The sequence below is a fragment of the Helicobacter hepaticus ATCC 51449 genome, assembly GCF_000007905.1.
Taxonomy (GTDB): domain Bacteria; phylum Campylobacterota; class Campylobacteria; order Campylobacterales; family Helicobacteraceae; genus Helicobacter_C; species Helicobacter_C hepaticus.
The window spans coordinates 115,344-173,014 of sequence record NC_004917.1 but is presented as its reverse complement, the minus strand read 5'-3'; the positions used below and the strand labels follow the sequence as shown (position 1 = coordinate 173,014).

Below are 57,671 nucleotides of genomic sequence, written 5' to 3'. Positions count from 1 at the left end.
GCTATCCTTGCTCCGCGTGTGCGAGTTTATGGTTTTATATATGCTTTTTTAGTTTTTATGCCTTTTGTAGGAGATATATTTGCACTTGTGCTTGGTATTATTCGTTATTCGCAGATTTTAAGCATACTTGGTATTGCTTTTGGGAAGATGTTAAGATATGCTGTATTACTTCTCCCTTTTGTGTTATGAAATTATTGTTTTGTTGATGTTAAAATATCAATTAAAATAATGTAAGGAGGCTCTTATGCCATTACTTGATAGTTTTAAGGTTGATCATACAAAAATGCCAGCTCCTGCAGTGCGTCTTGCAAAGACTATGCAAACACCAAAAGGCGATACAATTAGTGTATTTGATTTGCGTTTTACGCGCCCAAATTGTGAGCTATTAAGTGAAAAAGGTATTCACACAATGGAACATTTGATTGCAGGTTTTATGCGAGAGCATTTAAATAACACGCGTGTGGAAATTATTGACATTTCGCCTATGGGCTGTCGCACAGGGTTTTATATGAGTGTGGTAGGTGCACCAAATGAATATAATGTAAAAGAAGCGTGGGAATCAAGTATGCGAGATGTATTGCGTATTTGTGATGAAAAAGACATACCCGAGCTTAATATTTATCAATGTGGCACGGCAAAAATGCACTCTCTTAAAGAGGCGCAAGATATTGCTCAAGTAGTGCTTGATAAAGGCGTAAGTGTAATGAATACACAAGAGTTGCTTTTAAAAGATTTTGCATAATTTTAAGCACAAGGCAATAAGCAACAATCCTCATACTTGCTTATAAGATTCTAAAATATTTAAGGTGTAAATTATTACATATATTTTAGAATCATCGCATATTAGGTTTATTTAGATTTACTTAAAATGCCGATAGGAGATTTTACTTTATATAGTTCATTTTGATTTCACAAACAAGGCTTATGATTGCATATTGCAAAAAAAAAAAAAACGATACAATCGCTCAATTTCATAAATAGAAAGGAATTTTAATGCGTTTTTATAATATCATTTTTGGAAGTATAGCTTTTAGCCTTATGTTAGGCTTTATGGCTTGTTCAGATTCTGATAAGCAAGGTAAAGAAATCCCAAGTCTTAAAGTGGAAACTTTAAATATTGCTCATCAAAATGTAAGCTTGAGTTTTGAATATGCTGCAAGATTAAAAAGTATCCAAAGTGTAGGTGTATATGCACGAGTGCAAGGTGTGCTGCTTTCAAAGAATTTTAAAGAAGGTGATATTGTTCAAGAAGGGCAATTACTCTTTAAGATTGACCCTGCACGTTATATTGCAAAAGTGAATCAGGCTAAAGCACAATGGCAATCTGCAGAGGCAAATTTTATCAAGGCAAATCGCGATTGGAAACGTGTGGAAAAACTTTATAAACAGGGTGTTTATACGATTGACCAATATGATACTTCGCGCTCAAACTTTCTTTCTGCTCAAGCAAATGTGGCAAGCACACAAGCTGCGCTTGATGATGTAAAAATTGATTTAGGCTATACTGATGTAGTAGCGACTATTAGCGGTAGAATTGGTATGCGTAGCTATGATGTAGGGAATCTTGTAGGTGCAAATGGACAAGAAGTGCTTACGACCATTACGCAATTAAGCCCAATTTACGCAGAGTTTGCCATTCCTAATACAGATTATTATTTGATGCGTGGATTAGAAAATGCGCGTATTCAGGTTGAATTTGTGCTTGGTAATGGCAAAGTATATGACAAATTAGGCAAACTTGATTTTGTTGATAGTGTGCTTGATGCCCAGACTTCCACAGTTAAAGCGCGTTCAATTGTGGATAATGAAGAACATAAGCTCCTACCTAATGAATTTGTGAGAGTGCGCTTAAAGGGTTTTGAAGCTCAAAATGCTATCACTATTCCTCAAAGTGCGCTTTTACAAGATTCTCAAGGCAGCTATGTCTATATTATTAAAGAAGGCAAGGCGAAAATTGCACGTGTTATTCTCGGACAGAATCTGCGAAATAATCAAGTGCTTATTGCAAGCGGATTGTCAAATGGTGATACTCTTGTATTAAACCAACTTTCAAAAATTCGTGAAGGCGTGCCACTTAGCCCAATAGGAGTAGATTCCAAAAAAGCCACAAATGTTCAAGGGGGTGCGCAAGAAAATCAAAACAAGATGCAAGATAAAAAACAAGAGCAAAAATAAGGAGAAGCTATGTCAAGATTCTGTATTAATCGTCCTATTTTTGCAATGGTGCTCTCAATCGTCATTACACTTGTGGGTTGTATTTCAATGTTTGTTTTACCCATAGAGGAATATCCACAAGTAGTGCCAAATGAAATTATGGTGCAGGCTACTTATAGTGGTGCAAGTGCAGAAGTGATGGCAAATACGGTAGCAAGTATTATAGAAGATAGTATTAATGGGGTAGAGGGTATGCTCTATATGAAATCTTCTTCAACTTCAAGTGGTGTAATGAATCTGAGTGTATTTTTTAGTAATGATACAAATGCAGATATGGCATTAGTCAATGTAAGTAATCGCGTTCAAGCAGCTCTTGCCCAATTACCAACAGAAGTGCAAAGAGTGGGGATTACTACGCGTAAAAGATCTTCTACTATGCTTGGAGTATATGCGATGTATTCAGATAATCCTGCCTATACTGCAACTTTTGTAGCAAACTATGGTATTTTAAATGTTATTAATGAGCTTAAACGTGTGCCCGGAGTAGGTGATGTAACTCCTTTTGGAACAAGAGATTACTCAATGAGAATCTGGCTTGATATTGATAAACTCTCACAAAATAATCTCACGCCTTCAGAAGTGGCAAAAGTCATTGCCGAACAAAACTCACAATTTGCAGTAGGCTCATTTGGTAAAGAACCCGTGCGCAGTGATATTGCCTTTACTTATTCTGTAACAACACAAGGGCGATTTGTAAGCGCAGAGGAGTTTGGAAATATCATTATCCGCTCAAATAATGATGGTTCAGCTTTGCGTCTTAAAGATGTGGCAAAAATAGAGCTTGGAGCAAAAGATTATAGCGTAAGCCCATTATTTAATGGCAAAGATGCCGCAGCATTTGGTATTGCCTTGCAACCCGGAGCAAATGCACTTGATGTCGCAGATAATGTAGAGAAAAAAATGAAAGAGCTCTCACAAAATTTTCCCGAAGGGCTACATTATAAAAATGTTTATAATACAACTGATTTTGTGAAAATTTCTATTAAAGAGGTAAGAAAAACTTTTATTGAAGCTATCGTGCTTGTAGTCATTATTATGTATTTTTTCTTGCAAAATTTCCGCGCAACTATTATCCCTGTAATTGCTATTCCCGTATCAATTATTGGCACATTTGCAGGAATGTATGCGCTTGGATTTTCAATTAATCTCCTCACACTTTTTGGGCTTATTTTAGCTATTGGGATTGTTGTTGATGATGCGATTATTGTGATAGAAAATGTGGAGAGAATCTTGCATACTGAAACAAAGGCAAATGGCGAAAAATATTCGGTAAAAGAAGCTACCCTTAAAGCTATGGGTGAAATTCAAGGACCGGTAGTGGCTATCGTGCTTGTGCTTTGCTCGGTGTTTATTCCTGTGGCGTTTATTGGTGGCTTTAGTGGGGCTATTTATAAGCAGTTTGCCATTACTATTGTTATTTCAGTTGTCATTTCTGGCTTTGTAGCCCTAACACTTACTCCCGCACTCTGTGTATCTATCCTTAAGGCAAAAGAACCAAAACCATTTTATATTGTAAAGAGATTCAATGATTTTTTTGATTGGCTTACGCATAAATTTGGTATGCAAATAGGAAGAGCATTAAGGCGAGGCTCAGCTCTTTTACTTTGTTTTGTGGCAATTATTGTGGTTACTTGGGGGCTATTTTCACGATTGCCGAGTTCTCTTGTGCCAAGTGAAGATAAAGGAAGTATGATAAGTTTTATTCAGCTGCCACCCGCAGCTTCACTTTCTCGCACCACTACAGAGGGTAAAAAAGCTTTGGCTATTTTAGAGCAAAATCCAAATGTGGATTATAGTTTTTTAATTTCAGGCTTTGATATGCTTGCAAGTGCAGCACGCTCTTCAGGGGCAGTGATTTTTGTAACGCTTAAAAATTGGAGTGAGCGAAATGAGAGTTCTTTTGAGATGTCTAAAAAGATGATGGGTGTATTTAATGCTAGTCTTGATGCCTTTTCCCTTGTAACTACACCACCAGCGATTATGGGCTTATCCACGGTGGGCGGCTTTGAGATTTATATACAAGATAGAAATGGTGGAAGTATTAAAGACTTAGAAAAATACGCAAATCTTCTTGTGATGGAAGCTAATAAGCGTAAAGAGCTTGTTGGCGTGCGAAGTCTTTTTAGTGCAAATATCCCACAATATCATCTTACCCTTGATAGGGAACGCGCAAAGGCAAGCAATGTCAATATTGATGATGTATTTACCACTATGCAAAGCACTTTTGGGCAGTATTATGTTAATGATTTTAATCTCTATGGCAAAACTTATCAAGTAAATGTTCAGGCACAAAGTGAGTTTAGAGAATCTCCAGAAGATTTAAGTCGCATTTTTGTGAAATCAGGCAATGGCGATTTAATCCCTATTAGTGCGCTTGTGCATTTTGAGCGCGTTATTGGACCAGATATTGTAGATAGATTTAATCTCTTTACAAGTGCAAAAATTGTTGGCAATCCTAATGAGAGTGAGGGGTATTCAAGTGGTGATGCGTTGCGTGTGATTGAGCAATTAGTAAAAGAAGTGTTGCCAGAAGGTTATACTATTGCTTATTCAGGCACAAGTTATCAAGAGAAAAATGCAAGTGGCACAGGCGAGATTGCATTTATATTTGGGCTTATCTTTGTATTTTTGATTCTTTGTGCCCAATATGAGCGATGGCTTATGCCGCTCTCTGTGTTAAGTGCTGTGCCATTTGCTGTTTTTGGTGCAGTAGTAGCGACAACATTGCGCGGACTTGATAATGATATATATTTTAATATTGGATTAGTTATGTTGATTGCCCTTTCAGCAAAAAATGCAATTTTAATCGTTGAGTTTGCCCAGCATTTACACGAAAAAGAGGGTAAGGGTATTATGGAATCTGCCATAGGTGCTGCGAAATTAAGATTCCGTCCTATCATTATGACTTCACTTGCCTTTAGCATAGGCGTGCTTCCTTTAGTTTTAAGCACAGGAGCGGGAAGTGCAGCAAGACACGCTATTGGCACAGGCGTTATTGGCGGAATGATGGCGGCAACATTTATAGCAATATTTTTTATTCCGCTCTTTTGGAGTTATATTGCAAGGTTAAGTCAATGGCTTAAAAATAAAATGAGCTAAATTATTTAAAGACTTTTTGATATGTCTTTAAAATTCCTTCTTTGAGCGAATATGTATGTTTCCAACCCAAAGTTTGGATTTTGCTTACATCGCTTAATTTGCGCATTGTGCCATCGGGTTTGCTAGTATCAAAGCAAATCTCCCCTTTAAAGCCCACAATCTCTTTGATTAAATACGCTAAATCTTTGATAGAAATATCCTCGCCTGTGCCGATATTAATCTGCGTATTGCGGATTTGTGTAGAATCTTTGGCATATAAATCTTTAAAGTTTAAATTTTGCATAATAAACACGCACGCGTTTGCCAAATCCTGCACATATAAAAATTCCCTTTTGGGATTGCCACTTCCCCATATTTCTATACGTTCTGCGCTTATGCCAAATCTTTGGAGATATGCTAGTGTTGTTGTCTCATCATTAAAGCCAAGATTTTGCATTATTTCTTGGAGTTTATTTTGAGATAAGAGCTTTGCTAAATGAAATTTACGCAAAAGAGCCGGGAGAACGTGAGATTTTTCCAAGTCAAAATTATCATTTTCGCCATAAAGATTTGTTGGCATTGCGCAAATAAAATTTGTGCCATATTGGAGATTATAAGATTCGCACATTTTAAGTCCTGCAATTTTGGCAATCGCATAAGGTTCATTAGTGTATTCTAGCTCGCTTGTGAGTAAAGAATCTTCAGAAATGGGTTGCGGGGCATTTTTGGGATAAATGCAAGTTGAGCCAAGAAAAAGCATTTTTTTCACACCACTTATATACGCATTGTGGATAATATTATTTTGAATGGCAAGATTTTCATAAATAAATTCCGCTCTATAAGTGTTATTTGCTAGAATCCCACCCACTTTTGCCGCACATAAAAATACATATTCAGGCTGCTCTTTGGCAAAAAATGCACTCACACACTCCGATTGTGTCAAATCTAGCTCTTTATGGGTTTTAATCAGTAAATTAGTATAACCTTGATTTTGAAGTTCTCTATAAATTGCACTCCCCACAAGTCCCCTATGCCCTGCAACATAGATTTTAGAATCTTTTTGCATTTGCTTCCTTATATGATTAAAATCTTCATTATTCAAAATACCGCATAATTTTGTATCCACCTTCTTTGAGATACACATCTTTGCGCATTAGTTTTAAATCGCTCTCCATCATATCATTGACTAAATCTTTCAAGTCAAATTCACGATTCCAGCCTAACTCTTTTTCAGCTTTGCTTGGGTCGCCAAGGAGTAAATCTACTTCTGTGGGGCGAAAATATCGCTTATCTACCGCAACAACTTCTTGTCCGATTTTAAGATGCTCTAAATTTAATCCAAGACTTACTGCTTTAGCAGAATCTAACGCACTTACAACGCCTTTTTCATCTGCGCCACTTCCTTGAAATGCTAATGTGATACCACAATAGGCAAATGCTAAACGCACAAAGTCTCTAACTTGTGTCGTTTTCCCTGTGGCAATCACCCAATCCTCTGCCTTTTCGTGTTGTAAAATTAACCACATCATTTTGACATAATCCTTTGCATGTCCCCAATCGCGTTTAGCGTCTAAATTGCCAAGATAGAGCTTATCTTGTAGATTGAGTGCAATTTTAGAAGCTGCACGTGTAATTTTACGTGTTACAAAGGTTTCACCTCGCACAGGGCTTTCGTGATTAAACAAAATTCCATTACACGCAAACATATTATAGGCTTCTCTATAATTCACCGTAATCCAATACGCATACATTTTCGCCACTGCATAAGGAGAGCGGGGATAAAAGGGTGTGCTCTCACTTTGAGGAATCTCTTGCACCTTGCCAAAGAGTTCAGAGGTGGAAGCCTGATAAATGCGCGTTTTGTCAATAAGATTTAAGAATTTTACTGCTTCTAAGATTCTAAGCGTGCCTATTCCATCGGCATTTGCAGTATATTCGGGTGTTTCAAAGCTTACAGCTACGTGGCTTTGCGCGGCGAGATTATAGATTTCATCAGGTTGGACTTCTGCAATCAAACGCGTGAGATTCATAGAATCTGTCATATCGCCAAAATGCAAGTAAAATGGAATTTTCTTATTATGATGTCCATCAAAGAGATGATCGATTCTATCGGTGTTAAAAAGTGAGCTACGCCTTTTAATGCCGTGAACTTCGTAACCTTTATTGAGTAAAAATTCACTCAAATACGCTCCATCTTGCCCTGTAACACCTGTGATTAATGCTTTTTTCATTCTTAACCTTTTATTTTAATATAAAAATTAAAAAATGTATTGTAGATTAGGTTTGCTTAAATCTCAAAACACCTTATTTACCAAGTGTGGTGTGCAAGAAGTTATAAACGCGATTTTGTAGCTCAAAAATCTCACGCACAATAGGATAGATAGATTCATCTTTAAGCAAGAATCGCTCATCTTCATCTGTTTTAAAATAATAAGGCTGAGATTCTATCATTGCACAAAGCATTTCATAACGCACACGAAGGGCTTTTAAGTCATTGTTTAAAAGTGTCTCAAGCTTTTTTTCTCTATCTATTACCCTTTCACAAAGCATAATAAGAGATTCTTTAAGTTGATAAAAATCCCGCATAAGTTCATCAAAAAGCTTTAAGGTATGAGGTGAGTAAAGTTTTTTGTCATTTTGACTTTGCGTGATAAGCAAGGAGAGCTCATCAAGGCTTCGCACAAGTTTATTTTGCCCTTCAAGCACTTTACTTTGAGATTGTTCTAAGTCTAAAGTGAGTGTGGCAAAATGTTCAAGACAAAGCTTTATTTGGGGTAGCAAATCATCAGCACTATATCGTGGATAGAGTATTTTAGAGATAAAAAAGGCAAATAAGAATCCAAGTAAAATATCACTAAAGCGATAGGCGATAAGTTCAATGAAATTATTATCCACAAGGGCAAACATTAATACAAATTCAAGCATAAGCACCAAAGACCATAGCACAAAAGGATAAGTTTTAAAATAAATAACTAAAAAAAGATTGAGCACAAAGATGATATACAATAAAGGAGAATCCCAAGCTATAAATACTAAGCTCACACCAAGCAATAACCCAATGAGGCTTCCAAGTATAGAATCTTTGCCCAATGTCTTAATAGTGCCGATGTTTGGGTGCATCATTGTAACTACCCCAAGTGCAATCCACGCGCCGTGATTAATCTGAAAAAATTGTGCAAAAAACATAGCAAGTCCGATTGCTCCTGCATATCGGATACCATAAAGCAGTGGATAGGGATTATGCGCAAGAGCATCGCGCATAATCTTTAGAGTTTTTGGGGTAGTATTTTCAACAAAAGCTTGAGATTGTAAAGAAGAAAGTCGCGTAAAAGATTCTATTTTGGAATAAAATATTTTAAGAGCGTTAATCCATTCTGAATCCGCATTATTTTCCATAGCATTGAGGAGGGATTTTTTTGTAATAGAGGGCTTTTTGCCATAAAAAATATGTGAGAGTTCATAAAGATTGCTTGTCATTTCTTTTTGTGCTTGAATAAGTAAAGTAGAGCGATGATGTAAAAAATAATAATTCATTAAATCAAGCACATAGCATACACTTTCAAGTTTATAGAGATAAAAAAGTGCGCGTTTATGGTTTTTGATAAGATGAGCATCTTTGATTTTAGCAGAGGCAGAGGTAAGCTTAGACTTAAGCAAAGAGATGTGATTGAGTGTTTGAGTTTTGATTGTATCATAATCTTTTGTGCCAAGATTCTCACTCATCATTGAAAGTTCAAAGAGCATAGCAACAAATTGTGTTTGAATAAACTTACCATATTGTCCAAAAGAAATAAAAAGCCGTATGCCTATACTCACACTTCCGCCGATAAAAGCCGCAACTACACACTGCCATAATGAGATTTCTGGGTGAGAGCCCGCATAAATATTTGCTACAAGCGCGCTAATGAGTGCAAGAGTAAGCACTTTTGGCAAATCGCTATCATATACTTCGCTTATCCCAATCCCAAAGGCAAGAATCATAGAAGGGATTATAAGCCAAAGGCTTTCTTCCCATATGCCAAAAATAGGTATAAGCGCGCATACAAAGGCAACAAAAAGCACAAGATATTTCCAATCCATATCTTTATTGCTTCTAAAGCCGTTGAGGAAAAATACATACATTCCCATCATTACAGACCAAATAAGCACTTGTCCGCCAAGAAGAGTGTAGCATATCGTTCCACTAATACAAATTGCAATCATTGCCTTAATGGCATAAATAAGTCCAAAGAATCCTGCATCATAGACATAAATAAAGCGTTTAAAAATGAGATTATGTAATGATGAAAACAGATGTAAGTGCATAGAGATTATTTTTTATAATAATCTCCACTTGCGCTAATACACTGCTGTGTGCATTGATTATTATTGCAAATCGTGCGACATTCTACACTTTGAAAATTACCTATAGGCTTTTTTTGTTTTGCACTACACGCACTCAATATACCTATTGAAAAGGCAATGTATATAACAATACTGATATATTTCATATTCTATCCTTTGATATTTTGTTCTCTTGCTTATGTTTTAAGCATTTTTAATACCATATTTTCTTAAGGCAAAATCGGCTACAATCATAGATTTATGAGTCATTTCTAAGACTTGGTGTCTTAAGGGAGGGATAATGTCATATACATCTAAAATTAAAGCCCCTCGTTTGAGCGCGGGATTATTAAAGAGGATTTTTGTTGCTGCAAGTATTCGCCGTTGGAATGACCAAGCTACACCAGTAGAATTTGTGGAGCTTGATAAGCAAGCGCATAAAATTGTCATTGCTTATATTTTGGCAAAATATGAGGAGAATCTCGGTAAAAGTGTGGATTGGGAATCTTTAATATTACAATTTTGTTTTGAATTTTTTGAGCGCATTGTTTTGACAGATATTAAACCACCTGTATTTCACAAGCTAAGAGAGACGCATAATAAAGAACTCGTTAAATTTGTGTGTGAATGTTTGGAATGTGATTTGAAAGACTATGAGTTTTTCTCTTCTATGGGGGAATATTTGCTTGGTTCAAAAGACAGCTTGGAGCGACAGATTCTTAAAGCTTCCCATTATTATGCGTCTAAATGGGAGTTTGATATTATTTATCATTTTAATCCTTTTATGTATGATGTGCAAAATATCCGAAATATCATCAATAAACAAGTTGAAGAGCATTATCATCTTGCAGGTATGCAGCAGATTATGCTTTATGAGAATGTGCGTGAGCTTGTTGCTATGTTTGGGCAGCTTAGATTCCAAAAACGTTGGAGTCAAACACCTAGGATCCCAGCTACTTCAGTCTTAGGGCATACACTTATTGTAGCTTTAAGCGCGTATTTGGTGAGTTTTGACATAGGCTGTTGTGAGAAAATGCGGATTAATCATTTTTTGTGTGGATTATTTCACGATTTACCAGAAATACTCACACGCGATATTATTTCGCCTATTAAACGCAGTGTAAAAGGGCTTGATAGACTTATTAAAGAGATTGAAGAAGAGGCTGTAAAAAAGAAAATTCTAGCGATTGTGCCACCTAATATCGCAGAAGATATTATTTATTTTACGCAAAATGAGTTTGCTAATCGCTATATTATTGAGCATTTTCCTCATAATGCTACAAGTGGTGAAGAACTAATGGATAAATTCAATCAAAATGAATACAATGGCATATATGGGGAGTTTCTTAAAGTATTTGATAATTTAAGTGCGTATTTGGAAGCAAAAATCTCTATAAGCCACGGCATATCAAGTGATGATTTAATAAATGGAGCACAAGGTATTTATGATAAATGCGCCCAAAAAGTGATAAGAGGTGTAGATGTAGGTAAGATCTTTAGGGATTTTGCTTAATGAATATATAAACATTGGTAGATAAAACGCGATAAAATGCCGTTAAAGTAAAAGATTAAGGAGAAACAATGATTATTATCCCTGCAAGATTAGAATCTACACGATTCCCAAAAAAAGTATTATGTGATATAGGTGGGTTGCCTATGGTCGTGCGCACAGCACTTAATGCACAGCAGGTAGATTCTGTTGTGGTGGCGTGTGATGATGAACAAATAGCATCTGTATGTAAAACACATAAGATTCCTTGTGTAATGACAGCTAAAAGTCATAGTAGCGGCACAGATAGATGTGCAGAGGCAAGTAAAAAACTCGGATTGAGCGATAATGAGATTATTCTTAATATTCAAGCTGATGAGCCATTTTTGGAAACCTCTGTGATACGCACTTTGCAAGATTTGATGAAAAAACATACGCCATTTATGGGTAGTTTAGCTAAAATTATTTGTGAATCCGATATAGCAGATTCTAATCTTGTCAAAGTTGTGCTTAATGCACACAATGAAGCAATTTATTTTTCACGCTCTCCTATTCCATTTTGCCGAGATGGACAGAGTGAGGAATTGAAAACTTATCCATACTTGGGGCACTTGGGGCTTTATGGATTTAGCGCAAAAAGTTTGCAAGAATTTTGTTCGTTACCAAAAAGCCCTTTAGAGGAGATAGAAAAACTCGAGCAGCTTCGCGCACTTTATCAGGGTAAAACTATTGCAATGGCAGTAGTGCAAACCCAAAGTGTGGGAATTGACACTCCACAGGATTATCAAAGAGCAATAGAGCATTTCAAACATCAATAAATAGGAAAGAGTAATGAGTGCAGTAAGCGTAAATGATAAAGTAGATATGCGTAAAGATTCTATCTACAAACTCTTTTTTTATTTTTTTATCCCTAATTTATGTGCAATGCTTGCGCTTTCGACTTATTCAACCATTGATGGTATTTTTGTGGGAAAAAAGCTTGGTGAAAATGCACTTGCTGCTATTGGGCTATGTTGGCCTATATTTCCTGCTCTCATTGCTTTTGAATTACTCTTTGGCTTAGGAGCTGCTTCTATTGCTTCGTATTTTTTGGGTAAAGGACAAGATAACCGTGCAAGATTAATGTTTAGCTCGGTATTTTATTTTGCTACCCTCTCTTCTGTCATTATCGGCGTAATTCTTTTTTTCTGCGTAGAAAAAGTCGCTCTTGCACTTGGGGCAAATGAGTTGGTGCTGCCCTATGTGGTAGAGTATTTGCAAGTGATTTTTTTGAGTGCTGTGATTATGGTGCTTCACCCTTTGCTTGATATTTTTGTGATTAATGATAAACGCCCGATTTTGGCAATGATGGCGATGATTATTGGCTCTGCATCAAATATTGTATTAAATTATATTTTTTTATTTGTGTTAGAGCTTGGTATGTTTGGCTCTGCACTTGCTACTGCTATGGGACACGGATTAGGTATGATGATACTTTTAAGCCATTTTGTGCGTAAAAGAGGGCGCATTTATTTTGTATGGCGTTTTTCACTCAATGCTGTGTTTGCTTCTGCAAAAAATGGTGTGCCTCAAAGCATTTCTGAGCTTAGCGTAGCATTTGTAATGATTATGTTTAATCACACATTGAAAGCTTTAGCTGAAAGCGAAGAGATGAAAGTGAGCTATCTTGCTATTTATAGTATCGTGATGTATGTGGGTGTAGTTTGTTTTACAATTTTACTCTCTTGCGCTCAAGGTGTGCAGCCTGTAGCAAGCTATAACTATGGAGCTGGAGAGATGAAGCGAGTGAGGGGGATTTATGCTTTTGGAGTGGGCTTTGCTACTGCTTTAGGCATTTTAGTTTATGCAGTATTTATGAGTATAGATTCTATGCTCGTCAAACTTTTTTTAAAAAGTGGGCAAGAAATGATTTTAGAGCCAACCCTTGAAGCAATGAAAGTGTATTTTATAGGCTATATATTTTTAGGATTTAATATTGTGAGTGCAATATTTTTCCAATCAATCCAACGTCCAAAAAGCTCTTTTCTTATCACGCTCTCTTATAATCTCATTTTTGTGAGTATTTTACTTTTTGTTTTGTCTTATTATTATGGTGTTTTTGGCGTGTGGCTTTCTTATCCGCTTTCTCTTGTGTGTTCAAGTATTGTCGTTATAGGCGTGATTTTTTATGAATCTCGTTATGGTGTGCTTGGTAAAAAGGTATCATAGCAATGTGATTTTACCTTTAGTAGTGGCAAGGATACCTTTGCTCTTTAGTATTTTAAGTGTGCGTGAGAGAGATTCTGGAGAGATATTGAGGTTTTGGGCAATTTGTCTTTGAGTTTGTGTGGGAAGTAGGGCTTTATGATTTTTGAGATAGGCTAAAAGACGCGTTTGGAGATTCTGATTATGTGCAGTGATATGAGATTCTAAGATTTGTATTTTTTGACACAAAGAAGTGATAAAAAGTGAGCACATTTGTGTATCTTGTAAAATATGTGTATAAAAAGTCTCAAAATGAATACTGATTATTTCACAAGGCTGCATACATTGTGCATTTGATGAGTAATTTAATCGCATAAAAAAAGGCATTTCAGCAATAAGAGAGGGTGCAGCGATAGTATGCAAAGTGCATTCGTTATCATCAATATCTGTTTTGCTTTTATAAAGTCGCACCTTGCCTTTAAGGAGTAAAAGAAGGGAATATACTCTCTCCCTCAAAAAAGAGGATTTCATTTGCATTATAATATCGTTTTTTGCCAATGCGTGAAAGAGTATCAAAAAGTAGTTGCATTCTTATCCTTTTTTATAAATACTCAATTATATTATAGTAAATCTTAACATTTATCAATGTTTTTTATTCTTTTTTGTTTTAAGATATACCACAACAAATAGAATAAAAGGATTATAAATGGACATTCTTTATCCATACTTTCTTACTCTGCATTTGATATGCGCGATAATATTTTTGGGTTATATTTTTACCGATGTGGTGCTGCTTACCCCAATAAGAAAATGTGTGGGTGATGAAATTGCCGATAGGGTATTTGGCGTAATAAGCAAAAGAGGTGTAAAAATAATGCCTTTATGCCTAGCTCTTTTGGTGCTTACAGGTGGAGCAATGATAAGCCGTTATATTGGCAGTGTGCAAGGATATTTGCAAACACCTTTGCAAATTCTTTTGGTTATTAAAATGTGTGTTGCATTCGTTATTGTGGTGATGGTAATTATTTCACTAAGTTGTAAGTTTTTGAAACTTAAAAATCCTTTGGCAAAAGTGATACACCCCATTGCATTATCTCTTGGTCTTATCATTATTATTTTAGCAAAAGTAGCATTTTATGTATAAAATTTTAAGATTCTTAAGGAGGAGAAAATGAGTATTGAAGCAGTAGGTATCGTGCTATTAATCAGTTTGGTGGTTTTTATGATAATAAAACTTGCATTACTTTTAAAATAGGAGAAAAAATGACTTTTGAAAAAATTAATGTGGATTCTATTCGTAAGCTTATGGATATTTTTTATGCAAAAGTGCGTGCGGATAAAAGTGGTTTAGGCGATATTTTTAATACAAAAATTGGCACAAGTGATGAGGTGTGGGAAGTGCATAAAGCAAAGATTGCAAATTTTTGGCAAGGAATGCTTTTAAATAGTGGTGATTATAATGGGCAGCCTCTCAAAGCTCACCTTGATTTACCACCTTTTCCACGCGAGCTTTTTAATGTGTGGCTTAATTTATTTGAAGAAAGCTTAAGGGCAGTATATGCAAAAGAGGAGCATATTTCGCTGATATTGCAACGCGCTCAAATGATAGCTCAAAGATTCCAATATATAATATATGAGAGCGGGTTGCATCACTAAGTTTATGGATACAAAAGGGACTATAGAATCATAAGAATTAAAACCTCTGTTATGTAAATGAAATAAAAAAATATTTATTTGCGCTTTTTCCCCATAAGATGTGCTATAGAACCAGAGTAAGCAATATTTTCAGCAGGGATAGAATCATTATTGAGAAACTCGCTTATACCACCATCTATGGATTTAAGTTGTGCGTTAATCTCATCTTCTTGATAGGCATAGTGCATATTTGCGCTCATTACTCCCGCCATAGATTCTATATGTTTGTTAATAGCTACTTCTTCTTCGGTGTTTTGAGATTCTATAACGACAATAAGCTGATTTGTAGCTTTGTCTTCAATATATATTTCACAACCCTGTATTTCTTTAATAGCATTTTTTACAGATTCAAAACTTTCTTGAGTAGTTTTCACAACGATACTTGAGATATTCATTATTTCTCCTTAGATTTTGGCAGTTTCCAAATGATAAATGTTTTATCATCATTGCCTGAAATGAGTGTATTTTTATCATAAAAAATAAGACTATTAATAAGTGATGTAGAACCTTTGAGTATGAAATGCTCTTTTTGTGTGGCAAGATGAATAATGCTAATATCATTTTGTTCATTTTTGCTAAAAGCTGCCCACATAGCATCAGGCGAGATACCCACTGCATAAATAAGAAATGTGCTCTTAATGCTCGTAGCATTTGTAAGGGTAAATTTTGTTTTAGGGCTTGATTGAAAGGTGTAGATTCCCATCTGCCTATCCACACTTGCGGTTAGAATCTTATCACCTGCAGAGGCAATTTGGTAGTTATTGTCTTTGTTTATTTTATCAAGGCGTGAAAGCACTTTGCCATTTGAACTCTCAATCACATTTACAATACCAGATTCATCAGTGCTAAAGATAAAAGGCGCATTCACACATAAATCAGAAAATCCAGCAAGGCTTGGGTGAGTTATATACACAAATTGAGCACTTTTAATATCAAAGAGCCCAATCTCATTACTTAAAAACCCTACAACAAGCTTATTGTCTTCGAAAGCGATAATGCGTTTTGGTGCAGTGTGGGTATTATAAATTACTTGAGGGGATTGTGTAGCAGAGAGCTTAAGGATTTCTTTTGCACCGCGAGAAGCCTCGCTAAGAACAAAAAGTATCTTGCCATCAAAAGTAGTAATGTCAAATACACGTGGTGCGTGAGTATTTCCAAAATAATCTTCAATGAGTGGCAAAGTTAAACTATAAATTTTGTGTGCTTTTTGTGAATTATCAAGCTTAAACACATCAATTTCACCTATTGCATTACCTACAAAAATGTGTTCCCCAAAGGTGCTGATATGCGTGATAATGCCATTTGTATGAATAATTTGTGCATTTTTACTCTCAATTACAAGAGCTTTTGCGCACAGGGGCAAACATAAAGCAAAAAAACACAAAAGCCAGCACAATAGTCTTTGTGTGCTAAACTTTCGTGTGCATCTTTGTAGAGAATCCACTTTATTTAACCTTAATTTACGCCCTCATTAAGAACATCAAGAAGATTTGATGATTTTTTGCCCTCTTGAGTGCGGAAAGCAGGTGAAAAAGTATTGGCAATAGCTGGTGCTACATCTGCCTGTGGAGTATGACATAACACACAATTAAATCGTGCGTGAGAGACTTCGCCTAAATTTTTATTTGTGCGCAAATCATAAGTATGCGAAGCAGGAACGGCTATAGCACCTACATCTGCTGCAACTGCAGGGTCGTGGCAAGTAAGACATTGATTATCATCTTTTGTGATAGGTAGCATACCTTCTATGCTGTGAGAAATCATAGGTGGAGCATTTTCAAATGAGCGTTCAATAAGTGTGCTCTCGCCTGCAGAAGCATTAGGATATGCATATTGAAGCAATTTGACATCTTTTTCATCTTGCAAATCCACTTTTCTTAAGCCAATTTCACTATCTTTAAACATTTCACCTTGTATCTCTTTAGACACATTATCACTTTTAGATTCCGTAGAATCTGAACACGCGAAAAATGCCAATCCAAGTAACCCAATTATTAAACTTTGAGCGTATTTTTTCATCTTTTCTCCTTGTGTGTAAAATTTAAAATACTAAAATTCAGTGCGTTATCATCGCACACCTCAATACATCTCCCACAGCGCAAACAAGTCATTGTTTTTAATGCGCCTCCTTGTTTGCCAATAGGTTTTAGGACTTCAGGCTCAGGGCAAATTTGCACACATTTCATACATTTTGTGCAATGTGAAAGTGTATGATGAACGCGTAAAAGTGCAAATTTCCCAATGAGTGAATACATTGCCCCAAGCGGACAAATATGCCCACAAAAACCATTTTTAAGCACAAATAAATCAAAGCAAAACACAGCCACTATGGCAAAAATGCCAAAACCCATACCAAAAACTACACCACGATGCACCATAGAGATAGGGCTAATAAGTTCAAAGGCAGCTACACCAAATATTGCACTTAAACTTAAGCCTAGCCCTAAGATTACAAATCGTGTAGAACGCGAAAGAAAGAGCTTACGTTGAGCATAATTTAATCCTAGCTTTGCGCGTAAGAAGTTTGCAAAATCTGTTATAAGATTAATAGGACAAACAAAAGCACAATAAGCTCTCCCTAAAAATATGCCATAAATCAGCACTACAAGCAAAGTTCCGAGCAATACATCAAATGCTAATCCACCACCTGCAAGAAAAATTTGCATTACGCTTAAAGGGTCTGTGAGATTAAAAGCGCCACCAAACCAGCTTGAATGACTTAAATTTCCTTGCACGATAGAGCTTAGTATGCTTGGTTGCTTTGCCACCACAGAGCTAGAATCTCCTATTAGAGATTCTATATTGCCACCAAAAACACCCAATTCTTCTTTGTTTTGCACATTTTTAAGTGTCGCAATAGAATAATTCCCCATTATAAAAAGTGCAAGAATTACAAATTGAGATAAACGCCTAAGAAGCAGATATTTTATTTTTGCAAACTTCATTATATCTCTCCAAGTGAATTGTTGAGATACTCTAAACTATCGCTATGGCTAGGTTTTTTAGACTTGATGTTTTTTTGTTCTTTGAGTTCAAAAAGTCTGTTTTCATCAGTTTTATCCCAACCTTTGATATAGTTTGTTCCCATTTTACCTAATGCAACACTACGAGGCAACACAATGATTGTGGGAAGCTCCGTTACACACGCTTTTTCACACATACCACAACCTGTGCAATAATCACTATCTACTACAGGTAATAAGAATCCGTGCTTTCCAGTGCGTTCGTTACGTTTATATTCAAGCTTAATGGCTTTGTCAATAAGCGGACACGCACGATAGCAAGCATCACATTGTATGCCTGCATAAGCTACACAATGTTTAGAATCCACGATAGCTATACCCATTGTGGCATTATTAATATCTGCTTGAGTATAGCTTTGCCCATCTTCTTCGTGTTTTTTGGGTTTGTAAAGACGTTTTAAATCAAGTGCATCAGTGGGACACGCTGCTGCACAAGGAATATCTTTACACATATAGCAAGGCACTTTGCGAGCTTCAAAAAATGGTGTGCCAAGAGTGGTATCATCATTTGGTGTAGCAAGTTTGAGCGTATAAAATGGACAAGATTCCACACAAAGCCCACATTTAATGCAGCTTGCAACAAAATCAGCATCATTTTTGCTCGCACCAGGGGGGCGCAAAATATTAGCATTTCCAGCTTTAGCGACATTAACATACGCGCCCCATATAAGTGCCCCAAATAAAGCAAAACCTGTATTTTGCCCTATTTTAAGCAGCACTTCGCGTCTTTGAGGATTTGATGGCTTGAGTGTTTCGTCTGACACATTTTATCCTTATGCTTTATACACTTTCACAGCGCACTTTTTAAAGTCTGTTTGCTTTGAAATTGGACAAGTTGCATCAAGGCAAACTTTATTGATAAATACATTTTCATCAAACCAAGGCACATAAATAAGCCCCTTTGGTGGGCGGTTTCGTCCGCGTAAATCAAGTTTTGCTTTGACTTTACCTCTTCTAGATTCTACCCATACCACTTGATTTTGCTCTAAATTTTGAGCATTAGCATCATCAGGGTGCATATAGCAGAGTGCTTCAGGCACAGCACGATAAAGTTCAGGCACACGCATAGTCATTGTGCCAGAGTGCCAATGTTCTAATACGCGCCCAGTGCAAAGCCACATAGGATATTCTTTATCGGGCATCTCACAGGGGTCCATATAAGGACGAAGGAAGATTTTTGCTTTGTTATCAATACTAACTTTTTCTTCGCTTGGAGCATTAAGTGAGCCAGCAGGCATATCTTTGCCCTTATTGCCGTAGAATGCAAATGCTTTACCATTACCAAGTTTTTGCGCATAGAAGTCATATTTTGCATTAAATCTCCATTGTGTTTCTTTACCATTTACAACAGGCCAACGCAAGCCTCTTACGCGATGATAAGTATCAAAATCAGCTAAATCGTGAGCGTGTCCTAGTCCAAATTGACGATATTCTTCCCAAAGATATTTTTGGATAAAAAACCCATATCCTTTAAATGCTTCTCCATTGCCATCTTCAACATTCCGAGAATCGCCCAATACTTCGGTATTAAACTCATTTTTAAGTAGAGCGTCTTGTGCGCTAAAGTTTTTTGCATTTTTGTTGGCAAAAAGCACATCAAAGAGTGTATCTTCTTCTGTATAGCCCATAGCTTTGGCAGATTCTAAAACCGGTTTAATATCAAGGGCTTCATATCCTTTGTCCCATACTTCGCTTAGTTTAAAACGTTTTGCAAATTCAGCCATTTGCCAAATATCAGGCATAGCCTCACCGGGTGCTACAACTTGTTGCTTCCAATGTTGAGTGCGTCTTTCAGCGTTACCATATGCACCCCATTTTTCATAAATCATCGCTGTTGGCAAAATTAAATCTGCCACTTTGGCACTTATGCCCGGATAACACTCGCTTACAACGATAAAGTTATCTTGCTCTCTTGCTGCAGCAATCCAGTGATTAGCATTGGCTGTATTTTGCCAAGGATTATTTACTTGCACCCACGCCCATTTGATATTACCATCTTCTAAATCACGCATAATCTTCAAATAGGGTGCACCGATTTTGCTATTGAGTGTGCCAGAGGGGAGATGCCATATTTTTTCTGTAATCTCACGATGTTTTGGATTTGCTACTACCATATCTGCTGGAAGTCTATGTGAGAATGTCCCCACCTCACGAGCAGTGCCGCACGCGCTAGGCTGTCCTGTAAGTGAAAACGCACCACTGCCGGGTTTAGCTTGTTTGCCAAGAAGCATATGGACCATATAACTTTGTTCATTTACCCAAGTGCCTCTTTGGTGCTGATTCATACCCATAGTCCAAAAGCTTACAATTTTGCGATTTTTATCAATATAATAATCTGCTAAACTTTGAAGCTTTTGCTTGAAAGATTCTATACTTTCATCAGGATTACCCTTAGCAAGATTGGCTACAAAATCAAGTGTGTAAGGCTCTAAGCCTTTTTTGAAATCTTCAAAACTAATGCCCCAGTGATTTCCTGCTGCACCAGCTTTATCCATTTTCATTTCTTCACCTGCTTTGATGCCTAAATATTGCAGTGTGATACCCTCATCATTGCTTACTATTTTTGATACTTCTTTAGCAACTATATCTCTTTCTTCAGGTTTGAATTTGGGGTGTTGAGGATTATTTCTCATACCATAACCGATATTGACAAAACCTGTGCTAAAAACGCAGTTTTCTTTTACAAATGCTTCATCTACAGCATTACGATTGATAATCTCGCGTGCAAGAAAATTCCAAATTGCTAAATCAGTATGTGGTTTAAAGATAATCTCAATATCTGCTAAATCCGAAGTGCGATTCGTATAAGTAGAGAGATTAATCACTTTTACATTACTACTGCTTAATTTTCTATCGGTTACACGACTCCAAAGCACAGGGTGCATTTCAGCCATATTTGCACCCCAGGTAACGATTGTGTCTGTAAGTTCAATGTCATCATAACACCCAGCAGGCTCATCAATACCAAAAGTTTCCATAAAGCCAACAACCGCACTTGCCATACAATGTCGTGCATTTGGGTCAATATTATTGCTTCTGAATCCGCCTTTAACAAGTTTTACAGCAGCATAACCCTCTTGAATTGTGTATTGTCCAGAGCCAAAAACTGCTATACCTGTAGGTCCAAGCTCATTGTAAGCCTTTTTGAATTGTTTTTCCATTTCATCAAAAGCTCTTTTCCAGCTTACAGGAGCAAATTTACCTTTTTTATCAAATTCTCCATTACTATTGACACGCAAAAGAGGCGTTGTAAGCCTATCTGCTCCATACATAATTTTGGCGCAAAAATATCCTTTAATACAATTTAAGCCACGATTCACTGGTGCTTCCGGATCGCCTTTAATTGCTACAATTTTAGCTTGTCCCGTATTATCTTTTTGTGTAGCTACCATAATGCCACAACCTGTTCCACAGAATCTACATACTGATTTATCCCATTTCCACAGCTTTTGCGCATTTTGTGCTTCTGCACTCATTACGCTTGGGATACTTAGCCCGACACTTGCTGCTGCCGAAGCTGCTGCTGCACTTTTAATAAAGTCTCGGCGTGAAAGTGTGGGCTTTTTACCTTGTATTTTGCTTGTCATAAAGCCTCCTTAAAATTTCGCTTACATTTGGAGAATCCAAATGATTGAACGAATCTTATCCTTGATTTTCATTTTAGATACTTGATATATATCAGTTATATTAAAAAAATATTTTACTTTTTAAACTTTATATTTATATTTTAAAATATATTACGAAAATGAGAAAGCCTATTTTGTGTTGCAATTATGAATCTTAAGGTTAGAACAGATGAAGGAGTATTAACCTTGAGCAAGTATAATCTAAGCTCTTTTAAAATTATTATTGTTACTCAAATTGATTAAAAAATTAAATTATTTATTATGGAAAAACAAATGCAAGAAATTATCCAAGAAAGCTTTGATTTTGCCGCAGATTTGCAAGAAAAAATTAATACGAGCATAAGCTCAAGAGAGAAAGCCTTTCATTTTAAGATGCAAAAACTTTTAAATGACCCTAAAGCTAAGGTTATGCTTATTGAATTGCTTGATCGCTCTTTTCGTTCAAAAGAAGCCAAGACAAGTTTTGAATTTATAGAATATTCTTTAAATAAATATGGCATACCTGATTTTTTTAGTGCTTTTGAGAAATTTTTGCTTTTTGCATTTTTACATTTTGGAAAATTCACTCCACATTTAAGTGTGCCATTTTTTATACGACATTTAAGAAATGACACTAAAAGTATGGTTTTAGATGCTAATGAGGCACAATTAACATCTCATATTTTAGCAAGAAAAAATCAGGGCAATATTATCTTAAATGTTAATCTTATAGGTGAAGAGGTGTTGGGTGAAATTGAGAGCAAATATCGCATAAAAAAATATGAAGAAGCTATAAAAAGCAATTATATTACCTATATTTCTATAAAAATTACTACAATTTTTTCTCAAATTAATATCATAGATTTTGATTATTCAAAAGCAGAAATAGTAAAGAGGCTTGAGCATCTTTATGCTTTAGCCTTAGAAGAAGAGCAAAGACAGAATCAGCCTAAGTTTATCAATCTTGATATGGAAGAATTTAGAGATTTAGAGCTTACAGTGGCTGCCTTTATGGAAAGTATTGCTCAATTTGATATAAAGGCAGGCATAGTGCTTCAAGCATATTTGCCAGATTCTTATGAATATCTTAAAAAGCTGTATGCTTTTTCTAAAGAAAGAGTTTTAAAAGGAATGAAACCCATTAAAATCCGCTTTGTTAAAGGCGCAAATATGGAATCCGAGGCGCTTATTGCTTCTCAAAGAGGTTGGGCAATGCCCACTTTTGATAAAAAGATAGATACAGATAGTAATTATAATAAAATGCTCGATTTTGTTTTAGAGGATGATAATTATAAGTTTATTCATATTGGTATAGCAAGTCATAATATTTTTGAAATAGCTTATGCTTATATAAGGATAAAAAGAGCAAATGCACTAGATAGTTTTACTTTTGAGCAGCTTGAGGGTATGAGTATGCAGTGTTCTTTGGAGTTAAGTAAAATACATCAACTTATCCTTTATGCCCCAGTTTGTGATGAATCTCATTTTAACAATGCTATAGCTTATCTTGTAAGAAGGCTTGATGAAAATACAAGTGAAGATAATTTTATGAGACACTTTTTTGGGCTTAAGGTAGGAGATAAAGCGTGGAATGTACAAAAAGAGCTTTTTCTTGCCTCTTTAAAGGGTATAAAAAATCTTGATAATAGCACACATAGAATCCAAGATAGAAATAATGTGCCAAAAGAACAAAGCGCGTATCAAAGCGGAGTTTTTAAAAATGAGCCTGATACAGATTTTATTCTTGCTCAAAACAGAGTTTGGGCGCAAAAAATACGTGTTAAATATGAAAATTTAAGAGACATCAAGCTTTATCCTGTTGCTGGCGAGCTTGACTTCACGCACAAGAAATTAAAAAATGTAGAACAAAAAGATAAAATCAATAACCAAACCATAGCACATATTTATTTGGCAGGAGAAAATGAGATAAAAGAAAGTTTAAAGGTCGCTTTAAGCGCAAATGAGAATCTAAGCTTTGATAATCTCTATGAGATTTTAAGTAGCACTGCTCAATTAATGAGGGAAAGAAGAGGGGATTTAATAGGTATAGCTGCTCTTGAAGTGGGTAAAACTTTTTTAGAACTAGATTCTGAAGTAAGCGAAGCTATTGACTTTCTTGAGTTTTATCCATATTCTTTAAAGGAATTAAGAAGAGCAAACCCAAAGACAAGATTTAGTCCAAAAGGCGTTGGCTTAGTCATAGCACCTTGGAATTTTCCTATAGGTATTTCGGTTGGGAGTATTAGTTCTATGCTTGCAAGCGGTAATGTAGTCATTTATAAGCCTTCATCTTTGTCAGTATTAAGTGGTTATGAGATTTGCAAGTGTTTTTGGGACGCTGGTATCAGCAAAAATAGACTTATCTTTTTGCCCGCTAAAGGAAGCGATATATCCAAATACCTTTTAAATACTGATGAAATCAAAGCTTGTGTGCTAACAGGAGGAGAAGAAACAGCTTATACTATGTTGAGAACCAATCCTACTTTGTGGCTAAGTGCTGAAACAGGAGGAAAAAATGCAACCATAGTTACAAAAATGGCAGATAGAGATCAAGCTGTGAAAAATATTATTCATTCAGCTTTTTCAAATTCAGGGCAAAAATGTTCAGCTACTTCTTTGCTTGTGCTTGAAAAAGAAGTGTATGAAGATGAGGAGTTTAAAAAATGTCTTATTGATGCAGCTTCATCTTTGGCTATTGGTTCGCCTTTTGAATTTAAAAATAAGCTTGGGGCTTTAGCCGATAAGCCCAGTGATAAGGTTAAAAAAGCTTTAAAAGAGATTGCTCCTTATGAACATTGGGTTTTAGAGGCTAAGTTTATCAATAAAAATGAGCATTTGATGAGTCCTGCCATAAAATATGGCACTAAAAAAGGAGATTTCACTCATACAAATGAGCTTTTTGCTCCTATTTTGAGTGTGATGAAAGCGCAAAATTTAGAAGAAGCTATTGATATAGTCAATTCTACGGGTTATGGGCTTACCGCTGGGCTTGAGAGCTTAGATGAAAGAGAATGGGAGTATTTTCATACTCATATAGAAGCTGGAAACATCTATATAAATAAGCCAACCACAGGAGCAATAGTGCTTCGTCAGCCTTTTGGAGGAGTAAAAAAATCTGCCATAGGTTTTGGTAGAAAAGTTGGAATTTATAATTATGTAACACAATTTTTACATATAAGCCAAGATGAGGCTGATATGAATGTCAAAGAAAATGTATTTAGCAAGACTTTAGCTGATCTAAGTTTAAAATTAGATTCTCACTTAAAGGCAGAATTACAAAAAGCTATTTTAATGGCTAAAAGTTATACTTATCATTATGAAAATGAATTTAGCCAAAGTAAAGATTATGTGCAAATTAGAGGTGAAGATAATTTCTTTTCTTATACGCCTATCAAAAGTCTTGCTTTGAGAATAAGCGCAGATGATAGTTTAAGTGATATTTTATCTGTGCTTATAGCAGGAAAGATAAGTGGAGTGAGAGTTTATTTAAGCTACGAAAAAAATGAGAATCTTGATTTTATCCAAAAAGAACTTCGCATTTTTGAGTTTGAATCCAAAAAAGAAAACGAGTTTGAATTTTCAAAAACAATAGCAAATTTTGAACGCATTTTTTATTATGGCAAGCCAGATAGGCAAAATCCTATTTATCAACAAGCGGCTTTAAATGCCAAAATTATTAAACGAGATAAGCCTTTAATTAATGGGCGTTTTGAGCTTTTGTATTATTTTAATGAAAAATCTTTAAGCATCTCTTATCACAGATATGGAAATCTAGGGGCAAGAGTTTTGAAGTAAGTTTTGATTTTAAGCTAAAATTTGTTTATTTGCTTTATGTAAAGCTTTAGGTGGTTTAATAGGGTTGTAAGGAAAAATAAAAAAAGGAAAATGATATGGAAGTTGTGCAAATTAATATAGAAATTGTTATCACCTTTATAGCTTATTCAGCTTTAATGCTTTTTATAGGTTTTTATTTTTTTACGAAAAATAAAAATACAGAGGATTATTTCTTAGGTGGTCGTTCTTTGGGACCCGTTGTTTCCGCCCTGAGTGCAGGAGCAAGTGATATGAGTGGTTGGCTTTTATTAGGTTTGCCAGGTGCACTTTATGTGAGTGGTTTTATAGAAAGCTATATAGCCATAGGGCTTACCATAGGAGCTTTTTTAAATTGGACTTTTGTAGCAAAAAGATTAAGAATCTATACAAGTGTGATTGCTAATAGTATTACCATACCTGATTATTTTGAGACGAGATTTGATGATGATAAGCATATATTGCGCGTGGTATGCGCGTTTGTGATTTTAATATTTTTTACCTTTTATGTAAGTTCTGGGCTTGTAAGTGGAGCCAAACTTTTTGAAAGCACTTTTGGACTTAAATATGAATATGCTCTTATCACAGGCACTCTTATCATAGTGGCTTATACTTTCTTAGGTGGATACAAAGCGGTTTGTTGGACTGATTTGATACAAGGGCTTTTAATGATGTGTGCTTTGATAGTTGTGCCCGTAGTGATGTTAAGTCATTTAGGTGGCTTTGGGCAAGCTATACAGATAGTGAGCGAAGTAAAGCCAAGTGCTCTTTCTATGGGAAAAGGAGTATCGGCACTTGCTATTATATCAGCTCTAGCTTGGGGATTAGGATATTTTGGGCAGCCCCATATACTTGTGCGATTTATGTCTATTCGTTCAACAAAAGAAATATCTACAGCAACCTTTGTAGGTATCTCTTGGATGATTATTTCCTTACTCGGTTCTTGTTTAATAGGGGTTTTGGGCATTGCTTATGTGCATAAATTTAATCTCACTCTCCACGACCCTGAAAAAATTTTTATTGTGATGAGTCAGCTTTTATTTAATCCTTGGGTGGCTGGTATTTTACTTTCAGCCATACTTGCGGCTATTATGAGCACAGCTAGCTCACAACTTTTGGTATCTAGCTCAACCATAGCTGAAGATTTTTACAGACGAATTTTTAATAAAGAAGCAAGTTCAATAACCGTGATGAGGCTTGGAAGAATAGGAGTTTTGCTCGTTGCAGTTGTTGCCTTTTTAATATCAACTGATAAAAATTCAAGTATTTTAAGTATAGTAGCCTATGCTTGGGCTGGTTTTGGCGCAAGCTTTGGTTCTGTTATGCTTTTTTCTTTATTTTGGAGCAAAATGACGAGACTAGGAGCAATTTGTGGAATGATTACAGGGGCTGTAGTAGTGGTGGTGTATAAGAATTTTCTTTCAAGTTATTTTGGCATTTATGAAATAGTGCCGGGGTTTGTTTGTGCAAGTATAGTTATTATTATAGTGAGCTTAATGAGCAAAGTGCGTCCTGGGACAAAAGCAGCTTATGAGACTATGCTCAAGAATCTTTAATATTTTTGAGGCAGTATATTATCTCATAACAAAAGTGTGGTATTTAGCCCTTGTTTATTTTAGTTTAACTATAATTATAAGTTTTATAAAATATTGTAAATATGGGGAGAAAAATGGCAACAGAACCAATGACAAATTATGGCTATGAAAAGCTTTGTGCAGAGCTTAAAAATCTCAAAGAAGTGGAGCGTCCACGCATTGTGGTTGAAATTGATATTGCACGTAGCCACGGGGATTTAAAAGAAAACGCAGAATACCACGCCGCGAGGGAAAAACAAGCTTTTATTGAAGCACGTATCAATGAATTGGGACTTATGCTTGCGAATGCGCAAGTGATTGACCCTGCAAGTTTGCCACATAATAAGGTAAGTTTTGGCTCAAGCGTAAAGATTCTTAATCTTGATACTGATAAAGAATTTGTTTATACGCTTGTAGGCTCTATGGAAAGTAATCCTTCTAAGGGGCTTATTTCAGTTTCTTCGCCTATTGCTAAAGCACTGATGGGTAAATCAGAAGGCGATGAAGTGAGTATCACATTGCCTAATGGAGAAAATGAATTTGAGATTCTTGAGGTATTTTATAAGGACATTGTATTTGAGGGGTAAAGAGTGATGAAGCATATGCATATTAAGATTAAAAAACTTCATTCTCACGCTGTGATACCGAGTTATCAGACGCCACAAGCGGCAGGATTTGATTTGCACGCAGTAGAAGATTCTTTAATAAAAGCTAGAGATAGAGGGCTTGTAGGCACAGGATTAGCTTTTGAGATAGAATCTGGCTTTGAAGTGCAGGTGCGTCCAAGAAGTGGGTTGGCACTTCATAATGGGGTAAGTGTGCTTAATACGCCTGGGACGATTGATAGTGATTATCGTGGAGAAATTAAAGTGATTTTAATCAATCATTCAAATGAGGATTTTCATATTCATAGAGGTGATAGAATCGCTCAAGCAGTTGTGAGTGAGGTAACTCAAGCGGTATTTACAGAGGTGCAGGAATTAGGGCAGAGTGTGCGGGGAGAGAGAGGATTTGGCTCTTCTGGTGTTGCACGCAAAGGACACTATCAGGGAAAGCCATTAGCTTAAAGGAGATTCTATGAGTTTAAAAACAGATTTAAAAGACATAAAAGACGAATTCAATAAAGATGAGAAAATCTTAGAAAGCGCATTTCGCTTGGAGATTTTATGGCGCAGATACCGCAAATATATTATATTGCTTATATTGTGTATGTTTGGGATTGGTATAGGGTGGATTATCAATGATTATATGGTGTCTAAACGTGCAGAAGAAGCAAGTTTGGCATACGCTAAACTTGCTGAAGATGCAACAGACAAAGAGGCTTTGCAATCATTAAAAAAATCAAGCCCAGCTTTGTATGATTTATATCGTTATAGTAATGCACACGGCGATATAGCCGTGTATGAAAGTTTAATAGATTCGAAAAATGAGTTTGTGCGCACTCTTGCGCGATATGAAGTTGCTTCTTATAGGGCAAGTTCGCTATTAGAAAAAACAAATAATCAAGATTCTTATCAAGCTGCTCTTGCACAAAACCTAGAATCTTTAGAAAAAACTACGAGTTCAAGCCTTAAAGATTTAGCAATTTTGCAAGAAGCATATCTTCTTTTTCAAGCACATAAACCCCAAGAAGCACATCAAAAACTTATGCTTATCTCGGAAAGCTCACCACTTTATAGAGAAGCTATGATGTTAAAACATTTTGGATTACGCGATAAGCCATCATCATAGGCAATAAAGTTTAACAAGAAGGGGAAGTTGTGATAAAAAGGAGATTCATATTTGTAGCTTTTGTATGCTTGATAATAGGATTTTTTATCAATGGCTGCAGTTCTAAAAAGCATTTTGAGCCTCAAATTATCAGTGGTGAAATGCGTTTTAATGGTAAATTAAGTGCAGCTATACAAAATGTATCAAGAGAAGGCGCAGTGCTTAAAGACCATACTTTGCTTAGTTTTACACAAGGTATCACTCCTCTTTTAGTGCAAAAAGGTTACACATTCCTTACACAACATAACAATATATTTGTATTGCAAAAACAATGCCAAGAGATTATGGTAATAGAGTCAGATGCAACGCAAAATGCGCCCACTATCCACGTACTTCCTTTTGATAAATGCATACTTTCTGCAGCATTTAAAGATAATAAGCTTGCTATGGTGCTTTTGGATAATACTCTTGTGTATTATGATATTATTAAACAAAAAGAAATTTTCTCTCAAAAATATCCCTCTGTTTTGGCTATAAACTCCTATCTTGCCTCGCCTAAAATAACATCTGAATATGTCATTTATCCGGATTTAGAAGGAAAGATTCTTATCTATAGCATTGCACAAAATAAAATCGTCAAAGATATTCTCATTATAAGCGATAAGTTTTTTAACAATGTTATTTATCTATATGCTCAAGAAAAATATATTCTTGCTGCTACGGCTAAACGTGTAAGTGCCATTATTGATAATAAGAGCTTTAAATATGATGTGGATTTGCGCGATGTGTTGTTTTTTAATAATAAAGTATATGTTTTAAGCATTGAGGGTGAGATTTTAGAGCTTGACCATACATTGAAATTATTGCGTAAAGTGCGTTTGCCCTTTGCAGTATTAAGTGGGATTGTAATAAAAAACAATACACTTTATACACTTGAATCCGGAGGGTATCTGATAGCACTTAATCTTAAAGATTTTGCTCCTATGATATATAAAAATAATCTTGCCAAGAAGAAAAGCCTTTTTTACAATCAAGATACTTTTTTTTATGATAAAGTATATAAAAGGTTTGAATAATGCTTCTTTGTGATATAGGTAATACCTTTTTACATTTTTATCATAAGGGCAGGATTTGGAAAGAAAAGCCTTATGCACTTACGAAAAAAAAAGAGAATCTCCCTATTTATTATATAAGCGTAAATGAGCGCTTTGAGCGTTGTTTGCTTGCTTCTCACCCACATTGTGTAAATGTGAATGAACATATAGAGTTACAAACGCAATATGTAGGTTTAGGTGTGGATAGAAAGGCGGCGTGTAGGGCGATTGATAATGGAGTGATTATTGATGCGGGAAGTGCAATTACTGCAGATGTTATGCAAGAGGGTGTGCATATAGGCGGATATATTATGCCTGGACTTGAAGCATATAGGAGAATGTATAGTGATATTTCGCCTGTATTAAATAGAGAGATTGAACCTGGTGTGAATCTTTCTATTTTGCCTCAAAATACTGCAGATGCAATTAGTTTTGGTGTGCTTAAAAGTGTAATTTTAATGATAAAAAATACCTCACGCACCAAAAAACTTTATTTTACAGGTGGTGATGGTAAGTTTTTCGCGCGTTTTTTTGAGAATGCCATTTATGATAACACTCTTGTGTTTAAAGGTATGCAAAAAGTTTTAGAAAAACAAATTTAATAAGTTAGCCAAGATTTTATAAGGAGGAGAAATGATAAAAGTAGCTTTGCCCAAAGGACGTATAGCAAATGAGAGTTTAGCATTGTTTGAGCGATTATATGGAAGCAAGTTTGTTTTTGATGACAGAAAGCTGATTTTGGAGCATCAAGGTTTTATTTTTATGCTCGTGCGTAGTCAAGATGTGCCAACTTATGTCATTCATCAAGCTGTAGATATAGGAATTGTAGGATTAGATGTGATTGAGGAGCAACAAGCAAATGTAGTCAAGCTTTTAAATCTTGGCATTGGCAAATGTAAAGTTGTGGTAGGTTCTGAATTGGGCAAAAGCATTGACTATCAAAAGCCACAGCTTAAAATTGCCACCAAAATGCCCCATATTACACGCAAATATTTCTCCAACAAAGCAATTTCTATTGAAGCTTTAAAACTTTATGGCTCAATAGAACTTGCACCACTTGTGGGCTTAAGCGATGCGATTGTGGATATTGTAGAAACAGGAGTGACAATGAAGCAAAATAATCTCAAAATTGATGAGGTTATTATGGAATCAAGCGCTTATTTAATAGCAAATAAAAATAGTTTTTATGAGAAAAAAGAGCTGATTTTAGCACTCTATGAGCGACTTAAATCTACTTTAGACTCTAAGTAATCAAGGGGCAGATATGAAAGCAGTAGCGATAGTTTTGTGTTTATTTGGGATGAGTTTGTGTGCTGGGGAGTGGGTAATGTTTTCTGATGGGAAAGATACTTATATTTATTCAACCAACACGGGGGAAGTGTATGTGCGCCATAGCGTAGGGAAAAAGAATTATGAGGATATTTTTGTAAAAATGCCTCGTGGTATGCAGCCCAATGAATTGCGAGATTCTAAGACACGCAGCAACGCGTCAATTTCACCATCACAAAATAGCATTGAGAGCAATCGATTAAAAGATATACAATTTAATGCACTTAAAAAATCCCAAGATATGCTTAATAGTGCCATTGAATAACGCAGGCACTTAGAAGCTAAATTGCCCTCCGACTCTTACACTCATATAATTAGAGAGATTTGTATCATACAGGGTGATATTTTGCCCTAAGCCATATTGCACTGCCACATCAAGGAATCCTAAGAGATTTATTCCCCCCGTGAGGATAAGTCCTTCTCCAGCATTAGAGCGTATATCTTGCATAGCTCCTAGCCTTAAATCTATGAATTTAAAATTTGCCATAACACCGCCACCAAGAAATTGACTTTGCGGACTTGAGAGTGAGAGGGTATCATTGGGCAAAATATCAGCATCAAAAGCAAAGGTTAAAAAATTCAGCATTTCATAGCTCACTCCCGCACGCACTTGCCGATGAATAGTGAAATCTTGCCCATTATGAGTCTTAATCACAGGATTATTGATATTTTTTACCACAAGTCCGAGATTAAAATTTTTCATAAATCGTGGTGTGTAGAGTAGCCCTATATCAGCTCCAAAAACATAACCTGTGGTAATGTCATTTTTATTAATATCTACATCTGGCACATTTCCTACACTAAAGTTAATATTTTTTCCATAACTCATTGTGTGCATAAATTTACCCGCTATCCCTATATTTATATCTCCTAAAGGCGTAAAAAGCGTATGTCCATAGCCCAGTGGGACTTCTACAAGGGCTAAAGCATTTGCATTAAGGGTATGTTGTGCTTGGCTACTCATTATTGAATTATTATCAAAATCTTGTTGAGTTTTACCAGATTCTAAAGAAATATTATCTCCGCTGATACTTGCGAGATAATATTTACCGCCCAAGTCAAAAATAAGCTGATTACGAACTGAATCAAGTGTCAAAGAGGCATTAGAAAATGCGGAAGCAAACACACCAAGCCCTACCGCACCGCGTCCTGTATCCACTTCTTGTATATCAATACTTCCCACCTTATCGCTCTCTATACGCCTTTGCTTTTTATCTCCTGCGATTTGGAAGACAAAGCCATTTTGTGAGGAGAAATTGACATCATTGTTATTCAATGCCCTATTAATAATGCCAAAGTCATTTAAAAGCTTATCAATAACAGAATCTGCACCTTTTGTAAGGGTAAGTTTCCCTGCGGATTCTAAAATTTTATCAGCAATATCTGCTGTGCTGCCTGCTTGGTCAAGTCCATTTAACACATCACCTAGATTACTAGCATCAATACCAGAGATAATATTTCCTATCAATGGGCTACCACCTTTATTTGCTGCCTCAATGAGTTTATCTTTGAGTTTATTTGCTAAGTTTATATTACCACTAATAGTGGTAGCACAATTAGCAAAGGTCGTGCAAGCAGTAGTTGTAGAATCAAGACTTGTAAGAAGATTTGATAAATCAGTTGCTGTAATTGTCCCGGGAGTTTGAGGATTAGGAATTAACGCATTGAGTGCTCCACCGAGTGCACCATCAACTGCTGTGCCTCCAATAGTTACACTTGCCCCTCCCCCACTCATAATCTGTTCATTAAGTGTAGTAGGAAGATTATTAAGGTTATCCACATCAATAGTTGCAACCTGCGCAAGATTTTGTTCTTTAATTTGTGCTCCAAAGCTATAACCTACTTTTGCTCGTCTATCTGCACCTAGCAGTGCAGGATTATAATATAATCCCCACGCAGAATCTTTAAGTGCAACCCCTGCTCCACCTATACCAGCAGAGACTTGCCCCATAGAACCAAATTCTAGCGCAAAGCTGCTTATTGCAATACAGAGCATTCCTAGTATAATTTGTTTCATAACACCTCTTTTAAGCGATTCTCTAAAAATCTCAAAATTAAAATTTTTAAAGAAAAAATCGTGCCATTTTTACACATTTTTTCTTTTTAAAGTTTAATTTTTTGCTTTTTTGTATAGAATCTTACCAAAAAAGGAACGCTTTTAGCATAGAGATTATTTAGAATGATTCAAAGAATATTTAAAGTTTAAAGGCGAATGCAATGAGAGGTAAGAGAGTGCAAATAACAAGAGTAGCTTTAATTTTAAGCTTATTGTGCGCAAATGTAAGCTTTGGAGAATCAAAAAACTATACTCCTCTACAAAAAGCGTATCAGGCGTGGCTTGAGGGAGAATTTAAAAGAGCAGTGCGTCTGTATGAAAATGCTTGTGCTAGTGATGATATGGGTGGTTGCCACGCACTTGGAACTTTGTATTTTCAAGGAAGCGGAGTGAGTCAAAATTATTCTGTAAGTGCAAGTTATTATTTTAAGGCGTGTAATGGTGGCTTTGCACAATCGTGTAGCTCTTTAGGTGTGCTTTATCATTATGGTTTGGGAGTGAGGCAAGATTATGATATTGCTCTTAATCTTTATCATCGCTCTTGTGAATCGGGCTATGCGAGAGGTTGTAATAATTTGGGAGTGATGTTTGAGGAGGGCTTGGGTGTGAGGAGAGATTTTAAACAAGCAGGATTGTATTATGCAGATTCTTGTTTGGCAAATGATGATAAAGCGTGCTTTAATCTTGCAGAAATGTTTATGGAAGGCAAAGGTGTTAAAAAAGACAGGCAAAAAGCAATGGAATACTATGGCTTATCGTGTGATTTTGGCTTCCAAGAGGGCTGTGATGAATATAAAGCTCTGAAACTAAAGGAAAAATAATGAGAATCTTGCTTGCCTTTACCATAAGCTTAAGCTTTGCTTTTGGTGCGTGGCTTGCTGATGAAAATATGGAGCACCCCGAAAGTTCAGATATGCATAAGAGAATTGCTCAATATCTTCAAAATTGTGAAAATGGCTCGGCAGGAGATTGCTATTTTGTCGCACACGAATATATGAAGGGTGAAGATGATTTGCAATGGTATGCAGAGGCTGCCTATTATTATCAACTTGCTTGCAATGGAGGCGTGCTTAAAGGATGTAGCAATCTTGGAGTCTTATATGAAAATGGACTTGGTGTAAAGCAGGATTATGCTACAAGTGCTCGGCTGTATAGCTATGCGTGTTCTTATGCTGAACCTGATGGGTGTAATAATTTAGGTATGCTTTCTCAAAAAGGAAAATTTGTTGTTAAAAACTATGCTAATGCAATGATGCTTTATAAACGTGCGTGTGCAGGTGGGAGTAGTGCAGGGTGTATGAATCTAGGTGATATGTATGCTAAAGGCATAGGTATGATAAAAAATAAAAAGAAGGCACTTAGTTTTTATGGACGAGCGTGTGATATAGGATTCCAAGAAGGGTGTGAGCTGTATAATCAATATACTCAATAGATTTGAAGTATTCTCGTAATGGTCGGAGTAGCGGGATTCAAACCCACGACCTCACCCACCCCAAGGGTGCGCGCTAATCAGGCTGCGCTATACTCCGATTAAATAAAATAAGGGCGACATTATAGCGAAATTTTTTAATTTGTCTAGTTTATTATTTTAAGGAATATAATTTGCTTGTATTGTTATAGAATCTTTAAATAAAGAGGCAAGGAAGCGCATTATGAGAAGAAAAAATAATAATAAAATATGGATATGGGTTGCAACACTTATCCTTTCTATATCTGCACTCTATGGACAAAAGATTAATCAAATTGCTCAAATTGTTGGCATTAGGGATAATAGCTTGGTAGGGTATGGTTTAGTCATAGGACTAAATGGCACAGGGGATAAGAGCGGTTCAAAATTTACTATGCAAAGCATTGCTAATATGCTTGAAAGCGTGAATGTCAAACTCTCTGCAAATGATATTAAGTCAAAAAATGTAGCTGCGGTAATGGTTACAGCCTCTTTGCCACCTTTTGCAAGACAAGGCGATAAGCTTGATATTCTTGTTTCTTCTATCGGCGATGCTAAATCTATTAATGGCGGGACACTTGTAATGACACCACTTACAGGTGTTGATGGCAATATTTATGCTTTAGCACAGGGAAATATCACTTTTGGTGAAAGTGGAAGCACTCTCTCTGGCACAATTATAGGGGGAGCAAGTGTAGAGCGCGAGATAGCTTATAATCTTTATAATCAAGAAAATGCAACTTTAAGCTTAAAGTCTTCAGACTTGCAAAATGCAATTAAGATTCAGCAAGCCCTCAATGATGTGTTTCGTGATGCGATTGCGGTGGCAGTAGATGCACGAACAATTAAGCTTAAAAAACCTGAAAATTTGAGTATGGTGGAGTTTTTGGCTTTAGTTGAAGAAGTGGAAATTGATTATTCACGTAAAGAACGTATTGTTATTGATGAGAAATCTGGCACGATTGTAGCAGGAGTGGGGATTACTATTGACCCTGTGGTGGTAACACACGGAGATATTACGATTAAAATTTCTGATGAAATGCCTGATGATCCTGAAGCAATTAAACTTGAAGATGGCACAATGATGAGCAGAGCTCAAGGCACCATTAGTAGCACTAATGGCACAAAACCAACGGTTTCAAGTGTTGTTAAAGCATTACAAAGAATGGGCGCAACGCCACGCAATGTTATCTCAATCCTTGAAAGTATGAAGAAATCCGGCGCATTAAATGCTGATATTGAAGTAATGTAGGAGAAAAACAATGAAACTTGATACCACTATGGCAATGACAAATTATCATACAGCGCAATTTGAGCAAAATAGCAAAATAAAGAAAATACAACTTGATAAAAATACAGAAGATGCACAGCTTAAGGAGCAAACAGATAATTTTGAAGCTTTGCTTCTTAAAATTATGCTCCAAGATGCAATCAAAAATGATGATACGCTCTATCCTAAACAAGCAGGAAGTGATATTTATCACTCTATGTATATTGACCAATTAAGCCAAGAGCTAAGCGGGAATTTTGGGTATAGCGAATTATTATTTAATTTCTTAAAAGAGCAACAAAGTGCAACTAAAATCAATGTTTCAAAGAATCTTGCACAAAGAGGACAACAAAGTTTTTATGGAAAGTCAAAATAGCCTTATTAATCCGGAGATTCTTGAGCATTTAAGCAGTGATGATAAAAGTATTTTGCTTGAATCTCTCGCCACTTTGATACAAAGCACCTATGGCACAGAGTATGAATTTAAAAAATTACAAAATGATTTTAATAGCCTTAAAGCCTTGTATGAATGGGTTCTTGAGCTGATACCACAAGCTATTTGGGTGATAGAATCTGATGGCAGTGTATTTTATCAAAATGTAGAAGCAAGCAAGCTTAATGATATATTAGAAAGTCTTACCCATCTTGGTGAGGGGGAGCACGAAGTGGAACATCAAGGGCAATTTTATCTTTTGCAATCAAGCATAAAAGATGGCAAACAAGTGATGAGTGCAACAAATATTACTAATCAAAAGCGGCAAGAACGTTTGGCTTCTATGGGACAGGTTTCTGCTCATTTAGCTCACGAGATTCGTAATCCTATAGGTTCTATATCGCTCCTTACTTCTAGTCTTCTCAAACGTTGCGATGCACAACTTAAACCACTTGTATTTGAAATAAAAAAAGCTTTGTGGCGTGTAGAACGGCTTATCAATGCTACTTTACTTTTTACAAAAGGTGTCAATCCAAATCGTCAATTGTATCGCATTATAGATTTTGAAGATGCTCTTTATGAGAGTGTGAGTTATTACACATATTCCAAAAATATTGATTTTAGTTTTGATTTGGGTGCAGACAAACAAACGCAAATTTTCGTAGACTTTGATTTAATCAGTATAGTGCTACAAAATTTTCTCTCTAATGCTATTGACGCAATTGAAGAGGGTGAATGTGAAGAAGGGCTTGTGAGTGTGAGATTTATTGATGAAGAAGAGTTTTGGTGCTTTAGTTTTAGAGATAATGGGCGACAAATACAAGACAAAAATATTCTTTATGAACCCTTTAAGACGACAAAACTAAAGGGCAATGGGTTAGGATTAGCATTATGCCAACAGATCATTGCAGCGCATAATGGTGTGATTTATCTTGATGATACTTGTGAGAGTAAAACCTTTTTTGTAAAACTTGCCAAAAACTAAATCTATGTTGTTATAATACTTATAAATATATAGAGTATTTAAAGAATCTAAAAAGTAAGGAGAAATATGCGCATCACAAAAATTGCCCCAGCACAAAGCTTTGAGCGTGAATTTGATGGTATTGCCACAGATAAATCAATTTCACATCGTGCAGCTATATTTGCGCTTTTATCTTCTGCACCTTGTGAAGTGGAAGGTTATCTTATGGGTGAAGATACGCTTCATACTCTTCATATCGCGCGCGAACTTGGATTGGGAATAGAGCAAAAAGGTAGTGTATTACGTCTTATTCCGCCGCGTAATGGTATATGTGAGCCACATAAGGTTCTTGATTGTGGAAATGCAGGAACTGGAATGCGTTTATTTGCTGGGTTGCTTAGTGGTGTTAAAGGACATTTTGTCCTTACGGGCGATGAATATCTTAATGCCCGCCCTATGAAGCGCATTACTGAGCCCTTAAGTGCTATTGGTGCGTGTATCAACGGAAGAGAAAATAATGCTTATGCACCCTTAAGCATTGTGGGAGCGCAACTTCAGACTTTTGATTATAAAAGTACTATTGCATCTGCGCAGGTAAAAAGTGCAATGATTCTTGCAGGTTTGCAGACAGCTGGACAATCGAGATTTTATGAACCACTTTTAAGTCGCAATCATACTGAAAATATGTTACGTGGTATGGGGGTGCATATACAAGAAAGAGAATGCGAAGATGGTGGATATGAGGTAGTATTTGAAGGTTTAAAAGAAACAAATAAACAATTAGAAGCTTTTAAGTTTCAAGTGCCAGCTGACCCTTCAAGTGCATTTTATTTTGCAGTGGCAGCTTGTGTGCTTGGTGCAAAAGTGAAACTAAAAAATGTATTACTTAATAAAACACGTATTGAAGCTTTTAAAATATTAGAATCTATGGGAGCAAAAGTAGCTTATCATCATCTTTCTTCACTTTATGAGGAAGTAGGTGATATTGAGGTGCAAGGTGGAAGTTTAAAGGCTGTGAGGGTAGATTCTCGTATTGCGTGGCTCATTGATGAGATTCCAGCATTAAGTATATGCTTTGCTTTAGCAAAAGGAAAGAGCGAAGTGTATAATGCCAAAGAGTTACGTGTAAAAGAAAGTGATAGGATTCGCGCTACTATTACGAATTTGCGAGTTATGGGTATTAGATGTGAAGAGTTTGATGATGGCTTTAGTGTGTATGGAGGGGAGCTAAAAAGGGCGAGAGTGAGTTCTTTTGGTGATCATCGTATTGCTATGAGTTTTGCTATTGCCCAGCTTGCTTGTGGAGGTGAGATTGAAGATAGTGAATGTATTGATGTTTCTTTTCCACACTTTTTGACTCTTTTATCACAAATTACAGCTGTGGAGAATGCAAATGAAAGTTAAGTTTGCAAAAAAGTATGGGTTTTGTTTTGGTGTAAAAAGAGCTATTCGTATTGCTGAACGCAATCAGCACGCAACAACTTTTGGTCCCTTAATACATAATAGCCGCGAAATTGAACGTCTTCAAAAAGACTTTGATGTGAGTTTAAGTAGAAGCTTAGAAGAGGCACAGAAGTTTAAAAGTGTTATAGTGCGCACACACGGCATTACAAAAGATGATTTACAAGTGCTTAAAGAGCATCATACACATATTATTGATGCAACTTGTCCTTTTGTAACAAAACCACAACAAATTGTTGAAAAAATGTCTCAAGAAGGTTATCAGATTATTATTTTCGGGGATAATAGCCATCCTGAAGTTAAGGGTGTAGCAAGTTATGGTGATGATGTGGCTATTATTGCAAATATAGATGAACTTAAGCATCTTACACTTAAGAAAAAGGTAGCACTTGTTTCTCAAACGACTAAACAACCGGAGCACTTTGGCAAGATTGCAGCGTTGTTAGTTTCGCTTGTTAATGAGTGTCGTATATTTAATACGATTTGCAGTGCTACATTTGAGAATCAATTTGCTGTTGATGAATTAAGCCGTGAAGCGGATATTATGGTTATTGTTGGAGGAAAAAATTCTTCTAACACAAAGCAACTTTTTAAAATTGCCAAAGAATATTGCACAGATAGCTATTTGATAGAAGATGAAAATGAGATAGATAATACTTGGTTTGTAGGAAAAGAACTTTGTGGCATTACTGCTGGAGCCTCTACACCTGATTGGATTATTTCACGTGTGCAGGAAAAAATAGAACAAATTTGAGAATCTTTTGTGCCTATGCGGTATTCTTAAGTTATAACAAGGTTTTTTTTGTGTAGAATTGTTTAAACTTTGATTTTTAAGTAAAGGGTATTAATGTTGGTTAATTTGGAGCATGATGATTTCATTACCGAAGAAGAGGATTTTGCAGCGTTATTTGAGGCAAGCGAAAAGAAAGCGGATGCTGGAGCAATACAAATTGGTGAGATAGTTGCTATAACTGATGAATATGCAATGGTAGCACTTGCTAATGAGAAATCAGAAGCAATGTTACGACTTGGTGAGATTCAAGATGATAATGGCAATTTACTTTTTAACATAAATGATAAAATTGAAGTATTTGTAACACCCGGAAGAGGTGGGAGACCAAATGCATCGTATAAAAAGGCTCTGAAATCAAAAAGAATTGTTGAAAAAATCGCACAAATAGCAGATAACTATCAAGATAAAATTATTGAAGCAAAGGTAATTAAGAAAAATAAAGGCGGTTTTATTTTAGAGTATGATGGAATTGATGTGTTTATGCCACGCCGGGATTCTGCAATACGTGAAGATGATAAAGCAATAGGTAAAATTTACAAGGTTGCTATTGTTAATATTAATAAAGAGAGTAATTCTATTATTGTATCGCGTAAAAGGTTTTTTGAGATTGATGATAAAAATCGTCAAAATGTAAGTGCCAAATTGCTTGAAAATGATGGTGTGCAAAAGGGCATTGTAAAAAAAATTGCTCCTTTTGGTGTTTTTGTTGATGTATATGGAGTAGAAGGGCTTGTTCATTATACAGAGCTTAGTCATAAAGGACCTATTAATCCAGCTAAAAATTTTAAAGAAGGCGATGAGGTTGTTGTTAAGGTGCTTGGATATGATGAGAAAAAACGTCGTCTTTCACTTTCAATGAAGGCACTTGGCGATGATCCTTGGAAAGAAATTGAAAAAGAGCTTGAGGTGGGTTATTCCATTAAAGTAAGCGTGAGTAATATTGAGCCCTATGGAGCATTTGTGGATTTAGGCAATGATATTGAGGGCTTTTTGCATATTTCAGAAATTTCGTGGGATAAAAATATCAAGCACCCCTCAAGTTATTTAAACGTAGGACAAGAAATTGATGTAGAAATTATTGAAATTGATACGGATAATAAAAGATTGCGCGTTTCGCTTAAAAAACTCCTTGATAAGCCTTTTGTGTATTTTGCAAAAACGCATCAGGTGGGAGAAATTATTAAGGGCAAGATAGCAACTTTAACTGATTTTGGAGCATTTGTGAATCTTGGTGGCGTTGATGGACTACTCCATAATGAAGATGCTTATTGGGATAAGAAATCTAAATGTAAAGATGGATTTAAAGTGGGCGATGAGATTGAAGTTAAAATTATTAAAATTGACAAAGAGCACGAGAGAGTTTCTCTCTCTAAAAAGCTTCTTGAGCATTCTCCTGCAAGAGAATTTGGAAAAACGCATAAAGTTGATGATGTGGCACGTGGCTCTATAATTGATATAAAAGATTTTGGTATTTTTATCAAAATTGATGAAATGGAGGCACTTATTCGCAATGAAGATATTCAGCCGCTGAAGAAAGAAGATCTTAAAGCGGGGGAAGAGATTGAATGTGTGATTACTCATATTGATGAAGAAAATAATAAAGTGAGGGCTTCTATTAAAAGACTAGAGCGACAAAAGGAAAAAGAAACGCTCAAAGCCTTTAATTCAGAAGAGAAAATGACACTTGGTGATAAACTTAAAAATCGCTTATAGGAGATTTTAAAAAAGAATGAAGAAGTTAGCATTCTTTGTAGGGCTTTTAATAGTTTTGGGTGGAGCAATTTATGGTGTTTTATATTTAGATAAAATATCTATAAGCCCAGCATTTCAAGCTCAACCTATAGAATTTCCAAAGCTTGGAGAGGCACAAGTGCCACAAGAAGAGAATTGGGTAAGTTCATTTTCAGATGACAATGAGACTCCTTATGCTTACCCAGCGACAGAATTAAGTGTGCGCTTTGATTTTTTGGATAAAGATTCTAAGCAAAGTATCCCTTCAGCTATTAGTATTAGTGAGCTTGATGAGTATAAATTTGCTTGTGTGAAGCAGGTATTGCGGCAAAATAATATAGAATCTGCATATTATAAGTCTGGCAACACACTTAAACTTGTGGTGTTGTTGACCGATGAGGCAATGTATAAAAGGCTTTTGGCAGATTTGCAATACTATCGTCTCAATTATAGTGTGCAATAAACCAAATTAAAGGAGAGTGTTATGAAGTATAAAATCGTTGTGTGCGACCATATCCATCAAAAAGGACTAGATTTACTTACAGCCCAAAGTGATGTGCAGATGGAGAATCTTGCTAGTTTGCCAAAAGATGAGCTACTTACTAAGATTAAAGAGGCTGATGTCGTCATTACGAGGAGTTCTACTGATGTTGATGAAGCATTTTTAGCATCTTCAGGGCAAATACGTGCGGTAGTGCGTGCAGGTGTGGGCGTAGATAATGTTGATATTGAAGGCTGCTCTCGTAAAGGCATTGTTGTGATGAATGTGCCTACAGCAAATACAATCGCAGCTGTTGAACTTACAATGGCTCATCTTATTAATGCCGTGCGAAATTTTCCTGGAGCGAATACGCAGCTTAAGCACGAGCGTAAGTGGAAACGTGAAGATTGGTATGGTATTGAGCTTAAAGGTAAAAAGCTTGGTATTATTGGATTTGGTAATATTGGTAGTCGTGTGGGGATAAGGGCGAGAGCATTTGAAATGGAAGTATTAGCCTATGACCCCTACATTTTGCCTTCAAAAGCTACTGATTTAGGCGTGGCTTATGCAACAAATTTCGAAGACATTCTCTCTTGTGATATTATTACAATTCACACGCCTAAGAATGCAGAAACAAAAAATATGATTACCGCCAAGCAAATTGCACAAATGAAAGATGGAGTGATACTTATTAATTGCGCTCGCGGTGGTTTATATAATGAAAAAGATTTATATGATGCTTTAAGTGTTGGTAAGATTAAATGGGCGGGAATTGATGTATTTGATAAAGAACCAGCTATTAATAATGCGCTGCTTGATTTGCCAAATGTGTATGTAACGCCGCATATTGGGGCAAATACTTTAGAATCTCAAGAGCAAATTGCTATACAAGCTGCCCAAGCTGCAATAGAGGCAGCAAGAGGTTCAAGCTACCCTAATGCGCTTAATCTTCCCGTTAAGGAATCTGAATTGCCCTCTATGGTTAAGCCCTATCTTGAATTGATACAAAAACTTGCTTTTTTGGCAGTGCAGGCAAATAAGGGTGTGATTACCTCAATACACATAGAAGCTCAAGGCGAGATTAGTGCTTATGGAGATTCATTGCAGACTTTTGCTCTTGTGGGAGCGCTTAATGCGAGTTTAGGTGATAAAATTAATTATGTTAATGCACCTTTTGTTGCTAAAGAGCGAGGTATTGATGTCAAAATGACGCTTAAACAAGAAAGTGAAACTTATAAAAACCATATTTATATTACTCTTAGCACACAAAATGAGAGTATTACTCTTAGCGGTGCAGTATTTGAAGATAGGCATTTGCGTCTTACTTCAATCAATCATTTTCAATTTGATATTGAGCCAAAGGGTAAAATGATATTTTTCAAAAATACAGATGTGCCGGGTGTAATTGGACTCGTAGGAAGTATTTTAGGCAATCATCAAGTCAATATTTCTGATTTTCGTCTTGCGCGTCAAAATAAAGAAGCAATGGCTGTTATTCTTGTAGATTCTGAAGTATCAAATGAAGTTATTGGACAGCTTGAAAATATCCCTGCGTGTTTGAGTATAAAGATTGTTAATGTATAATCATTAACACAAAGTGAGTGCTTATGCAAGGAGATTCTCAACCTTTTAGAGCATATATTTTGCTATTAACTACCTCAAGCGCTTTTGCTGCACAGAGGTGTTTAAGTAGCCCTTTGCTCGCTTGTTTTGAGTTTTCTTTGAATCTTGTGCCTACACCCAAAGAATATAGAAGTGATTGTGGTTTGGCTTTATTCTTAGAAGGTGGGAATACTCTCCAAGATGAGTATCTAACGCGCTTTTTAGAATCTATAAATGAGATTTTAACGCAAAGACATATTAAGTATGAGATAAAACTTATCTAAATACGCTATAATACGCGTTTGAGCTTTAAATTGCGAGGGACACATATGAAAGATTATAATCATATTCATATTACAGGTGCGCGTGAGAATAATTTGAAAAATATCAACCTTAGCATACCTAAAAATCAACTTGTTGTTTTTACTGGTTTATCTGGCTCTGGGAAATCAACACTTGCTTTTGATACACTTTATGCAGAAGGACAGCGCCGATACATAGAATCTCTCTCAAGTTATGCACGACAATTTTTAGATAAAGTAGGCAAGCCCGATGTTGATAAGATTGAGGGACTAACCCCTGCTATTGCGATTGACCAAAAAACTACAAGTAAAAATCCACGTTCCACTGTTGGCACAATCACTGAAATTTATGATTATTTTCGCTTGCTTTATGCGCGCGTAGGGAAGCAGCATTGCCATCTTTGTGGAGATGAAATTTCGCAAATGAGTCAAACTGATATTATTGAGCAGATTCTAAAACTCCCTGCAAATGCAAAAATGATACTTCTTGCCCCTATTGTCAAGGAAAAAAAGGGTAGTTTTGCTGAAAAAATAGAATCTCTGCGTCAAAAAGGTTATGTGCGAGCAATGGTTGATGGTGTGATGGTGCGTCTTGATGAAGAAATTGAGCTTGCCAAAAATAAAAAGCATAGCATTAAAGTTGTTATTGATAGGGTGGTAAATTCTTTAGAAAATCACACACGTATAGCTCAAGGAGTGGAGAAAGCCTTGCGTGAATCTTATGGTGAGATTGAAGTAGAGATGTTGCATAATGATGAAAAAAAGTTGTTGCATTATTCTGAACATTTCGCGTGTTTTAAATGCAAAATAAGTTTTGAGGAGCTTGAACCACTTGGATTTTCTTTTAATTCTCCAAAGGGCGCGTGCGAAGATTGTTTGGGGCTTGGTGCAAAATATGCTATTGATTTAAAAAAGATACTTGATAAGTCTCAACCACTCAATAAAGGTGGCATTAAAATTATTTTTGGATTCAATCGTAATTATTATGCCGAGCTTTTTTACGCATTTTGCAAAAGTGCTAAGATTGACCCAACACTTAGTTTTGAAGAACTTTCAAAATCCCAGCAAAGTGCTTTGCTTTATGGACGTGAAGAGGAAGTAGAAATCACTTGGAAATCAAGCAAACTTAAGCGTCCTTGGAAAGGTATTATCCAAATTGCATATGATATGTTTAAAGATGATAAGGATTTGGGTGAATACACTACTGAACGAGTATGTCCTACTTGCAAGGGACATCGCCTAAAACTTTCTTCTCTTAGCGTTAAAGTCGGTAAATTAGGCATTGGTGAGCTTATTGATATGCCTATTGAAAAAGTTTATGAGTTTTTTGATGATAAAGCGCATTTTTCATATTTGAATGAACAAGAACAATTTATTGCACAACCTATTTTGAAAGAAATTCGTGAAAGATTATTTTTTCTCTATGATGTGGGGCTTGGTTATCTCACACTTGGGCGTGATGCACGCAGCATTAGTGGGGGGGAATCCCAACGCATACGCATTGCAAGTCAAATTGGTAGCGGGCTTACAGGAGTTATGTATGTGCTTGATGAGCCAAGTATTGGCTTACACGAACGTGATACACTGCGGTTAATCAAAACTTTACGAAGTTTGCAAGAAAAAGGCAATAGTGTGATTGTCGTGGAGCACGACAAGGAGACGATTTTAAATGCTGATTATGTTGTGGATATTGGTCCCGAGGCAGGATTGCGCGGAGGAGAAGTAGTTTTTAGTGGAAATGTGAAGAAGCTATTAGATTCCAAAACGCTCACTGCTATGTATCTTAAGGGCGCAAAGATTATTTCTTATCCACATAAGCGTACCATTGAACAATGGCTTGAAATTAAAAATGTCAATATTAATAATATTCATAATCTTTGCACGAAAATTCCTCTTTCGCAATTTGTGTGTGTAACAGGTGTAAGTGGCAGCGGTAAAAGTTCCCTTATTCTCCAAACGCTTTTACCTGTAGCACAAGAGCTTTTGAATAATGCCAAAAAGGTGCAAAAATGCGATGGTGTAGAGATTGTAGGATTAGAATATTTAGATAAAGTAATTTATTTAGACCAAAGTCCTATTGGACGCACACCGCGTAGCAATCCTGCGACTTATACAGGTGTAATGGACGATATACGTGCACTTTTTGCGGAGATTAAAGAATCTAAACTGCGTGGATATAGTGTTGGACGCTTTAGTTTTAATGTTAAAGGTGGGCGATGCGAGAAATGTCAAGGTGAGGGTGAGATAAAAATTGAAATGCACTTTTTGCCTGATGTGATGGTTAAATGTGATGCGTGTAAGGGTGCAAAATACAATCCTCAAACATTAGAGATTGCTTATAAAGGCAAAAATATAGCAGATGTTTTGGCAATGAGTGTTGATGAAGCCTTAGAGTTTTTTGCCAAGGTGCCAAAAATTGCTACAAGGCTGCAAACATTGCAAGATGTGGGTTTGGGATATATTACACTTGGACAAAATGCTATTACCTTAAGTGGCGGTGAAGCACAGCGAATTAAGCTTGCTAAGGAGCTTAGTCGTAAGGATACAGGAAAGACGCTCTATGTGCTTGATGAACCCACAACAGGATTGCATTTTGCCGATGTAGATAGGCTGACAAAGGTGCTTCATCATTTGGTAGATTTAGGGAATTCAGTCATTGTTATTGAACATAATTTAGATATGATTAAAAATGCTGATTATATTATTGATATTGGTCCAGAAGGTGGTAGCGGTGGAGGTAAAATCATAGATAGTGGGTCTGTGGAGCAAGTGAGTAAAAATCATACAAAAAGCGGGAGCTATACAGGTAAGTTTCTAGCTTTAGAATTAAAACGTGATAAACAATTTCAAAAGGAGTAAAAATGAAATTTGATGTGTTATTTGGCGGTGTAAGTTTTGAGCACGAAATTAGTATTGTGAGTGCTGTTGCACTTAAAAAAGTTTTAGGAGAGAGTATTGGTAATTTTATTTTTTTAGATAGCTCACATCGTTTTTATCTTATCCCTTTAGATTCTATGAAATCAAAACTTTTTAGTTCGGGAGATTATAAAAAATGCACAGAGATTTTTTTGCAAAGAGGTGCATTTGTGAAAAAAACATTTTTTGGTTTTAAACCCATTATTCCTCATACTCTTATTAATCTCATACACGGTGCAGATGGGGAAGATGGGAGCGTGAGCGCATTACTTGATTTTTATCATTTGCCCTTTATTGGTCCGCGCATAGAATCAAGTGTAATGAGTTTCAATAAAGTATTTACTAAGATTTTTGCAGCTCAAAGAGGTGTAAAAGTGCTTGATTATGAAATTCTCACGCGTGCAAATCCACATCTTAAACATATTGCCTATCCAATAATCCTTAAACCCGCAAGGCTTGGAAGTTCTATAGGAGTGAGTGTTATAAATGAAGAAAAAGAGCTTGATTATGGCAGAGATTTAGCCTTTGAATATGATGACACTATCATAGCAGAAAGCTTTAAAAGTGGTGTCAAAGAATATAATCTTGCAGGGTGTAGGGTAAAAAATGGTTCGCAAGATGAATATAGATTCTCAATTATTGAAGAACCTAGTAAAAAAGAGCTCCTTGATTTTGAGCGTAAATATTTGGATTTTTCACGCACAGCGCAAGTTTTGCAAGCAGATATAAGCTCTGCATTAGTAGCAAAATTACAAGAAAATTTTATGAAACTCTATGAAAATGCTTTTGAAGGGGCATTGATACGATGTGATTTTTTTGTTATTGATGATGAAGTGTATCTCAATGAGATTAATCCAATTCCGGGTTCTATGGCAAATTACTTATTTGAGGATTTTGTAGGGGTGCTTACAGAATTAGCTTACAATTTGCCAAAAAAACATTCTATCAAGGTAAGCTATAAGTATATAGAGCAAATCCATTATGCAAAAGGAAAATAGTTTATTATGGCACAAAGGCGCATAGAATATCAAGGTGAATATTTTGAGCTAAGTTATGAGAGAATCCAAGCTCAGTTCCCTACACATCAAGATTCTAATCACGTATCTTTTATGTTATTTTTGCACGGCTGGGGCAGCAATAAGGAGCTAATGAAGAGTGCTTTTGGTAAATATTTTAATCAGTGGGAACATATTTACTTAGATATGCCCGGCTTTGGCAATAGTCCAAATGATAAACCTCTCACAACGCAAGATTATGCAAAAATTGTAGAAATTTTTATGCGTGAAGTGAGTGGTGTGGCAGTGAAAGATTGTGTTATTATAGGGCATAGTTTTGGAGGAAAAGTAGCTATATTATGCCAACCAAAAGAAGCTATACTTCTCTCATCTGCTGGAATTAGAGTGCCTAAAAGTTTGAAAGTTCGCTTGAAAATTGTTTTTGCAAAGATTATGGGAAAATGTGGGCTTGGCAAGTTGGGTAAAATATTTCGCTCAAGTGATGTTAAGGCAATGAATGAGGGTATGTATCAAACATTTAAAAATGTTGTTGATGAAGATTTTTCATCAGAATTTAGTGCATATAAGGGCAAAGCAAACATTTTTTGGGGTAAAAATGATAGTGCCACACCACTTTTTTGCGGTCAAACTATCGCTGCACTTATTCCTACAAGTAGATTCTTTCCTATGGAAGGAAACCATTATTTTTTTCTCAAACAAGGTGGAGAGATTGAAAAGCTTTACAGGAGTGAATTATGAAAAAAAGATGTGAATTTTTAATATTTGGTAAGGTGCAAGGTGTAGGTTTTAGACGTTTTGTTAAATATAGGGTTGATAAGCTTAATGAAGAAAGTAAGGTTTTAAGCGGGAATGTATGTAATTTAAGCGATGGTAGCGTGCGTGTAATAGCACAAGGCGAAGAAGAAGCACTTGAAAAATTATGTAAAATACTTGAGATTGGACCTATTAAAAGCGAGGTTGAACGAATACAATCTCGCGAAATAGATATTGATGAGAGTCTCAATGATTTTGAGATTTTAAGATAAAGGAAGTAGTATGGAAGAAATGTTTATCATTGATACGATTGCACAATGGGTAGTTATATTGTGTCTTGCATATTATGGAATGACAAATCTGCAGTGGTATAATTATAGCTTTAAGCGAGTGCTTTTAATGCACCACAAATGGCAATGGCATATATATTATTTTATATTGCCACTTGCTGTGTATGTAGGAAGTGTTTTTATCCAAGAACCATTAAGTAGCTATATGCTTATAGGATTGAGTATAATATATTTTATTGCAATAGCTATATGGGCAATACAGCTTGATAAGCGATTGAATTTCACTCAAAGAGTATTAAAGTTTTTCGTTATTTTCTTTATTTTTATGTCCTTTAATGAGGCTTTATGTTACATATTAGACGTTAATAGTAGATTGTTTGATTTGATGCCGCTTGTGTTTGCGAGTATTATTTCAAAAATATATGAAAATATTTTACTTAATCGCTATATTATTCTCGCTAAAGAGAAACTTGATATTATGTCAAGATTAATTATTATTGGTGTAACAGGCAGTTATGGCAAAACAAGTATGAAAAACTTTTTAGCACAGATTCTTAAAGAAAAGTATCGCGTATATGCTACACCTAGAAGCGTTAATACGCATACAGGGATTGTGGCAGATATTAATCAAAATTTAGATTATATTACAGAGATTTATATTATTGAAGCAGGAGCGCGTTTAAAAGGCGATATTGCACTTATTAGCCAATTTTTGAATCCACATTATGCTGTTATTGGTGAAGTCGGTGAGCAGCATTTGGAGTATTTTAAAAGCCTTGAAAATATTGTAGAAACAAAATTTGAGCTATTGCAAAGCTCAAGGCTAAAAAAAGCTTTTGTTTTTAAAGATAATCCTAAATCACCTCATATAGAACCAAATATAACCAAAAAGATTCAGTATTTTCCAGAAAATGTGCGTAATATTGATGCAAATCTTGATGGCACAAGCTTTGAACTTTTTATTAAGGGTGAGTGGCATCACTTTGAAACAATGGTTTTAGGCGTTTTTAATGTTGTAAATTTGAGTGCAGCGATTTATATGGGTGTGGAGCTTGGTTTGCAAGTAGAAGAAATACAAAAAGCTGTAAAAAGAATAGAGCCCATCCCTCATCGTCTTAACAAGATACAGACACATCAAAAGCTGATTATTGATGATGGATTTAATGGGAATCTTAAGGGAATGAAAGAGGCTATTCGTCTTTGCTCACTTTATCAAGGGCGAAAGATTATTGTTACGCCCGGCATAGTAGAGAGCACAAAAGAAGCTAATATTGAACTTGCCCAAGCTATTGATAAGGTATTTGACATTGTTATCATTACGGGCGAACTCAATGCAAAGATTCTATCTAAACACATTTATAATACACAAAAGATTACTCTTAAAGATAAGTCTATGCTTGAAGATATGCTCAAATCTTGCTCTCAAGCCCACGATTTAGTGCTTTTTAGCAATGATGCTCCAAGTTATATTTAGGGAAAAGCGGCAATGGAGAGAATCTATGCACCTTGGCGAAGTAAGTATTTTGGTTCTTGTTCTGAAGGCTGCGTATTTTGCGCGATTGCAAATAATCCGCAAGATGACGAATGTAATCGTGTAATCTATCGTGATGATGTTGCCTTTGGTGTTATGAATCTTTATCCTTATACACCCGGACATTTTATGCTTATTCCTTTAACTCATCGTGATTCACCTGAAGAGTTACCTTTAGAGACTTGGTTGCATTTGCACAAGCTTTCATACAAAGCAATGAATGTGCTTTATGAGTATGGTGCGCAAGGTGTGAATATGGGTTTAAATATCAAAAAAGCCGGTGGAGCAGGCATACCCGAACATTTGCATATCCACTTTGTGCCACGTTATATAGGTGATACAAATTTTATAACAAGCATTGGTGATGTGCGCACTTATGGAATGGATTTTGATAGTGTGTATAAAAAGATAAAATACTTAAGCTTAAAACATTTCGCAAAGGAGAAAGTATGAAGCATTTTCAAGGTGTAAGAGGGATTTTATATATATGGTTTGTCTTAGCAGCATTATGTTATGGGGCGAATGAGAGATACAATCATTTGCTTTTTAGCAATAATTATACAGAGGTGCGCAAGGGTATTAATCTTGGAGCAGATATTGAAGCACGATTGCGTGGAAGCACACCACTTTATGATGCAGCACGCAAGGGAAATATGGAGATTCTATATTTACTCATTGAACGCGGAGCTGATGTGAATGCAGTATGCCACGGCGAAACCCCTTTGCTTAAAGTTGTCGCTTTAAACAATCTTAGGTTTGCTCAAGCGCTTATAAATAAAGGAGCAAAGGTGAGGGTAGCTGATGAACATTTAGGTAATACGCCACTTCACTATGCGGTAATGAGAAAAAATTCGGAAATGATAAAGCTTCTTTTGTCAAATGGTGCGGATATGTATGCGGAAAACTTTAAAGGAGATACACCAGCGCGTTATATTCTTGCAAATCGCTCTTTGCCTGCAGTGAGTATCAAAAATGATGATATTACACTGAAAGCTTCTGGATTTAATTTAGGACAGGGAAGTGTAAATATTACTATCAGTAATGAAAGTGAGAAATTTGCTACAATTACTTATATGGCACTCTATATCAATGGAGATTTAATAAGTGAGACTGAAGTAAATAGGAAAATCCCTCCACGTTCAAGCGCATCAGTTGGGAGTTTGAGTATTCCTACTGATACTTATGAGGCAATTCGCATTAAAAAATCGGGTGCAAGTAATATTAAATATGGATTCGCAGTAGAATATGACCTTGAGGGGAAAAATAAAAATCTTTATAAAAAAACAAGCACAGAACTTCAACTTTGGTAGATTCTCTTGCAAAGTTTGGAGACTATAAACCATACAAACAAATGGGTTAAGATAAAAAAACTTCTTAAAAGAATAGTGTTTATAGGACTTGTCTTTTTCATTGGTATTTTTTTATATCGTGTAGTGCTTGGAAGTATGCTTATACATAGCGTAGATTTTACATATAGCAATGATTATAATCCCAAAAAAGTTACCTTATTACTATATCTTGGAGCGATGAAAGGCTTTGAGGGAAATGAAGAAGACTATAATGCGTCAAATTATAGATATAGGGATTTGCACTATCTTGTGGCACGCGGTGATATAGAGAATGTGCGTTTATATTTGCGACTTGGCGGAGATGTGAATCTAGGTGGTGATTCTAAGAGCGCACTTTATATTGCTTTATCTCGTGGAGATAATGAAATGGCAAAGCTTCTCTTAGAATATGGAGCAAGGGTTATATTTGATAAAGGCTTTTTGCTACTCAATCTCTTGGATAGAAAAATTACTGATGAAGTGGCAGAGCTTGTTGTAAATAGGGCTTTAGAAGAATCTAATATGTCGGTTCAATATCTATGCTGGGCAAGTAGGGATTTTAGCTATAATGGATTTAGTTCTAGGGCGTTTCATTTGATGCTAGAGCGCATTAATGAGCCTTTAGAGGATATAACTTGTGAGAACTGGGGATTATTATATGCTATGCTAAATAAAGGTTTTAGGAATAATGGTTTTGGTATAGATGAAATAAAGGCAGTTTTTCTAAAGGCAAAAGAGCAAGGTTGTAAAGAGTGTATGAATTATGTTGTACGCTTGTATTATAGAGGATTAGATTGGGTTGAGAGAGTAAATGTAATGGCTGAAATAATATATAAGATTAATTCGTATAAGATTGATTTGGATATCAAAAAAGAGCAGGAAATGTTAGACTTGCTTGAATTTTTCATACTCAATGGTGGAGATGTGAATTCTTATATCCCCTCATCATATAAGCCTGAAACTTTGCTTGAAAACACCAAGTATCGCGATAAAAAATATCATCACTTAAAATCTGTTATTGCCTTACTTATCAAATATGGAGCAAAATAGGATTGACATACTTATTATAAATCCCATATAATGCCAGATTGCATATTAAATAAGGATATATATTGGCAAATGCTCTACTCGTGGCTGCGTATAAGCCACCATTTTTAAGCTCAAATGCGTGTCTCTCTCGTTTAAAAAAGCACTTTGGTATGTCAAAGGCGGGTTATCTTGGCACACTTGACCCTTTTGCAAAAGGTGTGCTTGTAGTGGGATTTGGTAGCTATACGCGTCTTTTTCCGCATTTACAAAAAGTGCCTAAAGCTTATAGAGCGACACTTTGGCTTGGTGCAAAGTCTGCAAGTTTGGATATTGAGCATATAGAATCTATTGAGATTATCCCTGAATACAATCAGAGTGATATAGAGAAGATTCTCTTTTCTTTAAAAGGCACTTTTGATTATACGCCTCCTGCTTTTAGCGCAAAACATATCAATGGACAAAGGGCATATAAACTTGCAAGAGAGGGTAAGGTATTTACTCTACAGCAGATTCAAATGAGTATTTATAATATTACATTGTTATCATATCATCACCCTTTTGTGCATTTTGAAGTGAGTGTGAGTGAGGGTGCATATGTGCGAAGTATTGGGGAGATAATAGCCAAAAAGCTTGGCGTAAATGGTGTGCTCTCAAGCCTAGAGCGAATAAGTGAGGGACAAATGAGCGTGAGTGCCACAGAGCAAATAAGAATCCTTAATCCACTTGAGTATCTCCCTTATCCTCAACTAGAAAATATGCACAGATTCTCTAAGCAGATGTATGATGGTAAAAAAATTACATTAAAAAATGCCCAAAAAGGAAAATATATAGTTTGTTTTGAGGATTTTTTTTCTATAATTGAGATATTTTCAAATGGTGGCATACAATACATTTTAAATAGGATAGAATATGTTGATACTTTCAAGAAAACAAGATGACAGCGTGATAATTGGCGATGATATTGAAATAAAGATTATCTCCATTGACAAAGGCAGCGTGAGACTCGGGTTTTCTGCACCAGAAAATTGTGTGATTTTACGTGGAGAGCTTAAAGAGGCAATTACTTCACAGAACAAACAAGCTTCGCAAAGTGATGATATAAAAGCTGTATCAGAGATAAAGTTTTTGCTTAAAGCCCATAAGAAATGAACAAAAATGAGTGAAACTATCAAAATTTATCCAAAGCTCAATATTTTTCTTAAAATTTTGGGACACAAAGATGGCTTTCATCAGATTCATTCTCGCTTTGTTTTGGCAAAAGGAGAGCTATATGATGAAATGAATATCACACATTATTCTTGCTTTACTTTACAAGGGGATTTTGATTGCGAGGAAAAAGATAATCTTATTTATAAAGCAAAATGCGTATTGCAAGATTTTTTAGATATTCAAGGACAAAAGACTGCTGTAAAAGCCATTGAGTGTGTAAAAATAGAAGTGCAAAAATCTATACCTAAAGGTGCAGGATTAGGTGGGGGAAGTGGAAATGCTGGAGCATTTCTTATTGGGGTAAACAATTTTTTTGGGCTAGGTTTAAGTCAAAAACAGCTTATGGCAGTGGGAGAAAAGATTGGAGCAGATGTAGCATTTTTTGTGAGTGGGGAAGAGAGTGCAAATGTGAGCGGAAAAGGGCAATATATTCAATCTCTAAATGAAAAACCATTACAATACAGCATTTATACGCCACCACATATATTTTGTGATACTACAAAAGTCTATAAATGCTATGCAGATTCCATCAAAGCGCATAAGCGCTCATATAGCGCACCTGCAAATGAGTGGTTTGCAAAAACTAGTCTTGAATTGCTCTCAAATCATTTTTCTAAAAGCACCCTCAATGATTTATATGAAAGTGCGTGTGAGATTTATCCACATCTTAGGGATATTGCACAAGAGCTTGGCGAAGGTTGGTATTTTAGCGGCAGTGGCAGTAGCTTTTTTAGACAGGAGCAAGTTTGATATGCCCATACGAGTGATTGCAAAAAATAAAAAAGCATATTTTGATTATGAGATTCTTCAAAGTTTAGAAAGTGGTATTGTGTTGCAAGGAAGCGAAGTAAAAAGTATTCGCGCAGGACGAGTAAATCTTAAAGATAGTTTTATAAAAATCATACGCGGAGAAGCCTTTTTGTTTAATGCTCATATTTCATTTTTACAAACGACTTATACGCATTTTAAGCCCAATGAACGCAGAGAAAGGAAACTTTTGCTTCATAAAAAAGAGATTGATAAATTGTTTGGGAGTGTAAGCAAAGAATCTTTAAGCATTGTTCCATTAAACATTTATTTTAATCAAAAAAATAAAATTAAACTTTGTATTGCACTTGTGCGAGGGAAAAAATTGCACGATAAGCGAGAGAGCATTAAGAAAAAAATGCTTGAGCGTGAAGCAAGAGCGCATATGAAAAGCTATGGCAAAAAGTTGTAGCCTATAAAGGAGTTAGATATGAAGGAAATAGTTGATTATGGGGTGCTTGGATTCTTACTCTTTTTAAGTATAGTAGTTCTTGGTTTGGCATTAGAGCGTTGGTGGGCATATCGTAAGATAAACCTTGATGCTTTTAGTGATAAGAGAATCTTAGAGTTAGAGCTCCACAAGCGACTAACACTCATTGCTACAATTGGTTCAAATGCCCCGTATATTGGACTTTTAGGGACAGTTATTGGTATTATGGTAACTTTTGTAGAAATTGGCTCTACTTCTCTCATAGATACGCAAAATATTATGTCTGGATTGGCGCTCGCACTTAAAGCCACTGCAGCAGGACTAATAGTGGCTATACCCTCAATCGTATTTTATAATCTTTTACTTCGTAGGAGCGAAGTATTGCTTTCACTTTGGGATATTGCACATAATCCTCCACATAAGCCAAAAACCCCTACAAGGTATGATATATGAAAAAAATAGATTCTCTTAATTTGATACCTTTTATTGATATTATGCTTGTCTTGCTTGTGATAGTGCTTACAAGTGCTTCATTTGTGGTGCAGTCAAGAATCCAAGTTGATGTGCCTCAAATTGATCAGACACAAGGACAAAATACAGATAAAAGAGAAACACACAGCATTACAATTAATAAAGAAGGAGATTTTTTTCTTGATGATAAACCTCTTTCACTCCAAGAGATAGGCGCACAGCTTGAGCAGCTTGATAAAAACATACAAGTTATCATTCGTGGTGATAGGCAAAGTGGCTTAGAGTTTTTCCTTGAAATTACAACAATGTTGCGTGATAAAGGTATTAATGATGTGTATGTTATTGCAGAACAAAAATAGATTCCAACTAAAGGAGGGCTTATGCAAGAGTTAAATTGGCTGATTAATATTTGCTTTACTATTTTAATGGTGGGGCTATTTGTGTGGGATTTTAAAACTTTTGGTGAGCCTGCACACAAGGATTTTAAGGCAATTATTATGAGCACGGGAGTGCTTGGGACATTTGTAGGAATTTTTGTAGGACTTATGGGATTTGATACTCTTGCCTTGCAAGATTCCGTGCCATTGCTGCTTGATGGGTTAAAGACTGCATTTTATACTTCTATTGTGGGTATGGGTTTGGCTATTACACTTTCTATTATACAAAGGGCAAAGGGTATTAAAAGCACCCAAGATATGAATCTAGATTATCTGCTCCATCAAGCTGGGAATTTAAACTATCTTAAATCTCTTGAAGAGATTAATCATAAAGCGCTTGAATTGCCTACTAAAGAGGATATATTACAGATAAACGCTACTACAAATGAGATTTTAGCATCTGCACTTCAAAAGATAGATGTTTCTTTACAAGAAGCCATTAAGCAGCTTGCTAGCGGTGCCTCTAAGGAGTTGATTAGCGCATTGGAACTTGTCATTAGAGATTTTAACCATAATTTACAAAATCAATTTGGAGATAATTTTAAAGAACTTAATAGTGCAGTAGGTAAGCTTCTTTTGTGGCAGGAAAATTATAAGCAGCATATTGAGCAAACTCAAACTTTGCTTATTCAAACTCAAAGTGCAATGCAAGAGAGTGCAAGTGCAATGAGTGCTACACAGGCTACTTTGGCATCTATTAATGCACAAAATGAACAAACTATGGCATTTTATGGGAAGACTTTAAATATGATTGATGAGATGAAAGCAAAAGGAGATATGCTTCACGCTCAACTTAGTGAAGTTGCCACGCTTGGTGAGAATGCAAGAGCTTGTTTGGGGATTATAGACACATTTTTTAAAAGCGCTGTTCAAGGTTTTGGTAAGCTTGAAGAGGTTGCTACACAAAATATTGAAGAGCTTAAAAAGAGAATTGACACTTACTTTTTACAGCTCAATGAACACGCTAATGTAAATATGGAGACTTTGAGAATCTTTATAGAGGATAGTTCAAATAAAGCACAAGATAATATTGCACAATCTCTTGAGAATCATAGCGCACTTTTCCGCACACAATGTAGTAATCTTGCACAGGAGAGTGAGGGAATATTCAAAGCTATTTTAAGTAACGCACATACACAAATTGAAAATTTAAGCCGCGAATTAGAGAAAAATATCCAGCAAAATATAGAATCAAGTACACATAATTCAGCAGAATTTGCGCGTTTGCGAGAGCATATTGCCAAAAATCACACGGCGATAGTAGAAAGTCTTGAATCGAGCCTCTCGCATTTAAATACACATAATGAAACCATAATGCGGGATATGGCAAAGGGTATGCAAGGTATGCAAGAGACTTACCTTTCTACTTTGAGCGCAAGTATGGATTCTGTATTAAATAAAGAGCAAGAAATTATTCAAGCGCGATTGGAGGGCTTAAATGATTTTGCGCTTCGCACTGATACAGCGTTGAATACACAATATGAAAATGTGAGCAATTTCCTTAAGAAAATGGCGAGCGAATATCTCAAAATTATGCAAAAACTTACTAAAGATTCTGTAGCAATTCCTAAGGATATGGGTGTGCAAGTGGTAAAAGATTTTGGTGATTTGCAGCATAATCTCCTTTCACATCTGGGGAATCTTAATGCACAGATTCATCACAATAGTGCTCAACTTATTGAACTCTATCGTAATGTGCAAAATATTTTAAGTGAGAACATTGAGGGTAATAAATCTTTGCAACAAGAAATTAAAACTACATTTGCTTCGCTTGATGAATCAATGA

At 35.9% G+C, this 57,671-nt stretch carries 56 protein-coding genes and 1 tRNA gene (2 of these 57 cut by a window edge); 44 read left to right on the top strand and 13 right to left on the bottom strand.

Annotated features, from left to right (window positions below; translation table 11 throughout):
- From HH_RS00875 to HH_RS00860, 4 genes are all read left to right on the top strand, one after another.
- Nucleotides 1-189: the 3' portion of a YqaA family protein gene (locus HH_RS00875; RefSeq protein ID WP_011115020.1), read on the top strand. Its footprint begins 246 nt before the window's first position; the window shows 189 of its 435 coding nt (coding positions 247-435); its start codon lies beyond the left edge, outside the window; the stop codon is at nt 187-189.
- Nucleotides 190-244: 55 nt separating this feature from the next.
- Complete coding sequence (gene luxS / locus HH_RS00870) at nt 245-742, top strand: S-ribosylhomocysteine lyase (RefSeq protein WP_011115019.1); 498 nt, start codon at nt 245-247, stop codon at nt 740-742.
- Nucleotides 743-993: 251 nt separating this feature from the next.
- The gene (locus HH_RS00865; RefSeq protein WP_011115018.1) at nt 994-2,175 is read left to right on the top strand and encodes an efflux RND transporter periplasmic adaptor subunit; all 1,182 of its coding nucleotides are present in this window, start codon (nt 994-996) and stop codon (nt 2,173-2,175) included.
- Between the two features lie 9 nt (nt 2,176-2,184).
- Nucleotides 2,185-5,313, top strand: coding sequence for an efflux RND transporter permease subunit (locus HH_RS00860; RefSeq protein WP_011115017.1), 3,129 nt, complete (start codon nt 2,185-2,187; stop codon nt 5,311-5,313).
- 1 nt (nt 5,314) lies between these two features.
- On the opposite strand, the gene HH_RS00855 is transcribed toward HH_RS00860, so the two are convergent.
- From HH_RS00855 to HH_RS00840, 4 genes are all read right to left on the bottom strand, one after another.
- Nucleotides 5,315-6,358 carry a GDP-L-fucose synthase family protein gene (locus tag HH_RS00855; RefSeq protein ID WP_011115016.1) on the bottom strand — a complete coding sequence of 348 codons (1,044 nt, stop codon included), beginning with the start codon at nt 6,356-6,358 and terminating at the stop codon, nt 5,315-5,317.
- A 28-nt stretch (nt 6,359-6,386) separates the two neighbouring features.
- Nucleotides 6,387-7,523, bottom strand: coding sequence for a GDP-mannose 4,6-dehydratase (gmd, locus tag HH_RS00850; protein ID WP_011115015.1), 1,137 nt, complete (start codon nt 7,521-7,523; stop codon nt 6,387-6,389).
- A 73-nt stretch (nt 7,524-7,596) separates the two neighbouring features.
- Nucleotides 7,597-9,597: an FUSC family protein gene (locus tag HH_RS00845; RefSeq protein WP_011115014.1), complete on the bottom strand. Its 2,001-nt coding sequence runs from the start codon at nt 9,595-9,597 to the stop codon at nt 7,597-7,599.
- Between the two features lie 5 nt (nt 9,598-9,602).
- Entirely contained in the window at nt 9,603-9,782 is a 180-nt protein-coding gene (locus HH_RS00840) for a hypothetical protein (protein WP_011115013.1), read from the bottom strand.
- A gap of 134 nt (nt 9,783-9,916) precedes the next feature.
- Between HH_RS00840 and HH_RS00835 the strand changes: the two genes are divergently transcribed.
- The 3 genes from HH_RS00835 (at nt 9,917) to HH_RS00825 (ending at nt 13,312) form a co-directional block, all read left to right on the top strand.
- Entirely contained in the window at nt 9,917-11,128 is a 1,212-nt protein-coding gene (locus HH_RS00835) for an HD domain-containing protein (RefSeq protein WP_011115012.1), read from the top strand.
- A 68-nt stretch (nt 11,129-11,196) separates the two neighbouring features.
- Nucleotides 11,197-11,922 carry a 3-deoxy-manno-octulosonate cytidylyltransferase gene (kdsB, locus tag HH_RS00830; protein WP_011115011.1) on the top strand — a complete coding sequence of 242 codons (726 nt, stop codon included), beginning with the start codon at nt 11,197-11,199 and terminating at the stop codon, nt 11,920-11,922.
- Between the two features lie 13 nt (nt 11,923-11,935).
- Nucleotides 11,936-13,312, top strand: a complete 1,377-nt coding sequence (locus HH_RS00825; RefSeq protein ID WP_011115010.1) for an MATE family efflux transporter — start codon at nt 11,936-11,938, stop codon at nt 13,310-13,312.
- Here HH_RS00825 and HH_RS00820 read toward each other — a convergent pair.
- Nucleotides 13,307-13,759: a Crp/Fnr family transcriptional regulator gene (locus HH_RS00820; RefSeq protein ID WP_011115009.1), complete on the bottom strand. Its 453-nt coding sequence runs from the start codon at nt 13,757-13,759 to the stop codon at nt 13,307-13,309. The two genes, HH_RS00825 and HH_RS00820, sit on opposite strands and share 6 nt — an antisense overlap.
- Before the next feature lie 235 nt (nt 13,760-13,994).
- Here HH_RS00820 and HH_RS00815 point away from each other — a divergent pair, with 235 nt between their 5' ends.
- Both HH_RS00815 and HH_RS00810 read left to right on the top strand, forming a co-directional pair.
- Complete coding sequence (locus HH_RS00815) at nt 13,995-14,432, top strand: hypothetical protein (protein WP_011115008.1); 438 nt, start codon at nt 13,995-13,997, stop codon at nt 14,430-14,432.
- A 119-nt stretch (nt 14,433-14,551) separates the two neighbouring features.
- A complete protein-coding gene (locus HH_RS00810) occupies nt 14,552-14,944 on the top strand; it encodes a group III truncated hemoglobin (protein WP_011115007.1) in 393 nt (130 codons plus the stop codon).
- Between the two features lie 74 nt (nt 14,945-15,018).
- On the opposite strand, the gene HH_RS00805 is transcribed toward HH_RS00810, so the two are convergent.
- The 6 genes from HH_RS00805 to napA are packed head-to-tail and all read right to left on the bottom strand — an operon-like array spanning nt 15,019 to nt 21,593.
- Nucleotides 15,019-15,378: a chaperone NapD gene (locus HH_RS00805; RefSeq protein WP_011115006.1), complete on the bottom strand. Its 360-nt coding sequence runs from the start codon at nt 15,376-15,378 to the stop codon at nt 15,019-15,021.
- Complete coding sequence (locus HH_RS00800) at nt 15,378-16,427, bottom strand: WD40 repeat domain-containing protein (RefSeq protein WP_011115005.1); 1,050 nt, start codon at nt 16,425-16,427, stop codon at nt 15,378-15,380. The genes HH_RS00805 and HH_RS00800 overlap by 1 nt, the downstream gene beginning before the upstream one ends.
- A gap of 11 nt (nt 16,428-16,438) precedes the next feature.
- Nucleotides 16,439-17,002, bottom strand: a complete 564-nt coding sequence (locus HH_RS00795; protein ID WP_011115004.1) for a nitrate reductase cytochrome c-type subunit — start codon at nt 17,000-17,002, stop codon at nt 16,439-16,441.
- The gene (napH, locus tag HH_RS00790) at nt 16,999-17,928 is read right to left on the bottom strand and encodes a quinol dehydrogenase ferredoxin subunit NapH (protein ID WP_011115003.1); all 930 of its coding nucleotides are present in this window, start codon (nt 17,926-17,928) and stop codon (nt 16,999-17,001) included. The genes HH_RS00795 and napH overlap by 4 nt, the downstream gene beginning before the upstream one ends.
- On the bottom strand, nt 17,928-18,770 hold the full coding sequence (napG, locus tag HH_RS00785; protein WP_011115002.1) for a ferredoxin-type protein NapG: 843 nt from the start codon (nt 18,768-18,770) through the stop codon (nt 17,928-17,930). Before napG ends, napH begins: the two co-directional genes overlap by 1 nt.
- Nucleotides 18,771-18,779: 9 nt before the next feature.
- Nucleotides 18,780-21,593, bottom strand: coding sequence for a nitrate reductase catalytic subunit NapA (napA, locus tag HH_RS00780; RefSeq protein ID WP_011115001.1), 2,814 nt, complete (start codon nt 21,591-21,593; stop codon nt 18,780-18,782).
- 312 nt (nt 21,594-21,905) lie between these two features.
- On the opposite strand from napA, the gene HH_RS00775 reads away from it, so the two are divergent.
- From HH_RS00775 to HH_RS00735, 9 genes are all read left to right on the top strand, one after another.
- Nucleotides 21,906-25,406, top strand: coding sequence for a proline dehydrogenase family protein (locus HH_RS00775; RefSeq protein ID WP_011114999.1), 3,501 nt, complete (start codon nt 21,906-21,908; stop codon nt 25,404-25,406).
- Between the two features lie 95 nt (nt 25,407-25,501).
- Nucleotides 25,502-26,977 carry a sodium/proline symporter PutP gene (gene putP / locus HH_RS00770; protein ID WP_041308918.1) on the top strand — a complete coding sequence of 492 codons (1,476 nt, stop codon included), beginning with the start codon at nt 25,502-25,504 and terminating at the stop codon, nt 26,975-26,977.
- Between the two features lie 113 nt (nt 26,978-27,090).
- The gene (gene greA / locus HH_RS00765) at nt 27,091-27,582 is read left to right on the top strand and encodes a transcription elongation factor GreA (protein ID WP_011114997.1); all 492 of its coding nucleotides are present in this window, start codon (nt 27,091-27,093) and stop codon (nt 27,580-27,582) included.
- Nucleotides 27,583-27,597: 15 nt separating this feature from the next.
- Entirely contained in the window at nt 27,598-28,062 is a 465-nt protein-coding gene (dut, locus tag HH_RS00760; RefSeq protein ID WP_226989517.1) for a dUTP diphosphatase, read from the top strand.
- A gap of 10 nt (nt 28,063-28,072) precedes the next feature.
- Complete coding sequence (locus tag HH_RS00755; protein WP_011114995.1) at nt 28,073-28,726, top strand: hypothetical protein; 654 nt, start codon at nt 28,073-28,075, stop codon at nt 28,724-28,726.
- A gap of 29 nt (nt 28,727-28,755) precedes the next feature.
- Nucleotides 28,756-29,781, top strand: coding sequence for a hypothetical protein (locus HH_RS00750; RefSeq protein ID WP_011114994.1), 1,026 nt, complete (start codon nt 28,756-28,758; stop codon nt 29,779-29,781).
- Entirely contained in the window at nt 29,781-30,401 is a 621-nt protein-coding gene (locus HH_RS00745; protein WP_011114993.1) for a type III pantothenate kinase, read from the top strand. The genes HH_RS00750 and HH_RS00745 overlap by 1 nt, the downstream gene beginning before the upstream one ends.
- A 31-nt stretch (nt 30,402-30,432) precedes the next feature.
- Nucleotides 30,433-31,050, top strand: coding sequence for an ATP phosphoribosyltransferase (gene hisG / locus HH_RS00740; RefSeq protein ID WP_011114992.1), 618 nt, complete (start codon nt 30,433-30,435; stop codon nt 31,048-31,050).
- 13 nt (nt 31,051-31,063) lie between these two features.
- Nucleotides 31,064-31,393: a hypothetical protein gene (locus tag HH_RS00735; protein ID WP_011114991.1), complete on the top strand. Its 330-nt coding sequence runs from the start codon at nt 31,064-31,066 to the stop codon at nt 31,391-31,393.
- A 9-nt stretch (nt 31,394-31,402) separates the two neighbouring features.
- On the opposite strand, the gene traF is transcribed toward HH_RS00735, so the two are convergent.
- Nucleotides 31,403-33,145 (bottom strand): conjugal transfer protein TraF, encoded by a 1,743-nt coding sequence (traF, locus tag HH_RS00730; RefSeq protein WP_011114990.1) that lies wholly within the window; start codon nt 33,143-33,145, stop codon nt 31,403-31,405.
- A gap of 200 nt (nt 33,146-33,345) precedes the next feature.
- Here traF and HH_RS00725 point away from each other — a divergent pair, with 200 nt between their 5' ends.
- Both HH_RS00725 and HH_RS00720 read left to right on the top strand, forming a co-directional pair.
- Entirely contained in the window at nt 33,346-34,005 is a 660-nt protein-coding gene (locus HH_RS00725; RefSeq protein ID WP_138091986.1) for a tetratricopeptide repeat protein, read from the top strand.
- The gene (locus tag HH_RS00720; RefSeq protein WP_011114986.1) at nt 34,005-34,616 is read left to right on the top strand and encodes a tetratricopeptide repeat protein; all 612 of its coding nucleotides are present in this window, start codon (nt 34,005-34,007) and stop codon (nt 34,614-34,616) included. The genes HH_RS00725 and HH_RS00720 overlap by 1 nt, the downstream gene beginning before the upstream one ends.
- Before the next feature lie 19 nt (nt 34,617-34,635).
- On the opposite strand, the gene HH_RS00715 is transcribed toward HH_RS00720, so the two are convergent.
- A tRNA-Pro gene (locus HH_RS00715) sits at nt 34,636-34,713 on the bottom strand.
- Nucleotides 34,714-34,836: 123 nt separating this feature from the next.
- Between HH_RS00715 and HH_RS00710 the strand changes: the two genes are divergently transcribed.
- From HH_RS00710 to HH_RS00595, 24 genes are all read left to right on the top strand, one after another.
- The gene (locus HH_RS00710; protein WP_011114985.1) at nt 34,837-35,883 is read left to right on the top strand and encodes a flagellar basal body P-ring protein FlgI; all 1,047 of its coding nucleotides are present in this window, start codon (nt 34,837-34,839) and stop codon (nt 35,881-35,883) included.
- 10 nt (nt 35,884-35,893) lie between these two features.
- A complete protein-coding gene (locus HH_RS00705; protein ID WP_011114984.1) occupies nt 35,894-36,277 on the top strand; it encodes a rod-binding protein in 384 nt (127 codons plus the stop codon).
- The gene (locus tag HH_RS00700; protein ID WP_011114983.1) at nt 36,261-37,319 is read left to right on the top strand and encodes a sensor histidine kinase; all 1,059 of its coding nucleotides are present in this window, start codon (nt 36,261-36,263) and stop codon (nt 37,317-37,319) included. The genes HH_RS00705 and HH_RS00700 overlap by 17 nt, the downstream gene beginning before the upstream one ends.
- A 66-nt stretch (nt 37,320-37,385) precedes the next feature.
- Complete coding sequence (gene aroA / locus HH_RS00695) at nt 37,386-38,702, top strand: 3-phosphoshikimate 1-carboxyvinyltransferase (protein ID WP_011114982.1); 1,317 nt, start codon at nt 37,386-37,388, stop codon at nt 38,700-38,702.
- The gene (locus tag HH_RS00690; protein ID WP_011114981.1) at nt 38,692-39,513 is read left to right on the top strand and encodes a 4-hydroxy-3-methylbut-2-enyl diphosphate reductase; all 822 of its coding nucleotides are present in this window, start codon (nt 38,692-38,694) and stop codon (nt 39,511-39,513) included. The genes aroA and HH_RS00690 overlap by 11 nt, the downstream gene beginning before the upstream one ends.
- 93 nt (nt 39,514-39,606) lie before the next feature.
- A complete protein-coding gene (locus HH_RS00685; protein ID WP_011114980.1) occupies nt 39,607-41,265 on the top strand; it encodes a 30S ribosomal protein S1 in 1,659 nt (552 codons plus the stop codon).
- A 16-nt stretch (nt 41,266-41,281) separates the two neighbouring features.
- A complete protein-coding gene (locus HH_RS00680; RefSeq protein WP_011114979.1) occupies nt 41,282-41,746 on the top strand; it encodes a hypothetical protein in 465 nt (154 codons plus the stop codon).
- Between the two features lie 21 nt (nt 41,747-41,767).
- Nucleotides 41,768-43,348, top strand: a complete 1,581-nt coding sequence (gene serA, locus HH_RS00675; RefSeq protein ID WP_011114978.1) for a phosphoglycerate dehydrogenase — start codon at nt 41,768-41,770, stop codon at nt 43,346-43,348.
- A gap of 23 nt (nt 43,349-43,371) precedes the next feature.
- Nucleotides 43,372-43,650 (top strand): putative Se/S carrier-like protein, encoded by a 279-nt coding sequence (locus HH_RS00670; RefSeq protein ID WP_011114976.1) that lies wholly within the window; start codon nt 43,372-43,374, stop codon nt 43,648-43,650.
- A 45-nt stretch (nt 43,651-43,695) separates the two neighbouring features.
- Nucleotides 43,696-46,527: an excinuclease ABC subunit UvrA gene (uvrA, locus tag HH_RS00665; protein ID WP_011114975.1), complete on the top strand. Its 2,832-nt coding sequence runs from the start codon at nt 43,696-43,698 to the stop codon at nt 46,525-46,527.
- A gap of 2 nt (nt 46,528-46,529) precedes the next feature.
- Entirely contained in the window at nt 46,530-47,582 is a 1,053-nt protein-coding gene (locus HH_RS00660) for a D-alanine--D-alanine ligase (protein WP_011114974.1), read from the top strand.
- Nucleotides 47,583-47,588: 6 nt separating this feature from the next.
- Nucleotides 47,589-48,338: an alpha/beta fold hydrolase gene (locus HH_RS00655; protein WP_041308914.1), complete on the top strand. Its 750-nt coding sequence runs from the start codon at nt 47,589-47,591 to the stop codon at nt 48,336-48,338.
- Complete coding sequence (locus HH_RS00650; protein WP_011114972.1) at nt 48,335-48,625, top strand: acylphosphatase; 291 nt, start codon at nt 48,335-48,337, stop codon at nt 48,623-48,625. Before HH_RS00655 ends, HH_RS00650 begins: the two co-directional genes overlap by 4 nt.
- Nucleotides 48,626-48,635: 10 nt before the next feature.
- Complete coding sequence (locus HH_RS00645) at nt 48,636-50,117, top strand: Mur ligase family protein (protein WP_011114971.1); 1,482 nt, start codon at nt 48,636-48,638, stop codon at nt 50,115-50,117.
- A 12-nt stretch (nt 50,118-50,129) separates the two neighbouring features.
- Nucleotides 50,130-50,627: an HIT family protein gene (locus HH_RS00640; RefSeq protein WP_011114970.1), complete on the top strand. Its 498-nt coding sequence runs from the start codon at nt 50,130-50,132 to the stop codon at nt 50,625-50,627.
- Nucleotides 50,624-51,484: an ankyrin repeat domain-containing protein gene (locus tag HH_RS00635; protein WP_011114969.1), complete on the top strand. Its 861-nt coding sequence runs from the start codon at nt 50,624-50,626 to the stop codon at nt 51,482-51,484. The genes HH_RS00640 and HH_RS00635 overlap by 4 nt, the downstream gene beginning before the upstream one ends.
- Nucleotides 51,485-51,559: 75 nt before the next feature.
- A complete protein-coding gene (locus tag HH_RS00630; protein ID WP_041308912.1) occupies nt 51,560-52,552 on the top strand; it encodes an ankyrin repeat domain-containing protein in 993 nt (330 codons plus the stop codon).
- Nucleotides 52,553-52,614: 62 nt separating this feature from the next.
- Nucleotides 52,615-53,469: a tRNA pseudouridine(55) synthase TruB gene (gene truB, locus HH_RS00625; RefSeq protein WP_011114967.1), complete on the top strand. Its 855-nt coding sequence runs from the start codon at nt 52,615-52,617 to the stop codon at nt 53,467-53,469.
- Entirely contained in the window at nt 53,441-53,680 is a 240-nt protein-coding gene (locus HH_RS00620; protein WP_011114966.1) for a carbon storage regulator, read from the top strand. Before truB ends, HH_RS00620 begins: the two co-directional genes overlap by 29 nt.
- Nucleotides 53,681-53,686: 6 nt before the next feature.
- Nucleotides 53,687-54,490, top strand: a complete 804-nt coding sequence (locus tag HH_RS00615; RefSeq protein ID WP_041308908.1) for a 4-(cytidine 5'-diphospho)-2-C-methyl-D-erythritol kinase — start codon at nt 53,687-53,689, stop codon at nt 54,488-54,490.
- Nucleotides 54,491-54,497: 7 nt separating this feature from the next.
- Entirely contained in the window at nt 54,498-54,959 is a 462-nt protein-coding gene (gene smpB / locus HH_RS00610; RefSeq protein ID WP_034366439.1) for an SsrA-binding protein SmpB, read from the top strand.
- Nucleotides 54,960-54,977: 18 nt separating this feature from the next.
- Nucleotides 54,978-55,430: a TonB-system energizer ExbB gene (gene exbB, locus HH_RS00605; RefSeq protein ID WP_011114963.1), complete on the top strand. Its 453-nt coding sequence runs from the start codon at nt 54,978-54,980 to the stop codon at nt 55,428-55,430.
- A complete protein-coding gene (locus tag HH_RS00600; RefSeq protein WP_011114962.1) occupies nt 55,427-55,807 on the top strand; it encodes a biopolymer transporter ExbD in 381 nt (126 codons plus the stop codon). The genes exbB and HH_RS00600 overlap by 4 nt, the downstream gene beginning before the upstream one ends.
- A gap of 21 nt (nt 55,808-55,828) precedes the next feature.
- On the top strand, nt 55,829-57,671 hold the 5' portion of the coding sequence (locus HH_RS00595) for a hypothetical protein (protein ID WP_011114961.1). It continues 77 nt past the right edge of the window; only the first 1,843 of its 1,920 coding nucleotides appear in the window; it begins with the start codon at nt 55,829-55,831; the stop codon falls past the right edge of the window.

Coding starts and splice junctions, on each gene's coding strand:
- HH_RS00640 (WP_011114970.1), top strand. CDS start 50,130: ATGGAGAGAATCTATGCACCTTGGCGAAGTAAGTATTTTGGTTCTTGT.
- HH_RS00710 (WP_011114985.1), top strand. CDS start 34,837: ATGAGAAGAAAAAATAATAATAAAATATGGATATGGGTTGCAACACTT.
- luxS (WP_011115019.1), top strand. CDS start 245: ATGCCATTACTTGATAGTTTTAAGGTTGATCATACAAAAATGCCAGCT.
- HH_RS00720 (WP_011114986.1), top strand. CDS start 34,005: ATGAGAATCTTGCTTGCCTTTACCATAAGCTTAAGCTTTGCTTTTGGT.
- traF (WP_011114990.1), bottom strand. CDS start 33,145: ATGAAACAAATTATACTAGGAATGCTCTGTATTGCAATAAGCAGCTTT.
- HH_RS00680 (WP_011114979.1), top strand. CDS start 41,282: ATGAAGAAGTTAGCATTCTTTGTAGGGCTTTTAATAGTTTTGGGTGGA.
- HH_RS00860 (WP_011115017.1), top strand. CDS start 2,185: ATGTCAAGATTCTGTATTAATCGTCCTATTTTTGCAATGGTGCTCTCA.
- kdsB (WP_011115011.1), top strand. CDS start 11,197: ATGATTATTATCCCTGCAAGATTAGAATCTACACGATTCCCAAAAAAA.
- napA (WP_011115001.1), bottom strand. CDS start 21,593: ATGACAAGCAAAATACAAGGTAAAAAGCCCACACTTTCACGCCGAGAC.
- HH_RS00795 (WP_011115004.1), bottom strand. CDS start 17,002: ATGAAAAAATACGCTCAAAGTTTAATAATTGGGTTACTTGGATTGGCA.
- HH_RS00660 (WP_011114974.1), top strand. CDS start 46,530: ATGAAATTTGATGTGTTATTTGGCGGTGTAAGTTTTGAGCACGAAATT.
- HH_RS00620 (WP_011114966.1), top strand. CDS start 53,441: ATGTTGATACTTTCAAGAAAACAAGATGACAGCGTGATAATTGGCGAT.
- HH_RS00690 (WP_011114981.1), top strand. CDS start 38,692: ATGAAAGTTAAGTTTGCAAAAAAGTATGGGTTTTGTTTTGGTGTAAAA.
- HH_RS00855 (WP_011115016.1), bottom strand. CDS start 6,358: ATGCAAAAAGATTCTAAAATCTATGTTGCAGGGCATAGGGGACTTGTG.
- HH_RS00645 (WP_011114971.1), top strand. CDS start 48,636: ATGGAAGAAATGTTTATCATTGATACGATTGCACAATGGGTAGTTATA.
- HH_RS00840 (WP_011115013.1), bottom strand. CDS start 9,782: ATGAAATATATCAGTATTGTTATATACATTGCCTTTTCAATAGGTATA.
- uvrA (WP_011114975.1), top strand. CDS start 43,696: ATGAAAGATTATAATCATATTCATATTACAGGTGCGCGTGAGAATAAT.
- HH_RS00805 (WP_011115006.1), bottom strand. CDS start 15,378: ATGAATATCTCAAGTATCGTTGTGAAAACTACTCAAGAAAGTTTTGAA.
- HH_RS00865 (WP_011115018.1), top strand. CDS start 994: ATGCGTTTTTATAATATCATTTTTGGAAGTATAGCTTTTAGCCTTATG.
- HH_RS00700 (WP_011114983.1), top strand. CDS start 36,261: ATGGAAAGTCAAAATAGCCTTATTAATCCGGAGATTCTTGAGCATTTA.
- dut (WP_226989517.1), top strand. CDS start 27,598: ATGCATATTAAGATTAAAAAACTTCATTCTCACGCTGTGATACCGAGT.
- HH_RS00810 (WP_011115007.1), top strand. CDS start 14,552: ATGACTTTTGAAAAAATTAATGTGGATTCTATTCGTAAGCTTATGGAT.
- HH_RS00655 (WP_041308914.1), top strand. CDS start 47,589: ATGGCACAAAGGCGCATAGAATATCAAGGTGAATATTTTGAGCTAAGT.
- HH_RS00650 (WP_011114972.1), top strand. CDS start 48,335: ATGAAAAAAAGATGTGAATTTTTAATATTTGGTAAGGTGCAAGGTGTA.
- aroA (WP_011114982.1), top strand. CDS start 37,386: ATGCGCATCACAAAAATTGCCCCAGCACAAAGCTTTGAGCGTGAATTT.
- HH_RS00725 (WP_138091986.1), top strand. CDS start 33,346: ATGAGAGGTAAGAGAGTGCAAATAACAAGAGTAGCTTTAATTTTAAGC.
- HH_RS00755 (WP_011114995.1), top strand. CDS start 28,073: ATGAGTTTAAAAACAGATTTAAAAGACATAAAAGACGAATTCAATAAA.
- HH_RS00835 (WP_011115012.1), top strand. CDS start 9,917: ATGTCATATACATCTAAAATTAAAGCCCCTCGTTTGAGCGCGGGATTA.
- HH_RS00705 (WP_011114984.1), top strand. CDS start 35,894: ATGAAACTTGATACCACTATGGCAATGACAAATTATCATACAGCGCAA.
- HH_RS00735 (WP_011114991.1), top strand. CDS start 31,064: ATGAAAGCAGTAGCGATAGTTTTGTGTTTATTTGGGATGAGTTTGTGT.
- HH_RS00775 (WP_011114999.1), top strand. CDS start 21,906: ATGCAAGAAATTATCCAAGAAAGCTTTGATTTTGCCGCAGATTTGCAA.
- putP (WP_041308918.1), top strand. CDS start 25,502: ATGGAAGTTGTGCAAATTAATATAGAAATTGTTATCACCTTTATAGCT.
- HH_RS00600 (WP_011114962.1), top strand. CDS start 55,427: ATGAAAAAAATAGATTCTCTTAATTTGATACCTTTTATTGATATTATG.
- HH_RS00815 (WP_011115008.1), top strand. CDS start 13,995: ATGGACATTCTTTATCCATACTTTCTTACTCTGCATTTGATATGCGCG.
- hisG (WP_011114992.1), top strand. CDS start 30,433: ATGATAAAAGTAGCTTTGCCCAAAGGACGTATAGCAAATGAGAGTTTA.
- HH_RS00615 (WP_041308908.1), top strand. CDS start 53,687: ATGAGTGAAACTATCAAAATTTATCCAAAGCTCAATATTTTTCTTAAA.
- greA (WP_011114997.1), top strand. CDS start 27,091: ATGGCAACAGAACCAATGACAAATTATGGCTATGAAAAGCTTTGTGCA.
- napH (WP_011115003.1), bottom strand. CDS start 17,928: ATGAAGTTTGCAAAAATAAAATATCTGCTTCTTAGGCGTTTATCTCAA.
- HH_RS00635 (WP_011114969.1), top strand. CDS start 50,624: ATGAAGCATTTTCAAGGTGTAAGAGGGATTTTATATATATGGTTTGTC.
- HH_RS00825 (WP_011115010.1), top strand. CDS start 11,936: ATGAGTGCAGTAAGCGTAAATGATAAAGTAGATATGCGTAAAGATTCT.
- HH_RS00745 (WP_011114993.1), top strand. CDS start 29,781: ATGCTTCTTTGTGATATAGGTAATACCTTTTTACATTTTTATCATAAG.
- gmd (WP_011115015.1), bottom strand. CDS start 7,523: ATGAAAAAAGCATTAATCACAGGTGTTACAGGGCAAGATGGAGCGTAT.
- serA (WP_011114978.1), top strand. CDS start 41,768: ATGAAGTATAAAATCGTTGTGTGCGACCATATCCATCAAAAAGGACTA.
- HH_RS00685 (WP_011114980.1), top strand. CDS start 39,607: ATGTTGGTTAATTTGGAGCATGATGATTTCATTACCGAAGAAGAGGAT.
- HH_RS00670 (WP_011114976.1), top strand. CDS start 43,372: ATGCAAGGAGATTCTCAACCTTTTAGAGCATATATTTTGCTATTAACT.
- HH_RS00845 (WP_011115014.1), bottom strand. CDS start 9,597: ATGCACTTACATCTGTTTTCATCATTACATAATCTCATTTTTAAACGC.
- exbB (WP_011114963.1), top strand. CDS start 54,978: ATGAAGGAAATAGTTGATTATGGGGTGCTTGGATTCTTACTCTTTTTA.